At 71.5% G+C, this 55,878-nt stretch carries 55 protein-coding genes, 3 tRNA genes and 1 pseudogene (2 of these 59 only partly in view); 30 read left to right on the top strand and 29 right to left on the bottom strand.

Translation table 11 applies throughout. The features are described from left to right. From paaA to ACZ4UB_RS01350, 6 genes are all read left to right on the top strand, one after another. On the top strand, window positions 1-585 hold the 3' portion of the coding sequence (gene paaA / locus ACZ4UB_RS01375; protein ID WP_399265574.1) for a 1,2-phenylacetyl-CoA epoxidase subunit PaaA. It extends 378 nt beyond the left edge of the window; the window shows 585 of its 963 coding nt (coding positions 379-963); the start codon falls outside the window, past its left edge; the stop codon is at window positions 583-585. Beyond that, window positions 582-866 (top strand): 1,2-phenylacetyl-CoA epoxidase subunit PaaB, encoded by a 285-nt coding sequence (gene paaB, locus ACZ4UB_RS01370; protein WP_330331447.1) that lies wholly within the window; start codon window positions 582-584, stop codon window positions 864-866. The genes paaA and paaB overlap by 4 nt, the downstream gene beginning before the upstream one ends. Window positions 867-919: 53 nt before the next feature. Then, the gene (paaC, locus tag ACZ4UB_RS01365) at window positions 920-1,636 is read left to right on the top strand and encodes a 1,2-phenylacetyl-CoA epoxidase subunit PaaC (protein WP_468067726.1); all 717 of its coding nucleotides are present in this window, start codon (window positions 920-922) and stop codon (window positions 1,634-1,636) included. Beyond that, complete coding sequence (paaD, locus tag ACZ4UB_RS01360; RefSeq protein WP_354378790.1) at window positions 1,630-2,124, top strand: 1,2-phenylacetyl-CoA epoxidase subunit PaaD; 495 nt, start codon at window positions 1,630-1,632, stop codon at window positions 2,122-2,124. Before paaC ends, paaD begins: the two co-directional genes overlap by 7 nt. Next, the gene (locus ACZ4UB_RS01355) at window positions 2,125-3,237 is read left to right on the top strand and encodes a 2Fe-2S iron-sulfur cluster-binding protein (RefSeq protein WP_468067486.1); all 1,113 of its coding nucleotides are present in this window, start codon (window positions 2,125-2,127) and stop codon (window positions 3,235-3,237) included. It begins immediately after the preceding gene. Between the two features lie 135 nt (window positions 3,238-3,372). Then, window positions 3,373-4,518, top strand: coding sequence for an acyl-CoA dehydrogenase family protein (locus tag ACZ4UB_RS01350; protein ID WP_468067485.1), 1,146 nt, complete (start codon window positions 3,373-3,375; stop codon window positions 4,516-4,518). Window positions 4,519-4,543: 25 nt separating this feature from the next. On the opposite strand, the gene ACZ4UB_RS01345 is transcribed toward ACZ4UB_RS01350, so the two are convergent. From ACZ4UB_RS01345 to ACZ4UB_RS01320, 6 genes are all read right to left on the bottom strand, one after another. Next, window positions 4,544-4,897 carry a rhodanese-like domain-containing protein gene (locus tag ACZ4UB_RS01345; RefSeq protein ID WP_354378793.1) on the bottom strand — a complete coding sequence of 118 codons (354 nt, stop codon included), beginning with the start codon at window positions 4,895-4,897 and terminating at the stop codon, window positions 4,544-4,546. A 92-nt stretch (window positions 4,898-4,989) separates the two neighbouring features. Further along, entirely contained in the window at window positions 4,990-5,805 is an 816-nt protein-coding gene (locus ACZ4UB_RS01340) for a J domain-containing protein (RefSeq protein WP_468067484.1), read from the bottom strand. 50 nt (window positions 5,806-5,855) lie between these two features. Then, entirely contained in the window at window positions 5,856-7,340 is a 1,485-nt protein-coding gene (locus ACZ4UB_RS01335) for a DUF2252 domain-containing protein (RefSeq protein ID WP_468067483.1), read from the bottom strand. Window positions 7,341-7,459: 119 nt separating this feature from the next. Beyond that, window positions 7,460-8,107, bottom strand: a complete 648-nt coding sequence (locus ACZ4UB_RS01330; RefSeq protein WP_467957129.1) for a response regulator — start codon at window positions 8,105-8,107, stop codon at window positions 7,460-7,462. 78 nt (window positions 8,108-8,185) lie between these two features. Continuing rightward, window positions 8,186-9,865, bottom strand: a complete 1,680-nt coding sequence (locus ACZ4UB_RS01325) for a sensor histidine kinase (RefSeq protein WP_468067725.1) — start codon at window positions 9,863-9,865, stop codon at window positions 8,186-8,188. Between the two features lie 199 nt (window positions 9,866-10,064). Beyond that, a tRNA-Leu gene (locus ACZ4UB_RS01320) sits at window positions 10,065-10,147 on the bottom strand. A 291-nt stretch (window positions 10,148-10,438) separates the two neighbouring features. Between ACZ4UB_RS01320 and ACZ4UB_RS01315 the strand changes: the two genes are divergently transcribed. From ACZ4UB_RS01315 to pknB, 6 genes are all read left to right on the top strand, one after another. Then, on the top strand, window positions 10,439-11,269 hold the full coding sequence (locus tag ACZ4UB_RS01315; protein ID WP_468067482.1) for an FhaA domain-containing protein: 831 nt from the start codon (window positions 10,439-10,441) through the stop codon (window positions 11,267-11,269). A gap of 10 nt (window positions 11,270-11,279) precedes the next feature. Next, on the top strand, window positions 11,280-11,792 hold the full coding sequence (locus tag ACZ4UB_RS01310; protein WP_354378799.1) for an FHA domain-containing protein FhaB/FipA: 513 nt from the start codon (window positions 11,280-11,282) through the stop codon (window positions 11,790-11,792). Between the two features lie 93 nt (window positions 11,793-11,885). Next, window positions 11,886-13,424: a PP2C family protein-serine/threonine phosphatase gene (locus ACZ4UB_RS01305; RefSeq protein ID WP_468067481.1), complete on the top strand. Its 1,539-nt coding sequence runs from the start codon at window positions 11,886-11,888 to the stop codon at window positions 13,422-13,424. A gap of 31 nt (window positions 13,425-13,455) precedes the next feature. Beyond that, complete coding sequence (locus ACZ4UB_RS01300) at window positions 13,456-14,880, top strand: FtsW/RodA/SpoVE family cell cycle protein (RefSeq protein WP_467957135.1); 1,425 nt, start codon at window positions 13,456-13,458, stop codon at window positions 14,878-14,880. Further along, on the top strand, window positions 14,877-16,340 hold the full coding sequence (locus ACZ4UB_RS01295) for a peptidoglycan D,D-transpeptidase FtsI family protein (RefSeq protein ID WP_467957137.1): 1,464 nt from the start codon (window positions 14,877-14,879) through the stop codon (window positions 16,338-16,340). Before ACZ4UB_RS01300 ends, ACZ4UB_RS01295 begins: the two co-directional genes overlap by 4 nt. A 236-nt stretch (window positions 16,341-16,576) precedes the next feature. After that, on the top strand, window positions 16,577-18,589 hold the full coding sequence (gene pknB, locus ACZ4UB_RS01290) for a Stk1 family PASTA domain-containing Ser/Thr kinase (RefSeq protein ID WP_468067480.1): 2,013 nt from the start codon (window positions 16,577-16,579) through the stop codon (window positions 18,587-18,589). 158 nt (window positions 18,590-18,747) lie between these two features. Here pknB and ACZ4UB_RS01285 read toward each other — a convergent pair whose 3' ends face one another. From ACZ4UB_RS01285 to ACZ4UB_RS01260, 6 genes and pseudogenes are all read right to left on the bottom strand, one after another. Continuing rightward, the gene (locus ACZ4UB_RS01285) at window positions 18,748-19,473 is read right to left on the bottom strand and encodes a class E sortase (protein ID WP_354378804.1); all 726 of its coding nucleotides are present in this window, start codon (window positions 19,471-19,473) and stop codon (window positions 18,748-18,750) included. 74 nt (window positions 19,474-19,547) lie between these two features. Continuing rightward, a pseudogene (locus ACZ4UB_RS01280) lies at window positions 19,548-20,516 on the bottom strand (class E sortase); the annotation flags it as partial. Further along, window positions 20,507-21,145 (bottom strand): aminodeoxychorismate/anthranilate synthase component II, encoded by a 639-nt coding sequence (locus tag ACZ4UB_RS01275; RefSeq protein ID WP_468067479.1) that lies wholly within the window; start codon window positions 21,143-21,145, stop codon window positions 20,507-20,509. The pseudogene ACZ4UB_RS01280 and the gene ACZ4UB_RS01275, both read right to left, overlap by 10 nt. Then, entirely contained in the window at window positions 21,142-21,318 is a 177-nt protein-coding gene (locus ACZ4UB_RS01270) for a hypothetical protein (RefSeq protein ID WP_330331465.1), read from the bottom strand. Before ACZ4UB_RS01270 ends, ACZ4UB_RS01275 begins: the two co-directional genes overlap by 4 nt. 79 nt (window positions 21,319-21,397) lie before the next feature. Beyond that, a complete protein-coding gene (locus ACZ4UB_RS01265) occupies window positions 21,398-22,159 on the bottom strand; it encodes a class E sortase (protein ID WP_468067478.1) in 762 nt (253 codons plus the stop codon). Next, window positions 22,119-22,904 (bottom strand): DUF881 domain-containing protein, encoded by a 786-nt coding sequence (locus tag ACZ4UB_RS01260; protein WP_468067477.1) that lies wholly within the window; start codon window positions 22,902-22,904, stop codon window positions 22,119-22,121. The genes ACZ4UB_RS01265 and ACZ4UB_RS01260 overlap by 41 nt, the downstream gene beginning before the upstream one ends. A 91-nt stretch (window positions 22,905-22,995) precedes the next feature. On the opposite strand from ACZ4UB_RS01260, the gene crgA reads away from it, so the two are divergent. After that, window positions 22,996-23,250 carry a cell division protein CrgA gene (gene crgA, locus ACZ4UB_RS01255; protein WP_214931340.1) on the top strand — a complete coding sequence of 85 codons (255 nt, stop codon included), beginning with the start codon at window positions 22,996-22,998 and terminating at the stop codon, window positions 23,248-23,250. 199 nt (window positions 23,251-23,449) lie between these two features. On the opposite strand, the gene ACZ4UB_RS01250 is transcribed toward crgA, so the two are convergent. Together ACZ4UB_RS01250 and ACZ4UB_RS01245 are read right to left on the bottom strand one after the other, a co-directional pair. Further along, complete coding sequence (locus ACZ4UB_RS01250; RefSeq protein WP_468067475.1) at window positions 23,450-24,346, bottom strand: rhomboid family intramembrane serine protease; 897 nt, start codon at window positions 24,344-24,346, stop codon at window positions 23,450-23,452. 98 nt (window positions 24,347-24,444) lie between these two features. Continuing rightward, window positions 24,445-24,972, bottom strand: a complete 528-nt coding sequence (locus tag ACZ4UB_RS01245; protein WP_468067473.1) for a peptidylprolyl isomerase — start codon at window positions 24,970-24,972, stop codon at window positions 24,445-24,447. Window positions 24,973-25,160: 188 nt separating this feature from the next. On the opposite strand from ACZ4UB_RS01245, the gene ACZ4UB_RS01240 reads away from it, so the two are divergent. After that, window positions 25,161-25,844: a DUF5324 family protein gene (locus ACZ4UB_RS01240; protein WP_468067472.1), complete on the top strand. Its 684-nt coding sequence runs from the start codon at window positions 25,161-25,163 to the stop codon at window positions 25,842-25,844. Window positions 25,845-25,932: 88 nt separating this feature from the next. On the opposite strand, the gene ACZ4UB_RS01235 is transcribed toward ACZ4UB_RS01240, so the two are convergent. After that, window positions 25,933-26,418 (bottom strand): LysM peptidoglycan-binding domain-containing protein, encoded by a 486-nt coding sequence (locus ACZ4UB_RS01235; protein WP_468067470.1) that lies wholly within the window; start codon window positions 26,416-26,418, stop codon window positions 25,933-25,935. A 113-nt stretch (window positions 26,419-26,531) separates the two neighbouring features. Next, window positions 26,532-27,011 (bottom strand): MarR family winged helix-turn-helix transcriptional regulator, encoded by a 480-nt coding sequence (locus tag ACZ4UB_RS01230; RefSeq protein WP_354378812.1) that lies wholly within the window; start codon window positions 27,009-27,011, stop codon window positions 26,532-26,534. A 115-nt stretch (window positions 27,012-27,126) separates the two neighbouring features. On the opposite strand from ACZ4UB_RS01230, the gene ACZ4UB_RS01225 reads away from it, so the two are divergent. Further along, window positions 27,127-28,614, top strand: coding sequence for an MFS transporter (locus tag ACZ4UB_RS01225; protein ID WP_468067469.1), 1,488 nt, complete (start codon window positions 27,127-27,129; stop codon window positions 28,612-28,614). 139 nt (window positions 28,615-28,753) lie between these two features. On the opposite strand, the gene ACZ4UB_RS01220 is transcribed toward ACZ4UB_RS01225, so the two are convergent. Then, window positions 28,754-30,151 (bottom strand): FAD-binding oxidoreductase, encoded by a 1,398-nt coding sequence (locus tag ACZ4UB_RS01220; protein ID WP_468067467.1) that lies wholly within the window; start codon window positions 30,149-30,151, stop codon window positions 28,754-28,756. Window positions 30,152-30,312: 161 nt separating this feature from the next. Here ACZ4UB_RS01220 and ACZ4UB_RS01215 point away from each other — a divergent pair, with 161 nt between their 5' ends. The 10 genes from ACZ4UB_RS01215 to fabG all read left to right on the top strand — a co-directional run bounded on the left by ACZ4UB_RS01215 (window position 30,313) and on the right by fabG (window position 40,302). Beyond that, window positions 30,313-31,332, top strand: coding sequence for a beta-ketoacyl-ACP synthase III (locus tag ACZ4UB_RS01215; protein WP_468067465.1), 1,020 nt, complete (start codon window positions 30,313-30,315; stop codon window positions 31,330-31,332). Between the two features lie 48 nt (window positions 31,333-31,380). Further along, window positions 31,381-31,620, top strand: a complete 240-nt coding sequence (locus ACZ4UB_RS01210; protein WP_328672333.1) for an acyl carrier protein — start codon at window positions 31,381-31,383, stop codon at window positions 31,618-31,620. After that, window positions 31,620-32,840, top strand: coding sequence for a beta-ketoacyl-[acyl-carrier-protein] synthase family protein (locus tag ACZ4UB_RS01205; protein ID WP_354378816.1), 1,221 nt, complete (start codon window positions 31,620-31,622; stop codon window positions 32,838-32,840). The genes ACZ4UB_RS01210 and ACZ4UB_RS01205 overlap by 1 nt, the downstream gene beginning before the upstream one ends. Window positions 32,841-32,890: 50 nt before the next feature. Then, window positions 32,891-34,726 (top strand): acyl-CoA dehydrogenase family protein, encoded by a 1,836-nt coding sequence (locus ACZ4UB_RS01200; RefSeq protein WP_468067462.1) that lies wholly within the window; start codon window positions 32,891-32,893, stop codon window positions 34,724-34,726. A gap of 5 nt (window positions 34,727-34,731) precedes the next feature. Next, entirely contained in the window at window positions 34,732-35,154 is a 423-nt protein-coding gene (locus tag ACZ4UB_RS01195; RefSeq protein WP_354378818.1) for an acyl-CoA thioesterase, read from the top strand. A 1-nt stretch (window position 35,155) separates the two neighbouring features. Continuing rightward, complete coding sequence (locus ACZ4UB_RS01190; protein ID WP_468067461.1) at window positions 35,156-36,055, top strand: fumarylacetoacetate hydrolase family protein; 900 nt, start codon at window positions 35,156-35,158, stop codon at window positions 36,053-36,055. Next, window positions 36,052-36,720: a 4'-phosphopantetheinyl transferase family protein gene (locus ACZ4UB_RS01185; RefSeq protein ID WP_468067459.1), complete on the top strand. Its 669-nt coding sequence runs from the start codon at window positions 36,052-36,054 to the stop codon at window positions 36,718-36,720. The genes ACZ4UB_RS01190 and ACZ4UB_RS01185 overlap by 4 nt, the downstream gene beginning before the upstream one ends. 2 nt (window positions 36,721-36,722) lie before the next feature. Next, window positions 36,723-38,342 (top strand): acyl-CoA carboxylase subunit beta, encoded by a 1,620-nt coding sequence (locus tag ACZ4UB_RS01180; RefSeq protein ID WP_468067458.1) that lies wholly within the window; start codon window positions 36,723-36,725, stop codon window positions 38,340-38,342. Between the two features lie 31 nt (window positions 38,343-38,373). Next, on the top strand, window positions 38,374-39,456 hold the full coding sequence (locus ACZ4UB_RS01175) for a branched-chain amino acid aminotransferase (protein ID WP_468067456.1): 1,083 nt from the start codon (window positions 38,374-38,376) through the stop codon (window positions 39,454-39,456). Between the two features lie 126 nt (window positions 39,457-39,582). After that, window positions 39,583-40,302 carry a 3-oxoacyl-ACP reductase FabG gene (gene fabG / locus ACZ4UB_RS01170; protein ID WP_468067454.1) on the top strand — a complete coding sequence of 240 codons (720 nt, stop codon included), beginning with the start codon at window positions 39,583-39,585 and terminating at the stop codon, window positions 40,300-40,302. A gap of 90 nt (window positions 40,303-40,392) precedes the next feature. Here the strand turns inward: fabG and ACZ4UB_RS01165 are convergent, their stop codons facing one another. Continuing rightward, window positions 40,393-40,962, bottom strand: a complete 570-nt coding sequence (locus ACZ4UB_RS01165) for a helix-turn-helix domain-containing protein (protein ID WP_354378824.1) — start codon at window positions 40,960-40,962, stop codon at window positions 40,393-40,395. Between the two features lie 68 nt (window positions 40,963-41,030). Between ACZ4UB_RS01165 and ACZ4UB_RS01160 the strand changes: the two genes are divergently transcribed. The 3 genes from ACZ4UB_RS01160 to ACZ4UB_RS01150 all read left to right on the top strand — a co-directional run bounded on the left by ACZ4UB_RS01160 (window position 41,031) and on the right by ACZ4UB_RS01150 (window position 42,955). After that, complete coding sequence (locus ACZ4UB_RS01160; RefSeq protein ID WP_354378825.1) at window positions 41,031-41,717, top strand: AzlC family ABC transporter permease; 687 nt, start codon at window positions 41,031-41,033, stop codon at window positions 41,715-41,717. Beyond that, window positions 41,714-42,037 carry an AzlD domain-containing protein gene (locus ACZ4UB_RS01155; protein WP_354378826.1) on the top strand — a complete coding sequence of 108 codons (324 nt, stop codon included), beginning with the start codon at window positions 41,714-41,716 and terminating at the stop codon, window positions 42,035-42,037. Before ACZ4UB_RS01160 ends, ACZ4UB_RS01155 begins: the two co-directional genes overlap by 4 nt. Before the next feature lie 549 nt (window positions 42,038-42,586). Continuing rightward, a complete protein-coding gene (locus tag ACZ4UB_RS01150; protein WP_468067452.1) occupies window positions 42,587-42,955 on the top strand; it encodes a response regulator transcription factor in 369 nt (122 codons plus the stop codon). Window positions 42,956-43,025: 70 nt separating this feature from the next. Here the strand turns inward: ACZ4UB_RS01150 and ACZ4UB_RS01145 are convergent. After that, window positions 43,026-43,098 (bottom strand) — tRNA-Ala (locus ACZ4UB_RS01145). Window positions 43,099-43,257: 159 nt separating this feature from the next. On the opposite strand from ACZ4UB_RS01145, the gene ACZ4UB_RS01140 reads away from it, so the two are divergent. Both ACZ4UB_RS01140 and ACZ4UB_RS01135 read left to right on the top strand, forming a co-directional pair. After that, a complete protein-coding gene (locus tag ACZ4UB_RS01140) occupies window positions 43,258-43,806 on the top strand; it encodes a helix-turn-helix domain-containing protein (RefSeq protein ID WP_468067451.1) in 549 nt (182 codons plus the stop codon). Window positions 43,807-43,905: 99 nt separating this feature from the next. Next, entirely contained in the window at window positions 43,906-45,108 is a 1,203-nt protein-coding gene (locus ACZ4UB_RS01135) for a serine/threonine-protein kinase (RefSeq protein WP_468067449.1), read from the top strand. Window positions 45,109-45,143: 35 nt separating this feature from the next. Here ACZ4UB_RS01135 and ACZ4UB_RS01130 read toward each other — a convergent pair whose 3' ends face one another. The 10 genes from ACZ4UB_RS01130 to dnaN all read right to left on the bottom strand — a co-directional run. Beyond that, window positions 45,144-46,472, bottom strand: coding sequence for a hypothetical protein (locus ACZ4UB_RS01130; protein WP_468067448.1), 1,329 nt, complete (start codon window positions 46,470-46,472; stop codon window positions 45,144-45,146). Window positions 46,473-46,566: 94 nt separating this feature from the next. Beyond that, entirely contained in the window at window positions 46,567-46,701 is a 135-nt protein-coding gene (locus tag ACZ4UB_RS01125; protein ID WP_208809277.1) for a DLW-39 family protein, read from the bottom strand. Between the two features lie 179 nt (window positions 46,702-46,880). Then, a tRNA-Ile gene (locus ACZ4UB_RS01120) sits at window positions 46,881-46,954 on the bottom strand. 94 nt (window positions 46,955-47,048) lie between these two features. Continuing rightward, window positions 47,049-47,681 carry a DUF3566 domain-containing protein gene (locus ACZ4UB_RS01115; protein WP_468067447.1) on the bottom strand — a complete coding sequence of 211 codons (633 nt, stop codon included), beginning with the start codon at window positions 47,679-47,681 and terminating at the stop codon, window positions 47,049-47,051. Window positions 47,682-47,683: 2 nt separating this feature from the next. After that, window positions 47,684-50,278: a DNA gyrase subunit A gene (gyrA, locus tag ACZ4UB_RS01110; RefSeq protein WP_468067446.1), complete on the bottom strand. Its 2,595-nt coding sequence runs from the start codon at window positions 50,276-50,278 to the stop codon at window positions 47,684-47,686. A 40-nt stretch (window positions 50,279-50,318) separates the two neighbouring features. Further along, complete coding sequence (gyrB, locus tag ACZ4UB_RS01105) at window positions 50,319-52,373, bottom strand: DNA topoisomerase (ATP-hydrolyzing) subunit B (protein WP_354378833.1); 2,055 nt, start codon at window positions 52,371-52,373, stop codon at window positions 50,319-50,321. 325 nt (window positions 52,374-52,698) lie between these two features. After that, window positions 52,699-53,247 (bottom strand): DciA family protein, encoded by a 549-nt coding sequence (locus ACZ4UB_RS01100; RefSeq protein ID WP_354378834.1) that lies wholly within the window; start codon window positions 53,245-53,247, stop codon window positions 52,699-52,701. After that, a complete protein-coding gene (gene recF / locus ACZ4UB_RS01095) occupies window positions 53,244-54,395 on the bottom strand; it encodes a DNA replication/repair protein RecF (protein ID WP_468067444.1) in 1,152 nt (383 codons plus the stop codon). The genes ACZ4UB_RS01100 and recF overlap by 4 nt, the downstream gene beginning before the upstream one ends. Before the next feature lie 100 nt (window positions 54,396-54,495). After that, window positions 54,496-55,371 (bottom strand): phosphogluconate dehydrogenase (NAD(+)-dependent, decarboxylating), encoded by an 876-nt coding sequence (gene gnd, locus ACZ4UB_RS01090; RefSeq protein WP_468067443.1) that lies wholly within the window; start codon window positions 55,369-55,371, stop codon window positions 54,496-54,498. A gap of 169 nt (window positions 55,372-55,540) precedes the next feature. Beyond that, on the bottom strand, window positions 55,541-55,878 hold the 3' portion of the coding sequence (gene dnaN / locus ACZ4UB_RS01085) for a DNA polymerase III subunit beta (RefSeq protein WP_354378837.1). It continues 793 nt past the right edge of the window; only the last 338 of its 1,131 coding nucleotides appear in the window; its start codon lies off the right edge, out of view; it ends in the stop codon at window positions 55,541-55,543.

Here is a 55,878-nt window from a genome sequence, read left to right as displayed (position 1 = left end):
GGCGCCATCGGCTGGCTCGTGGACGGCGCGGCGATCACCAACCAGGTCCCGATCTGCCGCTGCTCCTACGGTCCGTACGCCCGGGCCATGGTCCGCATCTGCAAGGAGGAGTCCTTCCACCAGCGCCAGGGGTACGAGCTGCTGCTCGCCCTCTCGCAGGGCACCGAGGCCCAGCACGCCATGGCGCAGGACGCGGTCGACCGCTGGTGGTGGCCCTCCCTGATGATGTTCGGCCCGCCCGACGACGAGTCGGCGCACTCCGCCCAGTCGATGGCCTGGCGGATCAAGCGACACACCAATGACGAGCTGCGCCAGCGCTTCGTGGACATCGCCGTCCCGCAGGCCGAGTCGCTGGGCCTGACCCTGCCCGACCCGGACCTGCGGTGGAACGAGGAGCGCGGGCACCACGACTTCGGCGCGATCGACTGGTCGGAGTTCTGGGACGTGCTCAAGGGCAACGGCCCCTGCAACGAACAGCGCATCGGCCAGCGCCGTCGGGCGCACGAGGACGGCGCGTGGGTCCGCGACGCGGCCGCGGCGTACGCGTCGAAGCACACCGCACAGAACGAGGAGGCACGGGTATGACGCAGAACTGGCCGCTGTGGGAGGTGTTCGTGCGCTCGCGCCGCGGGCTCTCGCACACGCACGCGGGGAGCCTGCACGCCCCCGACGCGGAGATGGCGCTGCGCAACGCCCGCGACCTGTACACGCGGCGGGGCGAGGGCATCTCCATCTGGGTGGTCCCCTCGGCGGCGGTGACCGCGTCCTCGCCGGACGAGCGGGACCCGTTCTTCGCCTCGGCGGGCGACAAGCCGTACCGCCACCCCACCTTCTACGACATCCCGGAGGGGGTGCGTCACCTGTGACCACCACGTCGCAGACCCCGCCGCGATCCACCGCGCCCGGCGACTCCGGCCCGCTGACGGAGTCCGAGCGCACGGCGGCCCTCGCCCTGGGCGACGACGCGCTGATCCTCTCCCACCGCCTCGGCGAATGGGCGGGGCACGCGCCCGTCCTGGAGGAGGAGGTCGCCCTGGCGAACATCGCCCTCGACCTGCTGGGCCAGGCCCGCGTGCTGCTCTCCCTGGTCGGCGACGAGGACGAGCTGGCCTTCCTCCGCGAGGAGCGCGCCTTCCGCAATGTCCAGCTGGCCGAGCAGCCCAACGGCGACTTCGCCCACACCATCGTGCGCCAGCTCTTCTTCTCCCTCCACCAGCAGCTGCTCTTCACCGAACTGGCCGCCGGGGACGGGCCCTTCGCGCCGCTCGCGGCCAAGGCGGTCAAGGAGATCGCCTACCACCGCGATCACGCCGAGCAGTGGACCGTGCGGCTCGGCGACGGCACCGAGGAGAGCGCGCGCAGGATGCGGGCCGCCCTGGACTCCCTGTGGAAGTTCACCGGCGAGCTGTTCCAGCCCGTGCCCGGCCTGGAGGTGGTCTGGGCCGCCCTGGAGGAGCGCTGGCTGACCGCGGTGGGCGAGGTGCTGGAGCGGGCCCGCCTGGCGCTGCCGGAAGGAGCCCGCACCGGGGCCTGGGCCGCCGGAGCCGGGCGCCAGGGCCTGCACACCGAGTCGTTCGGGCGGATGCTCGCGGAGATGCAGCACCTGCACCGCAGCCACCCGGGGGCGTCGTGGTGACCGCGACGCGGCTGGAGGAGGAGCTGGCGGCGCTGGCGGGCTCGGTGCCCGACCCCGAGCTGCCCGTGCTCACCCTGGCCGAGCTGGGCGTGGTGCGCGGTGTGCGGATGGGCGAGGACGGGAGCGCCCAGGTGACGCTCACCCCGACCTACACCGGCTGCCCGGCCATCGAGGCCATGTCCGCCGACATCGAGCGGGTCCTGCACGACCACGGCATCGCCGAGGTGAGCGTGCGGACCGTGCTCTCGCCCGCCTGGTCCACCGATGACATCAGCGCCGAGGGCCGCCGCAAGCTGGCGGAGTTCGGGATCGCCCCGCCCCGGCCGCACGCGGCCGGCGGGCCGGTGTCGATCAGCCTGTCGGTGCGCTGCCCGCAGTGCGGGTCCACCGACACCGAACTGCTCAGCCGCTTCTCCTCCACCGCGTGCAAGGCCCTGCGCCGCTGCGTCTCCTGCCGCGAGCCGTTCGACCACTTCAAGGAGCTGTAGATGACCGCGGCCCGGCACGGCGCGTTCCACCCGTTGACGGTGACGGAGGTCGAGAGGCTCACCGACGACTCGGTCGCGCTCACCCTGCGGGTGCCGCCGGAGCTGCGCGAGGAGTACCGGCACGCCCCGGGCCAGCACCTGACCCTGCGCCGCCGGCCGGCCGACGGCTCGGAGGTCCGGCGCACGTATTCGATCTGCTCCCCCGCCCCGGCCGCCGACGGTCCGGGCCCGGGGTGGCTGCGGGTCGGGGTGCGGCTGGTGGAGGGCGGCGAGTTCTCCACTTTCGCGCACAAGGAGATCGCCGCGGGGGACGTCCTGGAGGTGATGGTCCCGGCCGGCCGGTTCGTGCTGGACCCGGCCGCCGCCCCGGCCGCCGCGCACTACGCGGCCGTCGTCGGCGGCAGCGGGATCACCCCGGTGCTCTCGATCGCCGCGACCCTGCTCGCCGCCCGACAGGGCGCCCGGTTCTGCCTGGTGCGCAGCGACCGTACGGCGGCCTCGACGATGTTCCTGGAGGAGGTCGCCGACCTCAAGGACCGCTACCCCGACCGGTTCCAGCTGGTCACCGTCCTGTCCCGGGAGGAGCAGGAGGCCGGGCTGCCGTCCGGGCGGCTCGACGAGGAGCGGCTGGCGGCGCTGCTGCCCGCGCTCCTGCCGGTGGGCGAGGTGGCGGGCTGGTTCCTGTGCGGGCCCTACGGCCTGGTCCAGGGCGCCGAGCGGGCACTGGGCGCGCTGGGCGTCGCCCGCGCCCGGATCCACGAGGAGATCTTCCACGTCGAGGACAACGCCACCACCGCGGTGCCCGCCGCCACCGGTCGCGGCGGCGGTCCGGGCGCGCTCGCACGGGTCACCGCCCGGCTCGACGGCCGCTCCGGCACCTGGCCCGTCCAGGAGGGCGAGTCCCTGCTGGACGCGGTGCTGCGGGGCCGCGCGGATGCCCCGTACGCCTGCAAGGGCGGGGTGTGCGGCACCTGTCGGGCGTTCCTGGTGACGGGCGAGGTCCAGATGGAGCGGAACTTCGCGCTGGAGGCCGAGGAGACCGAGGCCGGATTCGTGCTGGCCTGCCAGTCGCACCCGGTGACGGAGGAAGTGGAGATCGACTTCGACCGCTGATCCGGTCCGTGCGCGGCGGTCGCCCGGGCCGCCGCGCGGAGCCGCTCGCGGTACTCCTGTGCTTTTTCAGGAACGTGTTCTATCTTGACGCACCGTCAGACAGAAACACATCCGGTGCGCGCGGGAGGACAGGCAGTGGACTTCACCTTCACCGAGGAGCAGCAGGCCGCGGTCGAGGCGGCGAAGGCCGTCTTCGCGGACGTCGCGCCCGACAGCGTGCCCAGCCCCGCGCTCACGCCGGGCGCCGTCGCCGACGAGTTCGACCGACCGCTGTGGGCCAAGCTCGCCGCCAGCGACCTGATCGGCCTGGTCCTCGACCCGGCGCACGGCGGGGCGGGTCTCGACACCATCGCCCTGTGCCTGGTGCTGCGCGAAGCGGCGAAGGTACTGGCCCGGGTGCCGCTGCTGGAGCACTGCGCCACCGCCATGGCGATCCAGGCGCACGGCGGCCCGGCCCTGCACGCCGAACTGCTGCCCGCGGTCGCCCGCGGCGAGAGCGTGCTGACCGTCGCCGCCCACGGCCGCTCGGGCCACGACCCGGCCGAGCTGGCCGTCACCGCCCGCCCCGACGGCGACGGCGGCTGGACCCTGGACGGCGTGCAGACGGCCGTTGCCTGGGCGCACAGCGCCGACTGGATCGCCGTACCCGCCCACCTCGGCGAGGGGGACGCGGTCATCGCGCTCGTCCCGCGCGGCGCCGACGGCCTCGCCCTCGCCGACCAGTTCTCCACCAGCGGCGAGAAGATGGCGGAGCTGACCCTGGACGGCGTACGGGTCCCCGCGGGCCACGTCATCGACGCACCCGGTGCCTGGGAGCGGCTGCGTCAGGTGCTGGCCACCGGCACCTGCGCCCTCGCCCTCGGGCTCGGCGAGGGCGTCCTGGCCATGACCAGCCAGTACACGAGCAAGCGCGAGCAGTTCGGCTTCCCCGTCGCCAGCTTCCAGGCGGTCGCGGTGCAGGCCGCCGACCGCTACATCGACCTGCGCGCCATGGAGGTCACCCTCTGGCAGGCCGCCTGGCGGCTGGACGCGGCGACGGCCGGAGCGGGCGGGCCGCTGCCGAGCGCCGGGGACGTGGCGGTGGCCAAGATCTGGGCGTCCGACGGGGTCCGCCGGGTCGTCCAGACCGCCCAGCACCTGCACGGCGGCTTCGGCGCCGACACCGACTACCCCCTGCACCGCTACCACGCCTGGGCCAAGCAGCTGGAACTCCAGCTCGGCCCGGCGGCGGCCCACGAGGAGGCCCTGGGCGACCTGCTGGCCGCCCATCCCCTCACCTGACCGCCCCGCGCGCGGCGGTCGGGTCCTACAGGACGAAGGCCGGGTTCCCGGTGTCCGTCACCATCGGGCGCCCGGCGGCGTCCCAGGCCTGCATCCCGCCGTCGATGTTCACGGCGTCGATCTCCTGGCGCACCAGGTACTGGGTGACCTGGGCGGAGCGCCCGCCGACCCGGCACATCACGTGGACGCGCGGGGCGCCCTCGATCGCGTCCATGGCCTCGGTCAGCTCACCGAAGCGCGCCACGAAGTCGCTCATCGGGATGTGCAGCGCACCCTCGACATGGCCGGCCGCCCATTCGTCGTCCTCACGGACGTCGAGGACAAAGCCTTCGGAGGGCACCGCGGCAACGTCCACCGAGGGGAGCGGTCCGAAGTTCATAGCTGTCGCCTTCTCTCGTAACAGGGGTGGTCAGAACCTATCCGAACGCACCGGACAGCGCTCCTTCCCCACGGACATCCGCCGGACGCCCCCTACTCGGCGAGCGCGGCCAGCTCCGCCTCGCGCTCGGAGACCTGCCCGAGCAGCTGCTCGGCGATCTCCTCCAGCAGCCGGTCGGGGTCCTCCGGAGCCATCCGCAGCATCGACCCGATCGCGCTGTCCTCCAGCTCCCGCGCCACCACGGCCAGCAGCTCCTTGCGGCGCGCGAGCCACTCCAGGCGCGCGTAGAGCTCCTCGGTCTCCGACGGGCGCTCCTCCCGCGGCGCCGGACCGGCCGCCCACTCCTCGGCCAGCTCCCGCAGCAGCGGTTCGTCGCCCCGCCCGTACGCGGAGTTCACCCGGGCGATGAACTCGTCCCGCCGGGTCCGCTCCGTGTCGTCCTGCGCCAGGTCGGGGTGCGCCTGGCGGACCAGCTCGCGGTAGAGGCGGCGGACCTCCTCGGACGGGCGGACCCGCTCCGGAGGCCGCACCGGCTGGTCGGTGAGCATGGCGCCGGCGTCGTCGGAGATGCCGTCCGAGTCCAACCAGTCGTGGAACAGCTCGTCCACTCCGGGCATCGGCATGACCAGCGCCCGCGCGTCCCGCGCCTTGCGCAGGTCCTCGGGGTCACCGGTGCGGGCCGCCCTGGCCTCGGCGATCAGCGCGTCGAGCTCGTCGAGCCGCGAGTACATAGGGCCGAGCTTCTGGTGGTGCAGCCGGGAGAAGTTCTCGACCTCCACCCGGAAGGTCTCCACCGCGATCTCGAACTCGATCAGCGCCTGCTCGGCGGCGCGCACGGCCCGCTCCAGCCGCGCCTCGGGACGCTCGTCGTCGGAGGCCGAGGGGTCGTTGGCAGTCTGCTCGTTCACCCGGCCACCCTACGGCCCGCCCGAAGCGCGCGTTTCACGTGAAACATCCCTCACACACCCGACTCGGCGGCGACCCGCCCGGACCGCACCGCGGCCACCAGATCCGCGTGGTCGGCCTCGCTGCGGTCGGCGTAGGCCACCGCGAAGGCGGCGACCGCCTCGTCCAGTTCCTCGTTCTTGCCGCAGTACCCGGCCAGGACCCGCGGATCGGCACTGTGCGCGTGTGCCCGCGCGAGCAGCGCCCCGGTCATCCGGCCGTAGTCGTCGATCTGGTCCACGGCGAGCGCGGCCGGGTCCACGCTGCCCTTGCGGTTGCGGAACTGCCGCACCTGGAAGGGACGGCCCTCGACCGTGGTCCAGCCGAGCAGGATGTCGGAGACGACCTGCATCCGCTTCTGGCCGGCGACCACCCGGCGGCCCTCGTGCTCCTCCGGCGGGACGTCGAAGCCCAGCCCCGACAGGTGCGGCAGGAGCACCGAGGGCCGCGCCTCCTTCACCTGGAGCACCAGCGGCTCACCGCGGTGGTCCAGCAGCAGCACCACGTAGGAGCGCGTCCCGACGCTGCCCGTGCCCACCACCCGGAAGGCCACGTCCTGGATCGCGTACCGGGCCAGCAGCGGCAGCCGGTCCCCCTGGAGCGTGTCCAGGTACGGGCCCAGCGAGGCCGCGACCGCCGCCGCCTCCTGGTCCCCGACCCGCCGCAGCACCGGCAGCGCGTCCACGAAACGGCGGCTGCCGTCGGGCGCGAGCTCGGTGGACTTGGCGGCGAACCGCGCACTGGTGTTGTTACGGGCCTTCTCCGACACCCGCTCCAGCGTGCCCAGCAGATCCCGGGCGTCGGTGTGCGAGACCAGTTCCTCGTCGGCGATGGCGTTCCAGGCGTCCAGCGCCGGCAACTTGGCCAGCAACCGCATCGTGCGGCGGTAGGCGCCGACCGTGTCCAGCGCGGCCGCCCGGCAGGTGTCCTCGTCCGCCCCCGCCACCCGGCCGGCCAGCACCAGCGAGGTGGCCAGCCGCTTGAGGTCCCACTCCCAGGGCCCGAAGACGGTCTCGTCGAAGTCGTTGAGGTCGATGACCAGCCGCCCTCGGGCATCGCCGTACAGCCCGAAGTTGGCCGCGTGGGCGTCCCCGCAGATCTGCGCGCCCACCCCGGTCACCGGCGTCGCCGCCAGGTCGTGGGCCATCAGGCCGGCGGCCCCGCGCAGGAACGCGAAGGGGTTGGCCGCCATCCGGCCCACGCGTATCGGCGTCAGCTCCGCCACCCGCCCGACGTTGGACTCCTCCACCGCGCGCACCGCGTCCGGACGTCCGGCCACGAGCGCGAACCGCGCGTGCGCGGCGCGCGGCACCCGGTCCCGCAGCGCCCTGCCCTCGGCCCGGGGGGAGCCCGCACCGGTCGCCGCCACCCGCGCCGCGTACCCCGCGACCTCCGGAATCCGCTCGGCGGTCGCCGCCCTGCCACCGGCCTTGCCCGAGGCCCTGCTGTGGGTCCTGCCGTTGGCCTTCGCCGCGCCCCGGTCCGGTACCGCCGCCATGTGTGCCGCCCCCGCTAGATCACGTGCGCGGATGAACCACTGCACGTCTGGATCACTGCTCGTTCGCGGATGACCGTACCGATCGGGACAGAGCCGGGGAAGGGGGGTCAAGGGGTACATCAGAGTCCGGCGTCCCGCGCGAGCAGCGCCGCCTGCACCCGGTTCTCACATCCCAGCTTCGCCAGGATCCGGCTCACGTACGTCTTCACCGTCGCCTCGCTCATGTGCAGCCGTCGCCCGGCGTCCGCGTTGGAGAGCCCCTCGCCCAACAAGGCCAACACCCCGCGCTCGCGCTCGCTCAGCGCCGCGACGCGGCGACGGGCGTCCTCGGCGCGCCCCGCCGACCGGCCCGACGCCAGCTGGTCCACGACGTGCCGGGTCGCCGCCGGGGAGAGGTAGGCGTCCCCCGCCGCGGCCGCCCGGACCGCCCCGATCAGCTCGCCCGGAGCGGAGTCCTTCAGCAGGAAGCCCGCACTGCCGTGGGACAACGCCCGCAGCACGTTCTCCCGCTCCCCGAAGGTCGTCAGGATCAAGGCGTGCGCCGAGGGCGCCGCCCGCACCAGCTCGTCGAGCGCGGCCAGCCCGTCCATCACGGGCATCTGGATGTCCAGCAGCACCACGTCGGGCGCGTGGGCGCGCGCCAGCTCCACGGCCTCCCGCCCGTTCGCGGCCTCGGCGACCACCTCGATGTCCGGGGCGGAGGTCAGGATCATCCTGATCCCGGCCCGGATGAGCGGTTCGTCGTCGGCGATCACCACTCTGATCACACCGCTCGGCGCTCCCGTCGGTCCCACCGCCCCCGTCGTCCCCGTCACGCCAGTCACCCGCGTCCGCTCCCGCCGCTCCTACTGCTTGACCTCGTACGCCTGCTTCTCCACGAGCTTGCCGTCCTTGAAGCAGAACCGGAAAACGCTGTCGGTGGACAGCTCCCCGCTCCCGGTGCCCAACAGTGCCATGCAGTGCGTGCCCTGGGGCGGCGGCGGGCCCTTGTCCTCCAGGCCGTTGGTCAGGATGCTGCTGTCGTCGGGCAGCCGCCCGCGCACCACGTCCTCCGACTCCCCCACCGTGGCGGCGTCGTAGTCGGACCGACTGATCGTCACGTCGCTCACCGAGCCCACCAGCAGGGTCACGGCGGCCCCGATCACGATCACCAGCACCACGAGCGCCGCGAAGGCGACCCCGCAGCCCAGCGCGACGCCGCCGGTCCTGCTGCGTCCCCGCCGCAGCTCCCGGTCGACCGCGGACCAGTCCACGGGCGCGGCCACACCCTTGCCCGACGGCGCCCGCAGCTGCTGCCCGAAGTCATCGGCCACCTCCGCCGCCCCGCTCTCCCGCGCCCCGGCCGGTTCGCTCCCGTACGGGAGCACCCCGGCCACCCGGAAGCCGCCGCCCTCGATCGGCCCGGCATGGACCATCCCGCCGACGAGCCGGGCCCGCTCGCGCAGCCCCGTCAGCCCCTGTCCGCCCGAGACCACCTCGCCCGCGCCGGGTACGGCGACCGGACCGTTGGCGATCTCCACCACCAGGGAGTCGTCCTCGTACCGCAGTTCCACCGTGATCGGCGCACCCGGTGCGTGCTTGTAGGCATTGGTGAGCGACTCCTGGGCGATCCGGTACGCCGCGTGGTCGCAGGCCGCGACGAGCGGCCTCGGCCGTCCCGTGGTGATCAGCCGGACGTCGGTGCCCGCGCCGCGCGCCGCCTCGACGATCCCTGCGATCCCGGCGATCCCGCGCGCCGCGGGCCCCGCGGACTCCTCCACCGGTACGGGCGCCTCGACCCCGTCCCGCAGGATGCCGACGACCTCGCGCAGCTCGTGCATGGCCGCGACCGAGGCCTGCCGCAGCACCCCGACCGCCTCGCGCTGGCGTTCGGTCAGCGCCGGATCGACCTCCAGCGCGCCGGTGTGCACCGAGATCAGGGCCAGTTGGTGCCCCAGGCTGTCGTGCATGTCCTGGGCGATCCGCTGCCGCTCGCGCAGCCTCGCCTGTCCGGCGATGATCGCCCGCTCGCGCATGAGCTGGGCGTTGCGTTCCTGGAGGGCGCGCAGCAGCGTCCGGCGCTGGGACCAGTAGCGACTGACGAGCGCCGGGATGACGGTCACGGCCAGGAAGATGAGGATGCTGAGGACGATCACCAGGACGATCCGGCCGCCGGACCCGTCCTTGTACATGCTCAGCCCGACCGAGACGAGGAAGGCGAGGGTGAAGGCACCCAGCGCCCGCACGACCCCGTCGATGCGCCGGCCCGCCGACCAGCCGAGCAGGATCATCACGAGGAACGCACCGGGCAGGTACGCGGCGAGCGCCGAGCCCACGATCAGCGTGGCCACCGGCAGCCGCCGGCGCAGCAGGGTGAGCAGCAGGACGGCCACCGCGCCGCCCAGCATCCGTTGGGGGGAGCCGCGGTCCAACTCCTCGACGCCCAGCCCGACCGTCACCATCACGGCGACGAGCACCACGTCGCCGGCCACCCCCCGGGCGGTCCACGGTTCGGGCCCCCTCAGCCAGTCCAGGCCCGCGCGCATCCTCGCCGTCGCATTCACGCCCCGACCCTAGACAGCGCCCGCACCGCCCGTCCGCCCACTTTCGTCGCGCCCTCGCCGACGAAAGTCGGACAGCCCACAATCCGCCGCCGCCGGACTTCCGGCACGCGGGACCCGGCGGCCCGCTCCGGACACAACGAAGAAGCCCCGCAGATCGATGATCTGCGGGGCTTCTCACACGTGGGCGAGGGGGGATTTGAACCCCCACGTCCCGAAGGACACTGGCACCTGAAGCCAGCGCGTCTGCCGTTCCGCCACTCGCCCGAGTAGCTCTCCAGCGGTTCTTCCCTTGCGGTCCGTTCCCCTGGCGACATCGGAACACTAACACGTCAGAGGGGGTGGAATCACATCGCTTTCCCCGGCGCCCACCGACAGTCCCGCCAGCCCCTCCCGGACAGCGCTCCGGGTGCGGGACACTGTTGTCCGGGCGACCCTACGATCCCTTGTGAGGACCAACACTCCTCGCCGCGGACCCGGAGGGGAACCAGCCGAATCCGCCACGCGTGGATACGATCAGTAAGCAGTACAGGGCGACAACGACGGAGGAGGTGCCCCATGGGAGTTCTGAAGCGGTTCGAGCAGCGACTCGAAGGTCTGGTGAACGGCACCTTCGCCAAGGTCTTCAAGTCCGAGGTCCAGCCGGTCGAGATCGCGGGCGCACTGCAGCGCGAGTGCGACAACAACGCGACCATCTGGAACCGCGAGCGGACCGTCGTCCCCAACGACTTCATCGTGGAGCTGAGCGCCGGCGACTACGAGCGGCTGAGCCCCTACTCCGGGCAGCTCGGCGACGAGTTGGCCGGCCTCGTGCGGGACTACGCCAAGCAGCAGCGCTACAGCTTCATGGGGCCCATCAAGGTCCACCTGGAGAAGGCGGACGACCTGGACACCGGTCTGTACCGGGTCCGCAGTCGCACCCTCGCCTCCAGCACCTCCCAGCCGCAGGGCGACCAGGGCCAGCCGCAGCAGGCTCAGCCCGCGCCCGGCCAGGGCCGTGCCGGCGGTTACGGGTATCCGCCCGTCGCCGCCCCGCCCATGCCCCACAACCCTCCGGGCGACCCCCAGCGGCGCCCGGGTCCCGGTCCGGTGCCGGGAAACGGCGGCGCCACGCGCTGCTGGATCGAGATCAACGGCACCCGCCACCAGATCTCGCGCGCCACGCTCGTACTCGGCCGAAGCACCGAAGCCGACGTGCGGATCGACGACCCCGGCGTCTCGCGCCGGCACTGTGAGATCCGGACCGGAACGCCTCCCTCGATCCAGGATCTCGGGTCCACCAACGGCATCGTGGTGGACGGGCAGCACACCACCCGCGCTACGCTCCGCGACGGCTCGCGGATCGTCGTGGGCAACACGACCATCATTTATCGGCAAGCCGAAGGGTGAAGCGGGGGCAATGTCAGAGCTGACCCTTACGGTCATGCGGTTGGGTTTCCTGGCCGTTCTGTGGCTGTTCGTCATCGTGGCCGTCCAGGTCATCCGTAGCGACCTCTTCGGGACGCGGGTGACGCAGCGCGGTTCACGCCGCGGCGGCGACAACCGCGCCCCGCAGCAACAGCAGCAGTCGGGCGGCGGCCGTCAGGCCGCGCCACCGCAGCAGCGCCAGCGCCGCGGTGCGCCGACCAAGCTGGTCGTCTCCGAGGGCACCCTCACGGGCACCACGGTCGCCCTCCAGGGGCAGACCATCACGCTGGGCCGGGCCCACGATTCCACGATCGTGCTGGACGACGACTACGCCTCCAGCCGGCATGCCAGGATCTACCCCGACCGTGACGGCCAGTGGATCGTCGAGGATCTCGGGTCCACCAACGGCACGTATCTCGACCGGACCCGGCTGACCACCCCGACGCCCATTCCTCCGGGCGCCCCGATCCGCATCGGCAAGACCGTCATCGAGCTGCGGAAGTAGTACGAGAATGAGCGAGCGGAGCGAGCGAGCCGCGGCGGTCCGTCCCCTTGGGGCGACGGACCCGCGCGCGCTCCCGACCGGAGGGTGGGCAGTGTGGCTCGAGACCGGTTGTACCCGGAGCCATCGTCGACTGGGCAGGTGCGCATGAGTCTGTCCCTGCGGTTCGCCGCCGGATCGCACAAGGGCATGATCCGCGAGGGCAACGAGGACTCCGGCTACGCCGGTCCGCGCCTGCTCGCGATCGCCGACGGCATGGGTGGCCAGGCCGCCGGTGAGGTCGCCAGTTCCGAGGTGATCTCCACCCTGGTCCAGCTCGACGACGACGTCCCCGGCTCCGACATCCTGACCTCGCTGGCCACGGCCGTGCAGCGCGCGAACGACCAGCTGCGCGTCATGGTCGAGGAGGACCCCCAGCTGGAGGGCATGGGCACCACGCTCACCGCCCTGCTCTGGACCGGTCAGCGCCTCGGCCTCGTCCACGTCGGTGACTCCCGCGCCTACCTGCTGCGCGACGGTCTCCTCACCCAGATCACCCAGGACCACACGTGGGTCCAGCGGCTGGTCGACGAGGGCCGGATCACCGAAGAGGAAGCCACCACCCACCCCCAGCGCTCGCTCCTGATGAGAGCCCTGGGCAGCGGCGAGCACGTGGAACCCGACCTCTCGATCCGCGAGGTCAGGCCCGGCGACCGCTACCTCATCTGTTCCGACGGGCTCTCCGGCGTGGTCTCGCACCAGACCCTGGAAGAGACCCTGGCCGACTACCACGGCCCGCACGAGACCGTGCAGGCGCTGATCCAGCTCGCCCTGCGCGGCGGCGGCCCGGACAACATCACCTGCATCGTCGCGGACGTCCTCGACACCGACAGCGGTGACACCCTCGCCGCCCAGCTCAACGACACCCCGGTCGTCGTGGGCGCGGTCGCCGAGAACCAGCACCAGCTCTTCGACGGCGGCAACGCCATGCAGACCCCGGCCGGCCGCGCCTCCGGGCTGGGCCGCCAGGCCCCGCCGCCCCCCGGCGCCTTCGGCCCCCCCGGCAGCGGCGAGGGCCCCGGCTACGGCGCCGCTCCCGACGCGGGGTACCCCGCGGGCGGCGGCGGTGGCGCGTACGGCAGCTTCGGCGAGGCCGACGGCTACGACGGCGATTCCTCGGCCTACGACGACACCTACGACCACCCGCGCCGGCGCCGCAGCAAAGGGCGCAAGTGGACGACCCGCACGCTGACCCTGCTCATCGTGGCCGGGCTGCTCGGCGGCGGGCTGTACGCGGCCCACCGTTGGACGCAGACCCAGTACTACGTCGGCGCCAAGGACGGGCACGTCGCGCTCTACCGGGGGATCAGCCAGGATCTCGCCTGGTTCAAGCTCTCGTCGGTCGAGGCGGACCAGCCGGACATCGAGCTGAAGTACCTGCCGTCCTTCCAGCAGAAGCTCGTCGAGGCCACCATCAGCGAAGGCAGCCTCGACAGCGCCCGCAAGAAGATCGACGAACTCGCCCTCCAGGTCTCGGCCTGCAAGAAGGAAGAGGCGCGCCGCAACGCGGAGGGCCAGCCCAACCAGACCCCGGCGCCCAGCGCCAGCCTGACTCCTGAGGAGCAGAAGCTGGTCGGCCAATGCGGGAAGCAGTAGACAGACGCGGGCACAGGGGGCCTGCCACACCATGAGCGTTGTCACGAACACGACCACCATCGGCGCCATCGAGCTGCCGAGCCGGCGCAACACCGAGCTCCTGCTGCTCGCGTTCGCCGTGGTCATCCCGATCTTCGCCTACGCCAACGTAGGTCTCGCGGTGCACGGCAAGCTGCCCCCGGGCATGCTCGCGTACGGGCTCGGCCTCGGCCTGCTGGCGGGCCTGGCCCACCTCGTCGTGCGCCGGTACGCCAAGTACGCCGACCCGCTGCTGCTTCCGCTGGGCACCCTGCTCAACGGCCTGGGCCTGGTCTTCATCTGGCGCCTGGACCAGTCGGAGCGGCTCCAGAACCTGGCCAAGCGGCAGTTCGGCGGGTTCTCCCCCTCCGCGCCGAACCAGATGTTCTACACGGCGGTCGGCCTCGCGCTGTTCGCGGGCGTGCTGCTGCTGCTCAAGGACCACCGCACGCTCCAGCGGTTCACGTACATCTCCATGGCGGTCTCGCTCGTCCTGCTGATCCTGCCCGTCATCCCGGGCCTGGGCGCCGACGTCTACGGCGCCAAGATCTGGATCAGCCTGGCCGGCTTCTCCATCCAGCCCGGCGAGTTCGCGAAGATCATCATCGCGGTCTTCTTCGCCGGGTACCTGATGGTCAAGCGCGATGCGCTCGCGCTGGCCAGCCGCCGCTTCATGGGGCTCTACCTGCCGCGCGGCCGCGACCTCGGCCCGATCCTGATGATCTGGGGCATGAGCCTGCTCGTCCTCGTCTTCGAGAACGACCTCGGCACCTCGCTCCTCTTCTTCGGCATGTTCGTGATCATGCTGTACGTCGCCACCGAGCGGACCAGCTGGATCGTCATCGGCCTGCTCATGAGCGTCGCGGGCGCCGTCGTGGTCGGCACCACCGCCAGCCACGTCAAGGTCCGCGTCACCGCCTGGCTCGACCCCTTCGACTGCTACGCCACCTCCGGCGCCTGCGAGCAGGTCGGCCAGTCCCTGATGAGCTTCGGCTCCGGCGGTGTCCTCGGCACCGGCCTCGGCCAGGGCCACTCCGACCTGATCCTCTTCGCCGCCAACTCCGACTTCATCTTCTCCACCGTCGGCGAGGAGCTCGGGCTGGCGGGCGTCATGGCCTTCCTGCTGCTCTACGGCCTGATCATCGAGCGCGGCGTGCGCACGGCGCTCGCCGCCCGCGACCCCTTCGGCAAGCTGTTCGCGATCGGGCTCTCCGGCGCCTTCGCCATCCAGGTCTTCGTCGTCGCGGGTGGCGTCATGGGCCTCATCCCCCTCACCGGCATGACCATGCCGTTCCTCGCGTCCGGCGGCTCCTCCGTCCTCGCGAACTGGGCTCTCATCGGGATCCTCATCCGGATCAGCGACACCGCACGCCGCCCCGCACCGGCCCCGGCACCGTCCCCCGACTCCGAGATGACCCAGGTGGTCCGCCCCTCATGAACAAGCCCCTGCGTCGCATCTCGATCTTCTGCGGGCTGCTCGTCCTCGCCCTGCTGCTGCGGACCAACTGGCTCCAGTACGTCAAGGCCGAGGACCTCAGCACCCGCAAGGAGAACCGCCGGGTCCAGATCGCCCAGTACTCCGCGGAGCGCGGCAACATCATCGTCGGCGGCGGCCAGCCCATCACCGGCTCGGTCGTCACCAACGGCAGCGACTACAAGTTCAAGCGCACCTACCTCGACGGCCCCATGTGGGCGCCGGTCACCGGGTACGCCTCGCAGGCCTTCGGCTCCAGCCAGCTCGAGTCGCTGGAAGACGGCATCCTCACCGGCAACGACGACCGACTGTTCTTCGACCGCACCATCGGCATGTTCACGGGCGAGAAGAAGCAGGGCGGCAACGTCGTCACCACGCTGAACCCCGCCGCCCAGAAGGCCGCCTTCACCTCGCTCGGCAGCAAGAAGGGCGCGGTCGCCGCCATCGACCCGCGCACCGGCGCGATCCTGGCGCTGGCCAGCACCCCCTCGTACGACCCCTCCACCTTCGCGGGCAACTCCAAGGCCGACGAGAAGGCCTGGGTCGCGCTCAAGGACAGCGAGGACAAGAACCTGGTCAACCGCGCCCTGCGCGAGACCTACCCGCCCGGCTCGACCTTCAAGGTCGTCACCGCGGCCGCGGCGCTGGAGAACGGTGTCGTCTCCGACATCAACGCGCCGACCGACACCCCCGAGCCGTACATCCTGCCGGACACCAAGACCCCGATGGTCAACCACGCCTCCGGGTGCGAGAAGGCCAGCCTCCTGCGGGCCCTCGAAGTCTCCTGCAACTCCGTCTTCGCCAACATGGGCAACAAGGTGGGGCGGGACAACATGGTGAAGACCGCCGAGAAGTTCGGCTTCAACAACGACAAGATCGACACCCCGGTCCGCGCGTTCACGAGCGTCTACGACAAGACCATGGACAAGCCGGGCAACGCGCTCAGCTCCATCGGCCAGTTCAACACCGCCGCCACCCCGCTCCAGATGGCCATGGTCACCGCCGCGATCGCCAACGACGGCAAGCTGATGAAGCCGTACATGGTCGACAAGGTGACCGCGCCCAACCTCGACGTCCTGCAGACGCACGAGCCGGAGGAGATGAGCCGCCCGCTCTCCCCCGCGAACGCGCAGAAGGTCCAGCAGATGATGGTCGACGTCGTCGAGAACGGCACCGGTACCGGCGCCAAGATCAACGGTGTCACGGTCGGCGGCAAGACCGGTACCGCGCAGCACGGCGAGAAGAACGCCAAGCGCCCCTACGCCTGGTTCATCTCCTACGCCAAGACCGACAAGGGCTCGCCCGTCGCCGTCGCCGTCGTGATCGAGGACAGCGCGGCCGACCGCGAGGACATCACCGGTGGCGGTCTCGCCGCGCCCGTGGCGCTCGCGGTCATGAACGCCGTGCTCAAGAACCAGGGCTGAGCCGGGAATGGCCCCGATACGACCCGCCCGCGCCGCGGGCCCGCGCGGCCACCGCGTCCGACCCGCGGTGACCCGGATCACGGTCCCCGCGCACGTGGGAGCACACGGTACCGGTCCGGTATCGGCCTGTGGTCACGGGCCGATCGGCGACACGCGGCCGGTAGCCTTTGCGCGGACAGCGCACCGCCGGACCTCACACGGGTGCGGTAGGGACTGACGGAGAGGGCTGGAACGTTATGGAAGAGCCGCGTCGCCTCGGCGGTCGGTACGAGCTGAGCCACGTGCTCGGCCGCGGTGGCATGGCCGAGGTCTACCTCGCCCACGACACCCGGCTCGGCCGTACCGTCGCCGTCAAGACACTGCGCGCCGACCTCGCTCGCGACCCGTCCTTCCAGGCACGGTTCCGGCGCGAGGCCCAGTCGGCCGCCTCGCTCAACCATCCCGCCATCGTCGCCGTGTACGACACCGGCGAGGACTACGTCGACAACATCTCGATCCCCTACATCGTGATGGAGTACGTCGACGGCTCCACCCTGCGCGAGCTGCTGCACTCCGGTCGCAAGTTGCTGCCCGAGCGCACCCTGGAAATGACCATCGGCATCCTCCAGGCGCTCGAGTACTCGCACCGCGCCCAGATCGTCCACCGCGACATCAAGCCCGCGAACGTCATGCTGACGCGCACCGGGCAGGTCAAGGTGATGGACTTCGGCATCGCCCGCGCCATGGGCGACTCCGGCATGACGATGACGCAGACCGCGGCCGTCATCGGCACCGCGCAGTACCTCTCGCCGGAGCAGGCCAAGGGCGAGCAGGTCGACGCGCGCTCCGACCTCTACTCCGCGGGCTGCCTGCTCTACGAGCTGCTCACGGTCCGGCCCCCGTTCATCGGCGACTCCCCGGTCGCCGTCGCGTACCAGCACGTGCGCGAGGAACCGCAGCCGCCGAGCAACTTCGACCCCGAGATCACGCCCGAGATGGACGCCATCGTCCTCAAGGCGCTGGTCAAGGACCCCGACTACCGCTACCAGTCCGCCGACGAGATGCGCGCCGACATCGAGGCCTGCCTCGACGGCCAGCCCGTCGCCGCGGCCGCGAACATGGGCGCGGGCTACGGCGCCTACCCCTACCCGGACCAGAACCAGGGCGGCTACGACCAGCCGACCACCGCCCTGCGCGCCACCGACGCCGGGCAGACCTCGATGATGCCGCCGATGCCGCCCGGCGACGGCGGTTACGGCTACGGCGACCAGGGCCACGGCGGCTACGACCAGGGCCCGCGCCGCCGCCAGAAGAAGAACAGGGCCTCCACCTTCCTGCTCGTGGCGGCCGGGATCCTCGTCCTGGTCGGCGCGATCCTGATCGGGCGCTCCCTCTTCAACAACACCGCCGACAACCGGCCGTCCGTGCCCAAGCTGATCGGCGACACCTTCGAGCGGGCGAGCGACCGGGCGACGAACATCGGGTTGAAGATCGAGAAGGAAGCCGAGGAGCCGTGCGACGCGCAGCCCAAGGGCACCGTCTGCGAGCAGAACCCGGCGCCCGACACCAAGGTCGACAAGAACACGGTCATCAAGGTGAAGGTGTCCACGGGCGCGCCCAAGGTCCAGGTCATCGACGTGAAGCGACTGCCCTTCGACCAGGCCGAGGCCGCGCTCAAGGAGAAGGGCTTCCAGGTCGAGCGCAAGTCCCAGGAGTCCGAGAGCACCCCGGGCACCGTGCTGGAGCAGAACCCGAAGGCCGGCACCGCCGTCGAGAAGGGTTCGACCATCACCCTGACGGTGGCCAAGGAACCGTCGAAGGCGGTCGTTCCCGACCTCACCGGCATGACCACGGACAAGGCGTCCAAGACCCTGAGCGACCTGAAGCTCAAGCTCGGCAGCACCACCGAGGGCGACTCCACCGCGCCGCCGAAGTCGATCATCGGTCAGGAACTGGCCCCGGGTACGCAGGTCGAGACGGGGACCGCGGTCAACGTCACCATCGCCCGGGCCGCCCAGGCCACCACCGTGCCCCTCCTCGCGGGCAAGACCCTGGCCAAGGCCCGACAGGAACTGGCGGCCCGCGGGCTGACCATCGGCACGGTCCTGTCCGGCCCCTCGGACGACAACGCGATGATCCTGAGCACCGACCCGGGCGTCGGACAGCCGGTGGCCGCCGGCTCCGCGATCAACGTCAACACGATGCCCGGCCAGCAGAACGGCAACAACCAGGGGGCCGGGATCCTCGGCGGGATCGGCAACCGCCGCTGACCCGCGGCGCGCCCGGGCCCGTACACGGCCCGTACACGGCATGACGAAGGAAGCTCTGGCCCTAGGGCCAGAGCTTCCTTCGCGTTCGGCACAGGGCCCTCCAGGGGCCTTCCCGGGCCCACGGGCCACGGGGGTGACGAGGGCCGCGGGGGCGGGGATCAGCGCAGCTCGGGCGGCGGGGTCCGCTTCGCGTCCACCTTGTCCGTGCGGACCAGCTCGCCCCACACGACGTAGCGGAACTTCGAGGTGTACACCGGGGTGCAGGTCGTCAGCGTGATGTAGCGGCCGGGCGCGGTCTTCCCCGATTCCTTCGGGACGGGGGTGATCACGTCGGTGTTGTACTTCGAGGTCTGGCGCAGCTCGGCGAAGACCTTGTAGACGTACCAGGTGTCGCGGGTCTCGAAGACGACCGCGTCGCCCGTCCGCACCTTGTCGATGTTGTGGAACTTCGCCCCGTGCCCGTCGCGGTGCGCGGCCAGCGTGAAGTTGCCCTGCTTGTCCCACGGCAGCGCGGACTTCACCGGCTCCGTGTAGTACCCGGCGACACCGTCGTTGATGACGTCGGCCGAGGTCCCGCGCTTGACCAGCACCTCGCCGTTCTTCATCGCCGGTACGTGCAGGAAGCCGATGCCGTCCCCGGTGTCGAGGGCGCCCGCCTCGGGGGCCGTCGCGGGCGGGGCCGCCTGCCACTGCTGACGGACCGAATCGCCGCGCCGCGCGGCATGCCGGTCGGCGAGGACGTTCGTCCACCACAGCGAGTACGCCACGAACAGGGCGAGCACCAGGCCGACGGTGATCAGCAGTTCGCCCAGCAGGCTGAGGAAGCCGGCGAGCCGGTTGCGGTCGGCGCGGGCGCGGGGGGCGGCGCGGCGGGCACGTGACACTGCGGGTTCGTCCTCTGTCGGTGCGGGCTGTCGGGTGCGGGCTGTCGGGTCGCCGACCGTGGGGGCGGCGGGTGTTACGGCCGGGCGAGCGCGGGCGGGGCGCCCTTCTCGCGCGGGCGCTCGTCCACCATCTTCCCCCAGACGATCAGCCGGTAGGTGCTGGTGAACTCGGGGGTGCAGGTCGTCAGCGTGATGTAGCGGCCGGGGGTGGTGAAGCCCGATCCCTCGGGCACCGGCTTGATCACGGAGACGTTCGTCGGCGGGGTCTGCGCCAGCGTCGAGGTCATCTCGTACGTGTAGTAGGTGTCCCGCGTCTCCACCACCACCTTGTCCCCGGGCACCAGGCGGTTGATGTAGCGGAACGGTTCGCCATGGGTGTTGCGGTGACCCGCCAGCGCGAAGTTGCCCTGCTTGTCGGACGGCATCGCCGACTGCGGCGAACCCTCGCCGCCGTAGTGCCCGACCATGCCCCGGTCCAGCACCTTCGGCTTGCTGATCCCCTCCGCCACCGGAACCTTCAGGTCCAGCTTGGGGACGTACAGGATCGCGAAGCCCTGCCCCGGGGAGAAGGCGGCGACGGGCGGCGCCGCCTTGTCGGTGTCCCAGTCGCTGCGCAGCGTCCCCGCGGCGCCGCTCGCCTGCCGCTCGGCCAGCACGTTCGTGTACCAGAGCTGGTAGGTGACGAAGAGCAGCATCACCACGCCGAGGGTGATGAAGAGTTCACCGGCGAGTCTGCTCGCGACCACCACCGGGCCGCCGCCGGGCCGCCGCCGCGCGCGTCGGCGCGTACCGCCACGACCCGCCGCACGCCCCGCCGCACGACCCGCCGGCGCACGGCCCGTTCCGGAACCGCTCGTACCGCCAGCACTCGGACGGACATCGCCCGGGGCGCCCGCGCCCGGTGCTTCACCTCCCGCGCCACCCGCCCTGCGGCGCCTGCCACCGCGCCGCGAGGAGCGTTTGGCGGCCTCCTGGGCGGCCCTGCGCCGCGCGGCCCGGCCCCCGGGGGGCGCGGGGGGCGGCGCGAGGGTCGTCACGCGAGGGCCTTGCCCACCACCGGGGCCAGTCCCACCGAACGTGCCACCGCGTCCGCGTCACCGCAGCGCACCAGCCAGTTGGCGAGCATCTTGTGGCCCCACTCGGTCAGCACCGACTCGGGGTGGAACTGCACGCCCTCGACGTCGTGCTCGCGGTGGCGCAGCCCCATGATGATCCCGTCCTCGGTGCGCGCCGTGACCTCCAGCTCGTCCGGGAGCGTCAGCGGCTCGGCGGCGAGGGAGTGGTAGCGGGTCGCGGTGAAGGGGGACGGCAGGCCGGCGAAGACGCCCTGGCCCGCATGGACCACTGGGGAGGTCTTGCCGTGCAGCAGCTCGGGGGCGCGGCCGACGACCCCGCCGTACGCCACCGCCATCGACTGCATGCCCAGGCAGACGCCGAAGACGGGCACGCCGGTGCTCGCGCAGTGGCGGACCATCTCGACGCAGACCCCGGCCTCCTCGGGCGTGCCCGGGCCCGGGGAGAGCAGGACGCCGTCGAAGCCGTCCTGGGCGTGGGCGAGCCCGACCTCGTCGTTGCGCACGACCTCGCACTCGGCACCGAGCTGGTAGAGGTACTGGACCAGGTTGAAGACAAAGCTGTCGTAGTTGTCCACGACCAGAATGCGCGCGTTCACCCGGTGGCTCCCGATCCCTCGTCGACGGTCACATCGTTGAACGGAAGGAGCGGTTCGGCCCACGGGAAGACGTACTGGAAGAGCACGAAGACCACCGCGAGGATCAGCACGAGGGAGATCAGCGCGCGTACCCACGCGTTGCCCGGCAGATGCCGCCAGATCCAGCCGTACATGCCGTCCGCGTCCCTTTCCCTCCACGTACCGCGGGGGCGGTACCGCAACAGCCTAAAGGCAGCGGGCGCGCGCGGGGGGTCAGCCGGCCAATCCCTCCGGTTTGCCCTGCGCGGCCGCCCTGGTCCGGGTGAGTTCGGCCCAGACGATCAGCCGGTGGCTGTGGCCCCATTCCGGATCACAGGTGGTCAGGGTCAGATAGCGGCCGGGTGAGGTGAAGGGGGACTTGCGGGGTACGGGATCGACCACCGCGACGTCCGTCGGCAGGGTGCGCAGTGGCTCGTTCCGGATGGTGTACGTGTACCAGGCGGCGGCGTCCTTCACGATGACCAGGTCGCCGGGGCGCAGCTCGGGGAAATCCTTGAAGGGATCTCCGTACGTGCGCCGGTGTCCGGCCACTGAGAAATTGCCCTCGCCGCCCGGGAGCGCGGTGCCCGCGTAGTGGCCGAGGCCCTTCTTGAGGACGTCGGTGGCGGTGCCCTCCAGGACCGGCTTGTTCCAGTCCGCTCCGAAGCGCGGTATGTACATCTCGGCGAAGGCCCGGCCCCGCTCGGGGGCGGGGTCGGGGGCCGGATCCCGGGGGGTGGCCGCCGCGGGTGCGGCGCTCGCCGACCAGCGGTCGTGCAGCCGGTCCATCTCGCCGTCCATGGCCCGGTCGGCCTTGACCCCGGTCCACAGCAGGACGTAGCCGACGAAGAGCACGATGACCGTGCCGACCGTCAGGCACGCCTCGCTGAACGTCCGTACCAGCAGCCGCAGTACGGCCTGGGCGGACGGCCGGCGGCGCCCCGGCCCGGCCGGCTCAGGACGCGGATGCGGACGCGGACTCCACGGGCTTCGCATAGTGGAGGTCCACTGTGCCGGAGTAGCCCGGAAGTGTCAGCGCCTTCTGCTCCTCGACTTTCCAGCCCAGCCCGTACGCGTTGACGTACAGCTGGTAGTTCTGGATGGCCGGTGAGGCGGCGAGCGCCTTGCGCAGCGCGCCCGGGTCGCCGATCGCCGTGACCTTGTAGGGCGGCGAGTAGACCCGGCCCTGGAGGATCAGGGTGTTGCCCACGCAGCGCACGGCGCTGGTGGAGATGAGCCGCTGGTCCATGACCTGGATCCCGCGGGCTCCGCCCTGCCACAGGGCGTTGACCACGGCCTGGAGGTCCTGCTGGTGGATCACCAGGTCGTTGGGCTGCGGCTCGGGCACGTTGGGGATGCGGGCCGTGGCGTTCGGCGGGGCGTCGTTGAGGGTGACCGAGACGGCCCGCCCGGAGAGTTCCTCGGTGCCCGCGGCGGCGCGCAGGGCCGCGAGTTTGGCGTCCTCGGCCTTGCTGCTGCCGTCGTCCCGATCGGCCAGCGCGTCGACCTCGCGGCGCACCGCGGCGGTGTCCGCGTCGAGTTCGGCGTTGTTCTGGCTGCGCTCGTGGATGAGGTCGGACAGCTTCAGGAGTGAGCCGTCCGTGCGGATGTTCGTACCCTTGGACGTGTTGAAACTGGTGACGAAGATCAGGCCCGCGAGGGCGAACACGGCGGCCGTCAGCAGCCGGACCGGCCTGAGCCGGCGACGGGGACCCGCGGAGGAGTCGTCGGAATTGCTCAACGTACCCTTCTCCTTCAACGCCACAGACCCACTACGCTAACGGACGCCCGGGGGAGGCAAGGTCCCCAGCGCATCGACAGGAGAGACCCTCGTGCCGAAGTCACGTATCCGCAAGAAGGACGATTACACCCCGCCGCCGGCGAAGCAGGCGCAGACGATCAGGCTGACGAACCGCAGCTGGGTAGCCCCGGTCATGCTGGCGTTCTTCCTCATCGGTCTCGCCTGGATTGTCGTCTTCTATGTGACCGACACCCAGCTGCCGATCGAATCCCTCGGCAATTGGAACATCGTGGTCGGTTTCGGCTTCATCGCGGCAGGCTTCGGCGTGTCCACGCAGTGGAAGTGACCGGACCGCGGCGCGGCGGTGGCACAGCAGTAACGGCGGTCTGAAGCAAGCTCTCCCCATGAGTTATCCACAGCGTCATCCACACCTGAGGAAAAAGGCAGAAGATCTGTGGATAACTCTGTGGAGAGTTGACGCCGGTGTGACTTTTCCGGGCGGTGTCCGGGGCCCGCGAGGCCCCCGGGCCGGCCCCGGAGGAGCCTCACACCAGCTCTGCCGTCCGGACCAGGACAACGGCCACCACCAGCAGGAACACGGCCGCGCAGGTCCCCCACTGGACCAGCGCCCGCCGCTTCCCGGCCCCGGCCGGGGGCAGCAGCATGCCCAGGCCCACCAGCGCGCCGGTGATCAACCCGCCGATGTGGGCCTGCCAGGAGATCTCCCCGGTCCCGCCGATCGGTACGAAGGTCAGCAGCAGCATCAACAGGACCATCACGATGATCGGGCGCATGCTGTACCGCATCCGCCGCATCAGCACGACGGTGGCGCCGAGCAGCCCGAAGATCGCCCCGGACGCGCCCAGGGTCGGCATGTTCGGCGGGGTCAACAGATAGACCAGCGCACTGCCGCCCAGCCCGGAGAGCAGGTACACGGCGAGGTAGCGGGCCCGGCCCAGGGCGGCCTCCAAGGGGGCGCCGAGGAACCACAGGGCGGTCATGTTGCCGATGATGTGCCACCACTGCTCGTGCAGGAAGACCGAGGTCAGCAGCCGGTAGTACTGGCCGGTGGACACCCCTTCGAGCGGGCCGCCGAGGTAGTCGACGTAGCGGCCGAGCAGCTCCAGCGGGACCAGCACCGCCGGGGCGAGGAGGGCCGCGAAGAACACCGCGACATTGATCCCCACCAGGACCTTGGTGACCAGGGCGGTGTCGGCGACCACGACCCCGCCCGCGATGCCCCGCGCGGTGTTGGCCGCCGCGACGTGGCCCGTACCGGAGCCGGACCGGACGCACCCCGGGCACTGGAAGCCCACCGAGGCGCTGATCATGCAGTCGGTGCAGATCGGGCGCTCGCAGCGGGTGCATCTGATCCCGGTCTCGCGGTTCGGGTGCCGGTAGCAGCCCGACACCCGTCCGGTGTCCGACCTGTCGCTGTCCATCGGTCCCCTCCGTCGCGGCGGTGCCGTTGTCGTAACGAGTACGGACGGGCGCAGGGCATGGTTCCCGGCCGGCACCCGGAAGCGCCGATCAGAGCCGATCAGCGCTCTTCGACCACCACGGCCTTGATGACCACGTCCTCCACGGGACGGTCGGTGCGCGGGTTGGTCTCCCCGGAGGCGATGGCGCTGACGACGGCCTGGCTGGCCTTGTCGGTGATCTCGCCGAAGATCGTGTGCTTGCGGGTCAGCCACGCGGTGGGGGCGACGGTGATGAAGAACTGCGAGCCGTTGGTGCCCGGCCCGGAGTTCGCCATGGCCAGCAGGTAGGGCTTGGTGAAGGCGAGGTCGGGGTGGAACTCGTCGGCGAACTGGTACCCGGGACCGCCGGTGCCGTTCCCGAGCGGGTCACCGCCCTGGATCATGAAACCGCTGATCACGCGGTGGAAGACGGTGCCGTCGTAGAACGGGTCGGTGGTCTTCTGACCGTCCGAGGGACGGGTCCACTCGCGCTCGCCCTTGGCCAGTTCCACGAAGTTCCGGACGGTCTTCGGGGCGTGGTTCGCCAGCAGCTCGATCTCGATGTCGCCGTGGTTCGTCTTGAGGGTGGCGAAAAGCTTCGCGGCCACGAAATCTGCCTTCCATCGTCGTCACTGGTCGCCCGAATCTTCCCACGGAGTGATCCGTGAAGAGGAAATAGGCCACTCGGATGCCCTGTCGGCCATGCCACGGTGCGGCATCACAGGCATGATCCGACAAAGGGTGGAAAGGTGAGCTGTGTCCGCCGAACCGTGTCCGCCCCAAGGAGGAGGATCCCGTGACCCGCAAGGACAGCGTGCACGCCGCGGCCGAGAGCGCGAGGGAAAGCATGCGGCACGCCGCGGAAGTGGTGGCGCCGTACGCGGGTACCGCCAAGGAAGCCGCGGCGCGGTACGCGCACGAGGCGAACGTACGGCTGACACCGAAGGTCTCCTACGCCGCCGGTGAAGCCGCCCGGCAGGCCCGCACCGCCTACGACAGCCATCTCCATCCCCACGTGGTGTCGGCCCGATCCCACGTGCCGCCGAACGTCGACCGGGCGGCGTCGCGCGCCGTGACCCGGACCCGGAAGGCCGCGCGCCAGGCCGCCGACTACACGGCGCCGAGGCTGGAGAGCGCGCTGGCCGCGGCGCAGCCGGTGGCGGAGGAAGCCGCCTCGCGGTCGACCGCGGCGCTGGCGGCCCTGCGCGGTCAGGTGTCGGCGCAGGAGGTGCAGCGGTTGGTCCGGCGCAATGAACGACGGGCGCGCTGCGGCCGGCTGTTCAAGGGCGCCGCCCTCGTCGGCCTGCTGGCCGGTGGCGCCTTCGCCGCGTGGAAGTGGTGGGACCAGCAGTCGAACCCGGACTGGCTGGTGGAGCCGCCCGCGGCGACCGAGCTGTCCGCACGGGACGACGGGGCGGCGAGCTTCGAGGACGAACTGGCCGCGAAGGAGCGCACCGCGGCCGACGAGCAGCAGCCGTAGCCGTTGCCGCGAAGACCTGACGCGCCCGAGGGGGCCCGGATCCGCAGGTGGATCCGGGCCCCCTCGGCGTGCGGGTGGGGACGGGCGCTCAGTTGGGGAGGGTGAGCACCATGCCCGGGCGGATCAGGTCGGGGTTGGAGCCGACGACGCCCTTGTTCATGGCGTACAGCTCGCGCCAGCGGGCCTCGTTGCCCAGCTCGCGGCGGGCGATGGCGGAGAGGGAGTCCCCGGACCTGACCGTGTAGGTGCGCTTCTTCGCGACGGGCGCGGGCTTCGGCGCCGCCGGAGCGGGCCGGTGCGGCGCGGGCGCGGCCGCCGCGGGCTTCGGCGCGGCCGGGGCGGGCTTGGGCGGGGTGACCGCCTGTGCGGCGGCCCGGGCCTGCGCCGCCATCCGGTCCGCGGCCTCCTTGGTCGCCGTGGCCGACGCGTCGGTGTACTTGGTGGCGGTGTCCGCGGGTGAGCTCTGCGCGGCCGCCGGAGCGGCCGCGGCCTGCTGTTCGACCTGCTCCTTGGCCTTCTCCGCGGCTTCGCGCGCCTTTTGCTTGTCGGACTTGAGGAAGTCGAAGATTCCCATGGTGTGACGCCTCCGGCGTGGTCTGCCCCCTGGCTCGGTGCCTTCCCCCCACTCTCGGTCACCGCGCGCCGCCCGGCCGCGTGACTACGCCGTCCGGGGGACGCGCCGCCGGTCTATTGGCGGGCCCGGCGGGCCGGGCGCGGGCTCTCGCTGGGGATCGCCAGATCCTCTTCCACCAGCAGGTTCAGCACCCGCAGCAGGGCCGCCCGGTCGTCCTCGGCGAGCGAACCGAGCGCCTCGGCGTGCACCCGGTCGACGATCCGGGTGCTCTGCTCCGCCAGCGCCGCGCCCGCTTCGGTGACCGCGATGATGCGCGCCCGACGGTCCCGGGAGGAGGGCCTGCGCTCGGCCAGACCGGCCTTCTCCAGGGCGTCGACGGTCACCACCATCGTCGTCTTGTCCATGTCGCCGATCTCCGCGAGCTGGATCTGGGTGCGCTCCTCCTCCAGGGCGTGCACGAGGACGCAGTGCATGCGCGCGGTCAGGCCGACCTCGTCGAGGGCGGCGGCCATCCGGGTGCGCAGCACGTGGCTGGTGTGGTCCAGGAGGAAGGAGAGGTCGGGCTGGGTCCGGGTCGGCTCCATTGCAGTCATGGATCCAGCCTAACAATTAGATCCGAAAGAAATAGTCTGCAACGGAACTATCTGCTACGGTCCTTCTTATCGCCCCCGCTGCACCGCAGCCGACGGCCGTCGAACGGAGAGCCCGATGCCCACCGCACCTGCCGAAGCCCCCGCACCCGCGCCAGTGCCCGCAGCCGCCGCCAACGCCCCGGCCGCGCCGGCGGCCCGTCCCGCGGGCGGGCTGGGATCCCGCTGGACGGCCCTCGCCGTTCTCTCCACCGGCATGCTGATGACGGTCCTGGACGGCAGCATCGTCACCGTGGCCATGCCCGCCATCCAGCAGGACCTCGGCTTCTCCCCCGCCGGGCTCAGCTGGGTGGTGAACGCCTACCTGATCGCCTTCGGCAGCCTGCTGCTGCTCGCCGGGCGGCTCGGCGACCTCATCGGTCACAAGCGGATGTTCCTGGCCGGGACCGCCGTCTTCACCGGCGCCTCCCTCCTGGCCGGCCTCGCCGGTTCCCCGGAACTGCTGATAGCCGCCCGCTTCCTCCAGGGGGTGGGCAGCGCGATGGCCTCCGCCGTCAGCCTCGGCATCCTGATCAACCTGTTCACCGCACCCCGGGAGCGGGCCCGGGCCATCGCGGTCTTCTCCTTCACCGGAGCGGCGGGAGCCTCCCTCGGCCAGGTGCTCGGCGGCGTGCTCACCGACGCCCTCGACTGGCACTGGATCTTCTTCATCAACCTGCCGATCGGACTGACCGCGCTGCTGCTGGCGCTGCCCTCCCTCCCGAAGGGCCGGGGGCTCGGACTCGGCGCGGGCGCCGATGTGCTCGGTGCGGTCCTGGTCAGCACGGGGCTGATGCTCGGCATCTACACCGTGGTCAAGGTCGAGCAGTACGGATGGACCTCCGCGCACACCCTCGGGCTCGGGGCGCTGTCGCTGGCCCTGCTCGCCGCCTTCACCGTCCGGCAGGCCAAGGCCCGTACGCCGCTCGTGCCGCTGCGGATCTTCCGGTCCCGCACCGTGGTCGGCGCCAACCTGGTCCAGATGCTGATGATCGCCGCCCTGTTCTCCTTCCAGATCCTGGTCGCCCTCTACCTCCAGAAGGTCCTCGGCTACGGAGCCGCCGCCACCGGGCTCGCCATGCTCCCGGCCGCCGTGGTGATCGGCGTGACCTCGCTCGGCATCTCGACCCGCCTGATCTCACGGTTCGGCGGACGCACGGTCCTGCTCACCGGTCTCGTCCTGCTGCTCGGCGGCCAGCTCCTGCTGACCCGTCTGCCCGTGCACGCCGATTACGTGACCGACCTGCTGCCCGTGATGCTCCTCGCGGCGGGCTTCGGCCTGGCCCTGCCGGCCCTGACCGGGCTGGCGATGTCGGGGGCCGGCGCCGAGGACGCGGGTCTGGCCTCGGGCCTGTTCAACACCACCCAGCAGATCGGCATGGCCCTGGGCGTCGCGGCCCTCTCCACCCTGGCGGCCTCGCGCACCGAGTCCCTCACCCGCGCCGGGCACACCACGGCCGAGGCCCTGACCGGCGGCTACCACGTGGCCTTCGGGATCGGCTCGGGTCTGCTCCTGCTGGCCGTCGCCCTGACCGCGACCCTGCTGCGCCCGGGGCGCCCTGCCTGAGCCCCTGATCCCACCGGGCGCTGTTCCACGTTTCACGTGAAACAGCGCCCGGTGTTTCGTCGTGCGTGTTTCACGTGAAACAACGACGGCGGTGCGCGCTTCACGTTTCACGTGAAACGACGCCCGCCGTCCCGCCGTCTCAGGCGGTGAAGACCTTGCCCGGATTGAAGATCCCGGCCGGGTCGAACACCTTCTTGATGCCGCGGTGCAGGTCGAGCACGGCGGGGCTCAACTCCCGTGTCAGGCCACCCATCTTGAGCAGCCCCACCCCGTGCTCACCGGTGACCGTGCCGCCCAAGGCGATGGCCTGGTCGACGACCTCCTCGAAGATCCCGCGCCCCCGGTCCAAGGCGGCCGCGTCCCCCCGCGGAACGACCATCATCGGGTGCAGGTTGCCGTCCCCCGCGTGGGCCAGGCTGGCGATGTGCACGTCGTGCGCCAGGGCGATGCGCTCCAGGTGGGCGAGCATCTCCGGCACCCGCATCCGGGGCACGCAGATGTCCTCGCTGAGCACCAGGCCCAGCCGCTCCAGCGCCGGATAGACCAGCCTGCGCGCGGCGAAGAGCGCGTCCGCCTCGGCCGCGTCGGTCGAGCGCGCGCTCCAGGTCGCCCCCGCCTCCTCGAAACAGCTCAGGACGGCGTCGGCCTCCTGCTCCCCGGCCGCTCCGGGGGCGTCGCAGCGGGCCAGCAGCAGCACGTTGCCCACCTCGGTGAGGCCCATGTTCTTCCAGTCGTCCACGGCCCGCAGGCAGTACCCGTCGACGAGTTCGAGCGCGCTCGGCACCACACCGGAGGCCACCACGCCGGCGACCGCGCGACCGGCGCTCGGCAGGTCGTCGAAGTAGCCGACGACCGTCCGCTCCTGCGCCCGGGCACCGCGCAGCCGCAGGGTGATCTCCGTCACCAGCCCCAAGGTGCCCTCCGAGCCCACCATCAGGCCGGCCAGCTCGTAGCCCGCGGTGCCCTTGGCGGTCTGCCGCCCCAGCCGGACGACCTCGCCGCGTCCCGTCACGGCCTCCAGGCCGAGCACGTAGTCACGGGTCACGCCGTACTTCACGCAGCACAGGCCACCCGCGTTGGTGGCCACGTTCCCGCCGATCGTCGACCACGGGGCGCTGGCCGGGTCCGGCGGGTACCAGAGGCCCCGTGCGGCGCAGGCCGCCCGCAGGTGGTCGTTGACCACCCCCGGCTGCACGACGGCGAGCCGTTCGTCGGGGTCGATCCGCACGATCGCGTCCATCGCCTCGAACGAGACGACGACGCAGCCCTCGATGGCGTTGGCCCCGCCGGAGAGCCCGGTACCCGCACCGCGCGCGACCACCGCGACACCCCGCTCGGCGCAGTGGGCGACCACCGCGGCGACCTCGGCGGTGTGCCGCGGGCGGACCACGGCGGCGGGCGTGCCGAAGGGCGCGCCCGCCGCCTCGTCGTGCGCGAAGGAGGCCCGGGTGTCCCGGTCGGCGATCACCCGCCCGGGCGGCAGGAGCCGTGCCAGCTCGGCGGAAATCGTGGTGTCCGAAGAAGTCGTGGTGCCCATCCCCGGGACGCTCCCACTGGCCCCGACCAGGGTCAATTGGCCTTTGGTACAGCCAGATCCCTACGTGTACGAAAGGCCAATTGCCGCCCTCCAAGGGCTGCGCCAGGGTGGTTTTGACGCCAGGTCAGACAGCGGATGGCGGCCTTCAGGGGGGAATTCACATGGCGGTGGTGCTCTCGGGTATCGGGGGATTTCTCCCTCCCAGAGTGGTCACGAACGACGACCTCTCCGCGACGCTCGACACGAACGACGAGTGGATCAGGACGCGGACCGGAATCAGTGAACGCAGGGTCGTCTCGGACGGCCTGTCGACCGGCACGCTGGCCGTGGAGGCCGGCGCCCGGGCGCTCAGGTCGGCCGGGGTGAACGGTGTGGACGCGGTGGTCGTGGCGACCACCTCTCCCGACCGGCTCTGCCCGGCGGTGGCGCCGGAGGTCGCGTCCCGGCTCGGCATGGGCACGGTCGCGGCCTTCGACCTCACCTCGGCGTGCAGCGGGTTCCTCTACGGGCTCGCCACCTCCGCCGGGCTGATCGCCTCGGGGACGGCCGACAGCGTGCTGTTCATCGGCTCGGAGGCCTTCACCACGCTGGTCAACCAGCGGGACCGCGGTACGGCGCCGATCTTCGGCGACGGCGCGGGCGCGGTGGTACTGCGCCGCGGCGAGGCGGACGAGCCCGGTGCGCTGGGCCCCTTCGACCTCGGCAGTGACGGCTCCCTGGCCGACCTGCTGGCCATTCCGGCCGGTGGTTCGCGCCAACGGTCCGCCGACGCGGGCCTGGGCCACGACGCGGTGCCCACCGAGGACTGGTACCTGCGGATGGAGGGCCGGCCCCTCTACACGCAGGCCGTGGAACGCATGACGCAGTCGGCCCGGGCGGTACTCAAGCGCACCGACTGGTCCGTGGCGGACGTCGACTGGTTCGTCGGCCACCAGGCCAACGTCCGGATCGTGCGCGCGGTGGCGGAGGAACTCGAGGTCCCCATGGAGCGCGTCGCGGTCAACATCGACCGGGTCGGGAACACCCTGTCGGCCTCGGTCCCCCTGCTGCTGAACGACATCGCGGCCAGCGGCGACCTGAAGCCCGGCGACCGGGTGCTGCTGTCGGCCTTCGGCGCCGGCCTGTCATGGGGCTCGACGGTCCTGGTCTGGCCCGACATCCGCGCCGAGCACGTGAACTGACCTGCTTTCAGCAACGCATTCACCTCAACACCACTCAGGAGATACAGCATGAGCACCGTTCAGGAATCCGTCGTCGAGGTCTTCGTCTCCCGCTTCGGTCTGGACGCCGAGAGCGTCGTCCCGGAGGCGACCTTCGACGACCTGGGCCTCGACTCGCTGTCCCAGATCGAGCTGGCGACCGCCCTGAAGAAGCGCCTCGGTGTCGTCATCACCGACGACGAGCTGACCGAGATCGCCGCCGTCTCGGACATCATCGCGCTCATCGAGCAGAAGGCCGCCGCCGTCTGATGAGCGGCTTCGCGGCTTCCATCACCGGCATCGGCCTGATCACCCCGGCGGGCATCGGGGTCAAGGAGAACTGGGAACGCGTGGTCGACGGCCGGTCGACCGCCGCCCACCACGACGACCTGGCCGGCCTCCCGGTGACCATGGCCTGCCGGGTGCCCGACTTCTCGCCCCAGCGGCTCGGGCTGCGCGGCGCCTGGCAGTGGGACCGCTACTCCCAGTTCGCCATCGCCGCGGCGCGCGAGGCACTGGCCCAGGCCGGTCTCGTCGCCGGGGAGTGGGCGGACAGCGCCCGGGTCGCCGTCATCGTCGGCTCGGGTGCCGGTGGCACCGCGACGCTGGAGGAACAGCACCGGATCCTCATCGAGGAGGGCCCCGGCGAGGTCTCTCCGATGACCCTGCCGATGGGGCTGCTGAACATGGCGGCCGGCCAGGTCGCCATCGACATCGGCGCCAACGGACCCTGCCTGGCGCCGTGCACCGCCTGCGCCGCCGGGGCCAGCGCGATCGGGCTCGGCCGGGAGCTGATCCGCTCCGGGCTGGCCGACATCGTGATCGCGGGTGGTGCCGAGGCACCGATCACCCCGCTGTACGTGTCCTCCTTCGCCCGGATGCGGGCGCTCTCCCGGCGCCTGGACGACCCGGCGACGGCCTCCCGCCCCTTCGACGCGACCCGTGACGGGTTCGTACTCGGCGAGGGCGCGGGGATCGTGGTCCTGGAGTCCGAGGAGCACGCCCGGGCCCGCGGCGCGCAGACCCTGGCCCGCGTGATCGGGTACGGCGCCTCGGCCGACGCCCATCACGTCACCTCGCCGCACCCGGAGGGCAAGGGCGCCGAGCTGGCGGTCCGTGCCGCGCTCGCCGACGCGGGCCTGACCGGCCGCGACGTCGGCTACGTCAACGCCCACGGCACCTCCACCCCGCTCAACGACGTGATCGAGGCGGGGGTGATCCGCCGGGTGATCGGCGCGGACGCCAAGGTCAGCTCCACCAAGGGCGTCACCGGGCACCCGCTCGGCGCGGCCGGTTCCATCGAAGCGGCGTACGCGGCTCTGGCGGTGCACCACGGCGTGATCCCCCCGACGGCCTCGCTCACCGAGGTCGACCCCCGGGTGGACGTCGACGTCGTGCACGGCGCACCGCGGCTCGGCCGGGTGGACGTCGCCCTGAGCAACTCCTTCGGTTTCGGCGGGCAGAACGCCGCCCTGCTGATCTCCTCCTGAAACCGAACGACCAGAACGCGAAACGACCAGAACGCGAAAGGACCCCTCAGATGAACCCGGTCGCCACCGCCGACCTGACCAGGCTGCTCTTCGACGGCAGGTACGAGGAGGCGCACAAGGACATCAGCGAGCTGTTGCTGGACCCGGTCTTCGACCCGCGTGAGGGCCTCACGATGAACGAGGCCGGGAAGCTCGCCTACGAACGGTCCCGGGTGGTGCACGGCGGGCTGGAACGCCCGGTGGAGATCCTCCGGGACCCGTGGCGCCTGTTCGCCCTGGCCGAGTGGCCGTCACTGGTCGACGTGTCCACCTTCTCGCTGCTGATGGTCCACTACAACCTCAGCTTCGGCACGGTCGTCGAGCACGGCGACCGCCCCGAACTGAAGGACCTCTTCGACGAGCTGGACCGGCTGGACTCCTTCAGCCCGTACATGGCCACCGAGCTGGGCTACGGCAACAACGTGGCCGCCCTGCGCACGGAGGCCGTCTACGACGCCGCCTCCGAGACCTTCGTGCTGAACACCCCGGACGCGCTGGCCCAGAAGCACATGTCCTACAGCGGGTTCCAGGACGTCCCCAAGCTCGCCGTCGTCATGGCGCGGCTCAAGGCCGACGGCAAGGACCACGGCGTCTACCCCTTCCTCGTGCCGATCAGCGACGGCACCCGGCTGCACGAGGGCGTCCACGCCGCCCCCTGCCCGGAGAAGCCGGTGCAGGGCCTCGACAACGGCGTCACCTGGTTCGACCACGTCCGCGTCCCGCGCCGCAACCTGCTCCACGGCGACATGGGCGGCTTCGACGAGAACGGCACCTTCCGCCCCTCCTCCGGCAACCAGCGCAAGCGGTTCCTGCGCGCCATGAACCGGATCCTGCCCGGGCGCCTGTGCGTCTCCAGCTCGGCGGTCGGCGCGGGCCGGGCCAGCGTGTACATCGCCCTGCGCTTCGCGGCGCAGCGCCTCACGAACGCCCCGGGCCGCAACGACCTGCCGATCATCGAGTACCGCAGCCACCAGCTGGCCCTGTTCACCGCGCTGTCCAAGGTCTACGCGATGACCCTGCTGCTCAACCACGCCAAGCGGGAGTTCGTGGCGGCCCCGGACGCCGTACCGGCCGAGCTGAACCATCTGATCTCGATCACCAAGGCGCTCTCCACCTGGGAGATGACCGAGGTCATCGCGACCTGCCGGGAGCGCTGCGGGGCCCAGGGCATCTTCAGCGTCAACCGCATCGCGGACTACGGATCGCTGCTCCAGGGCCTGGTCACCGCGGAGGGCGACAACCAGGTGCTGCTGGCCACCACGGCCGGCCAGATCATCGCCCAGGCCGGGGAACCGGAGCCGTCCGCGGCCCCCGACCCCGCCGGCCGGGACCTCGGCGACACCGCGTTCCTGCTGGCCGCCCTGCGGCACCGGGAGCAGGAGCTGCTCCGGGCGGCCCACGCGTCCATGACGGACGAGACCGCGGAGCGGACCTACCTCGAAGCGTGGAACGGCACGATGAACACCGGGCTGGGCATGGCCCGCGTGCGGGGCGTGCGCACCGCCTTGGAGTGCCTGGTCGAGGCCGCCGAGGGGGCCTCGACCGAACAGGCGCGGACCGCGCTCGGCCTGCTCGCCTCGCTGTACGCGCTCACCGAGGTGCAGCGGGACGCGGGCTGGTACCTGGCCCGCGGGGTGCTCACGGCCGCCCAGGTCGAGGAGCTGCCCGCCGCCCTGGACGCCCTGTGCGTCCTGATCCTGCCGCACGCCGAGACCCTCATCAGCGGCTTCAACCTGTCGCCGGAACTGCTGCGGGCGCCCATCGCCGCGGACGACTACGTGGCCGCCTTCCAGCACCGCACCGGTGCGTACGGTCCGGCCGGTGCCCAGATCACCACCGGGAGCTGAACACCATGGCACGGCACTCCTATCCCTGCCCGATCCGCTGGTCGGACATGGACATCTACGGGATCGTCAACAACGTCTCCTTCGTGCGGTACCTGGAGGAGGCCCGGGTCGACTTCATCTTCCGGATGGCCCCGACCGAGGGCGACGCCTTCTTCCGGGACGGCTCGGTGGTCGTCTCCCACCAGATCCGCTACCGCCGCCAGCTGGTCCACCGCCACGCGCCGGTCGAGATAGAGATGTGGGTCTCGGACCTCCAGTCGGCGACGGTGACCGTCGACTACGCGGTCCGCGACGGCGACCTCGTCTACGCCACCGCCTCGACCACGATGGCTCCGTTCGACTACGCGGCGGGCCGGCCCCGTCGGCTCACGGACGCGGAGACCGCCTTCTTCGAGAAGTACCTCGAAGCCCCCGCACCGGCCCACTGACGTGCGCCTGTTGCGGATCGGCCCACCGGGCGGGGAGCGGCCGTGCGCGGTCGGTCCCGGTGGCATCGTGCGCGACCTGTCGCCCTGGGTCGCGGACTGGACCGGCGAGCACCTGGACCCGGACGTCCTGCGCGAGCTGGCCGCCCGGCTGACCCGGGAGGCCGGCTCGCTGGCGGAGGTCGACCCGGCGGCCGAGCGGATCGGCCCGCCCGTCCGCCCGGGCGGACACCTGCTGTCGATCGGCCTCAACTACCGGGCGCACGCGGCCGAGGCCGGGCTCGCCCTGCCGGACGAACCGATCGTCTCCAGCAAGGCGCCGATGACCCTGGTCGGCCCCCACGACGACCTGCTGCTGCCCCCGGGCGGCGAACGGACCGACTGGGAGGTCGAACTGGCCGTCGTCATCGGACGACGCGCCCAGTACCTGCCCGACCGGGCGGCCGCCCCGGCCCACATCGCGGGCTTCGCCACCGGCAACGACGTGTCCGAGCGGCGCTGGCTGCTGGAGCGCGGCGGCCAGTGGGTCAAGGGCAAGTCGTTCGAGTCCTTCAGCCCGCTGGGACCCCATCTCGTCACTCCGGACGAGGTGCCCGACCCGCAGGACCTGCGGCTGCGCTGCACGGTCAACGGGCGGGTCATGCAGGACGCCTCCACCGCCGACATGGTCTTCGACGTCGCGCACCTGGTCTGGTACCTCAGCCAGTTCATGGTGCTGCACCCCGGCGACGTGGTCCTCACCGGCACTCCGGGCGGGGTCGCGCTCGGCCGCCCCGACCAGCCCTACCTGCGTCCCGGTGATCTGGTGGAGACCGAGGTGTCGGGGCTGGGCGCGCACCGCCAGCGCTGCCGTCCGGCCGTGCGCCCGGGCGCCGCGGCCGACCGACCGTTGGAGGCGGTGTGATCCAGGACCTCGTCCCCGGACGGGTCGCGGGCTGGGATTCCTTCGAGGACCGGCTGCGGTTCACCCCGCACCCGGCCGAGGCCGCGTCCCTGCGCAGCAGGGCCCCGGCCCGGCGCCGCGAGTTCGCCAACGGCCGGTACTGCGCCCACCGGGCGCTGCGCCGCCTGGGCACCCCGGCCCTCGCCATTCCGGCCGGTGCCCGGGGTGCGCCCCGGTGGCCGGACCAGGTGGTCGGCAGCATCACGCACTGCCCCGGCTACACGGCCGCCGTGGTCGCCCGCCGGACGCGCATCCGTGCGCTGGGCATCGACGCGGAGCCCCATCTGCCGCTGCCCGCGGACGTGCTGGAGTTCGTCGCCCGGCCCGAGGAGCGGACCCGGGTGCGAAGGCTGCTCGCGGAGCGGCCCGGCGCGCACTGGGACCGGCTGCTCTTCAGCGCCAAGGAGAGCGTCTACAAGACCTGGTTCCCGGTGACCGGCCGCTTCCTGGGCTTCCACGAGGCCGAGGTCCGCATCGACCCGGAGGCGGGCACCTTCGGCGTACGGATCCCGGACTCCGGCGGCGCCGGGCCGGCGCTGCCGCGGGAGCTGACGGGCCGCTGGCGGATCAGCGGCGGCCTGCTCGTCACCGCAATTGCCGTACCGGCTCCGGAAGGAGAGCGATAGAGATGTCCACCCCGACCACGACCACCCCGGACACCACCACCCCGGACACCACCCCGGACACCGCCCCGGCCCCCGACGCCCTCGGCCGCGTGGCCGAGCTGTACGCGATCAAGGAGCTGGCCCGCCGCGGCCCCGGCGAGCGGGCCACCGCCGCGCAGCACGCCAAGGGCAAGCTGACCGCCCGCGAACGGATCGACCTGCTGCTGGACCCCGACTCCTTCAACGAGGTCGAGCAGCTGCGCCGGCACCGGTCGGTCGGCTTCGGCATGGAGGACCGCAAGCCGCACACGGACGGCGTGATCACCGGCTGGGGCACCGTCGAGGGCCGCACCGTGTTCGTCTACGCGCACGACTTCCGGATCTTCGGCGGCGCCCTCGGCGAGGCCCACGCCAGCAAGATCCACAAGATCATGGACATGGCCGTCGCCGCCGGGGCCCCGCTGGTCTCGCTGAACGACGGCGCGGGCGCCCGCATCCAGGAAGGCGTCTCGGCCCTGGCCGGGTACGGCGGGATCTTCCAGCGCAACGTGCGGGCCTCCGGCGTCATCCCGCAGATCTCGGTCATGCTCGGGCCGTGCGCGGGCGGCGCCGCCTACTCCCCCGCCCTGACCGACTTCGTGTTCATGGTCCGGGGCACCTCCCAGATGTTCATCACGGGTCCGGACGTGGTCAGGGCGGTCACCGGCGAAGAGGTCAGCCAGGACGGCCTCGGCGGCGCCGACGTGCACGCGCAGCTGTCGGGCGTGGCCCACTTCGTCTACGACGACGAACCGAGCTGCCTGGCCGAGGTCCGCTACCTGATCTCGCTGCTCCCCTCCAGCAACGACGAACTGCCGCCCGCCGCACCGACCTCCGACCCGGTCGACCGGCGCGCCGAGGCCCTGCTGACGCTCGTACCGGCCGAGGGCAAGTTCCCGTACGACATGCGCACGGTGATCGAGGAGCTCGTCGACCACGGCGACTTCCTGGAGGTCCACGAGCGCTGGGCGCCCAACATCCTGTGCGGGCTGGCCCGGCTCGGTGGGCAGGTCGTGGGGATCGTCGCCAACCAGCCGATCGCCCTCGCCGGCGTCCTGGACATCCACGCGAGCGAGAAGGCGGCCCGCTTCGTCCGCATGTGCGACGCCTTCAACATCCCGCTGCTGACCCTGGTCGACGTACCGGGCTTCCTGCCCGGCGTGGGACAGGAGCACGGCGGGGTCATCCGGCACGGCGCGAAGCTGCTCTACGCCTACTGCGAGGCCACGGTCCCCCGGGTCCAGGTGATCCTGCGCAAGGCGTACGGCGGCGCCTACATCGTCATGGACTCCCGCTCCATCGGCTGCGACCTCTCCTACGCCTGGCCTACCAACGAGATCGCCGTCATGGGCGCCGAAGGCGCCGCGAACGTCATCTTCCGCCGCCAGATCGCCGCATCGGACGATCCGCAGGCCATGCGCGCCGCGATGGTCAAGGACTACAGGTCCGAGCTCATGCACCCCTACTACGCGGCCGAACGCGGCCTCGTCGACGACGTGATCGACCCCGCCGGGACCCGGGCGACGCTCATCCGCGCCTTCCGGATGCTGCGGACCAAGAACTCCGAGCAGCCGTCCCGCAAGCACGCCAACACACCCCTGTGACCGGCCACTTCCACCGTCCCGGAGCGTACCGATGACCCTCACCTTCTCCACCGAACCGGCCGAGCGGCTCTCCGCGCAGGAGCGCGCCCGGGTGCTGGAGGCACCCGCCTTCGGCGACGTGTTCAGCGACCACATGATCAGCATCGACTGGGACCGGGAGCGCGGCTGGTACGACGCCCGGATCACCCCCTACGGACCGCTCGTGCTCGACCCCTCCGCCCAGGTCTTCCACTACGGCCAGGAGGTCTTCGAGGGCCTCAAGGCCTACCGGCGCCCGGACGGATCGGTGGTCACCTTCCGCCCGTACGCCAATGCCGCCCGCCTGAACCGGTCCTGCGCGCGCATGGCCATGCCGGAGCTGCCCGAGGCGACCTTCGTCGAGGCCCTGGAGCTGCTGGTCACCACCGACCAGGACTGGGTGCCGGTGCAGCCGGGCCACAGCCTCTACCTGCGCCCCTTCATGATCGCCACGCAGCGCACGATCGGTTTCTACGGGCCCTCCAACGCCTACCGCTTCATGGTGATCGCCTCGCCGGCCGCCGCCTACTTCAAGGCCGGCGCCAAGCCGCTGACCGTCTGGCTCTGCGAGGACTACACCCGCGCGGCCCCCGGCGGCACCGGCGAGGCCAAGTGCGGCGGCAACTACGCCGGCACCCTGGTCGCGCAGGCGCAGGCCCAGGAGATGGGCTGCGACCAGGTGGTCTGGTTGGACTCCGCCGAGCGCCGCTGGGTCGACGAGATGGGCACCAGCAACATGTTCTTCGTCTACGGCGACCGGCTGGTCACCCCGGAGCTGTCCGGCTCCCTGCTGTCCGGGGTCACCCGGGACTCCGTCCTCGCCCTGGCCGCCGAGTTGGGGTACACGGCCGAGGAAGGGCGGATCAGCGTGGACGACTGGCGGGCCGACGCCGAGTCGGGCCGCCTCACCGAGGTGTTCTCCTGCGGCACCTCCTCCATGATCACGTCGGTCGGCGAGGTCAAGGGCAAGGACGGCGGCTGGACGATCGGCGGCGGCGAGCCCGGCCCGGTCACCGCCCACCTGCGGGCGGAGCTGTCCGGCATCCAGTCCGGCGAGCGGCCCGACCCCTTCGGCTGGGTCCACAAGATCGCCTGATCCGCGCGCGGGGCCTGCCCGACCGGGCCGGACCCCGCACATCACCCCGCCCGCACACCACCCGCGGACGACCGCACGTCGACGACCGAGCGTCGACGACCAACCGAGCAGAGGTGCACTGAACCGATGAGCCGTTCCGTCCTGGTCACCGGAGGAAACCGGGGCATCGGCCTCGCCGTTGCCCTCGCCTTCGCCGAAGCCGGCGACAAGGTCGCCCTGACCTACCGCTCCGGCGAGCCGCCGGAGGCCGCGACGCGGCTCGGCTGCCTCGCCGTCCGGTGCGACGTCACCGACTCCGCGCAGGTCGAGAAGGCCTACCAGGAGGTCGTGGAGGCGCACGGCCCGGTCGAGGTGCTCGTGGCCAACGCGGGCATCACCCGCGACCAGTTGGTCCTGCGGATGGCCGAGGAGGACTTCGCCGCCGTCCTGGACACCAACGTGCTGGGGGCGTTCCGGGTCGTCAAGCACGCCGCCGCCGACATGGTGGAGGCCCGCCGCGGCCGGATCGTGCTGATCTCCTCCGTGGTGGGCCTGCTCGGCGCGACCGGACAGGCGAACTACGCCGCTTCCAAGGCCGCTCTGGTCGGCTTCGCCCGCTCGGTCGCCCGCGAGCTGGGCTCGCGCGGGATCACCTGCAACCTGGTGGCGCCCGGCTTCGTCGAGACCGACATGACCGGGGCGCTGAGCGAGAAGCAGCGCTCCGCGTTCCTGGCCAAGGTGCCGCTGGCGCGCAGTGCGGAGCCCGAGGAGATCGCCGCGGCCGTGCGCTACCTCGCCTCCGAGGACGCGGGGTACGTCACCGGGGCCGTCCTCCCGGTGGACGGCGGCCTCGGCATGGGGCACTGAGCCCGTACGCGCGCCCGTACGCAGGTGTCCGCCCCGGCGCCGGCGGCCCGGGGCGCAGGACCCGGCCCCGCTCCGGCGCCGGCCGGGCTCTCAGAGGTGTTCGGAGACCAGCACCGCGGTGGTGCCGGTCTCCAGTGCCTGGAAGACGTGCGGCACGTCGGCCGGATAGCTGATGTAGTCGCCCGGCAGCAGTTCCACCGGCTCCTCGGCGGTCCCGACCAGGGCCCGGCCCGTACCGATCACCACGTGTTCCACCACGCCGGGCATGTGCGCGGCGGACGCCCGCTGCGGGCCCGGCTCGGCGGCGATGCTGTAGACGTCCCGCCGGGCCCCGGGCGGGGACGCTGCCAGCAGGGTCGCCCGGTAGTCGGCCTCGGCCGAGACCACGGCGGGCCCCCGGCCCGCCCGGATCACCTGGACCCGCGGCCGGGAAGCGGCCAGCAGCCGGGAGAACGGGATCTCCAGGACCACGCAGAGCGCCCAGAGGGTCTCCAGGCTGGGGTTCCCCGCGCCCGATTCGAGCTGGGAGAGCGTGGACTTGGCCAGTCCGGCCCGGCGCGCCACCTCGGTGAGGGAGAGCCCGGCCCGGACGCGCTCCGCGCGCAGGGAGGCGGCGATCACTTCGAGCGGCGGCTTGAGCGGAAGGTCGGCTTCGGACACGAGATGTTCGCTCCAATGGTCATTCGTTCGCCTTGACGAACAGGTTCCTACCGTTCACCATAAACGCCATGCGTTCGTTATGGAAAACCCTCGACCGCGCCCAATGGCGTGACATCGCACTGGTCTGCCTCGCGGTGGGGGTCATCGGCCTGTCCTACGGCGCCATCGCGGTCACCTCGGGCTTCGCCTGGTGGTTCCCGGTCCTCATGGGCGCCCTCGTCCTCGCCGCCTCCTCCGAGTTCCTCTTCGTGGGGATCATCGCCGCCGGCGGCAGCCCGGTCGCCGCCCTGCTGGCGGGGCTCCTGGTCAACGCCCGGCACGTGCCGTTCGGCCTGGCCGTCCCCGACGTGCTCGGCCGCGGCTGGAAGGGGCTCCTCGGCACGCACCTGATGAACGACGAGACGGTCGTCTTCGCCATCGCCCAGGAGGGGCTCCCCCGCAAGCGGGCCGCGTACTGGGCCTGCGGCCTCGGCATCCTGCTCTGCTGGCCCACCGGAGCCGCGCTCGGCGCCCTGCTGGGCAGCGTCGTGCACGACACCGACGCCCTCGGGCTCGACGCCATGTTCCCCGCGGTGATCCTGGCGCTGATCCTGCCCGCCCTGAGGGAGCGCGAGTTGCGCCGTACCTGCCTGGTCGGAGTGGCCTTGGCGCTGGGCTCCACCGCCTTCCTCCCGGCCGGGCTGCCGGTCCTGGTGGCGCTGGCCGCCCTGCCCCTGTTCACCGCCGCCCCGGCGACGGAAGGAGCCGACCGATGAAGAACGCCGTTCCGACCCTCGTCGCGATGCTGGCCCTCGCGGGCGGCACCTTCCTGCTCCGCCTCGCCGGCCCGGCCCTGCGGGCCCGGATCACCTTCCCCGAGCGGGCGGAGAAGCTCCTGGAGGCGTCCGCCGTCGTCCTGCTCGCGGCCCTGACGGCCACGGCCGCGCTGACCGAGGGCCACGGCTTCGCGGGCCTGGCCCGGCCGATCGGCGTCCTGGTGGGCGGCGTACTCGCCTGGCGCAAGGCCCCGTTCCTCCTCGTCGTCCTCGCCGCGGCCGGCACGGCCGCCCTGCTCCGGCTCGCCGGAGTGCGCTGACGCGGCGAACGGCGCCCGGGCCCGGGGGCCCGGACCACGCGGTCCGCGGCCCCCGACCCGGCCCCCATCCCCGGCCCCCGGGCCGGAATGTTTCGTACCGAATTCTTGACGCGAAAAACGGTTATCGGCAGAGTTCTGGGTCGAATTCAGGCCGCTCATCTCACATGCTGGATCACGTATTGCCCGTCTTTCCCGGCCAGCCCTACGCTTCCCCGCGGACCGCATCAAAAACTTTAAAGCGCAACCACCGGCAGGGCTGAGCGGAACGACTGCGACCGCCCCTCACCCCGCCGTACCAGCGCTCCACCGCCCTGGCGACCCACCGGAACGACCTCCCGCACGGTTCCGATAAACGCACCCGGCATTTCGCATTACCGACGCACTTACAGTCGGCCAAATCTCGCCGCAAGACCGGCTGAAAGAAATCCTGTCGGTTGCCGTGGGTAACCTGAAAGACTTTCTTCCGTGTTCCGCCAAGCCGCATCTGGCCGACCGTGCGGCCGTGGCCTCGCACCACCCCTGCACTTGAACCAGGAGCACCCGAGCGCGATGAGCCGCACCGACACCTACACGTCCACCGACACCTTCGGACCGTCCTCACGACAGGTCCTCGCTCCACCGGACCGCCCGGTCCTCACCCGCGACCACGCCTGGGACACGGTCATGCGTCGGGTCCCGCTGCTCTCCGAACGCGAACTGGACGTCTTCCACCTGCTGGCGAAGGGCGCGTCGAACCGGACCATCTCGACCCGGCTCGCCATCACCGAGCGGACGGCCAAGGCGCACGTCGCGCAGATCATGGCCAAACTCGACGTCGAGTCCCGGTTACAGGCGGGCATCGTGGCCTTCGCCTGGGAGATGTTCCACTGGGGCGGCGCCGCCTCCACCCAACTCTCCCGCTACCTGCCCCCGGCCTGACCGACCGCGCACGGAGCCAAAAAAGACCCCTCTGACCGCGTTTACGCAGGTCAGAGGGGTCTTTCAGAAGTGGAGCCTAGGAGATTCGAACTCCTGACATCTGCCTTGCAAAGGCAGCGCTCTACCAGCTGAGCTAAGGCCCCGAAAACGGACGTGCCTGTCCCCTGGGAAGGAGCAGCCGTTCCGCAGAACAGAGTACCGGGTGTACTGCCAGATCCCGCAAAATGATAGGGACTCCCGTCCCGCGACCACTCTCCGTAAGATGCTCGCGAGGTTCGCACCAGCGAAGGGGAGTAGTAAGAGTGGACGCAGTACAGCAAGAGGCAACCGCCAGAGCCAGGGAACTCCAGCGCAGTTGGTACGGAGAGCCGCTCGGCGCGCTCTTCCGCCGGCTCATAGATGACCTCGGCTTGAACCAGGCCCGCCTCGCTGCCGTCCTCGGACTGTCGGCGCCCATGCTGTCCCAGCTGATGAGCGGTCAGCGCGCCAAGATCGGGAACCCGGCCGTGGTGCAGCGCGTACAGGCCCTCCAGGATCTCGCCGGCCAGGTGGCCGACGGCAGCGTCAGCGCGGCAGAGGCCACCGACCGGATGGACGAGATCAAGAAGACCCAGGGAGGCTCGGTCCTCAGCAACAGCGTTCAGACCACGGCCAGTTCGGGAGCCCCGACCGTCAAGCGGGTGGTCCGCGAGATCCAGTCGCTGCTGCGCTCGGTCTCCGCGGCCGGCGACATCATCGACGCGGCGGACTCCCTCACCGCCAGCCACCCGGAACTGGCGGAGTTCCTCCGGGTGTACGGCGCCGGGCGCACGGCCGACGCCGTCGCGCACTACGAGGCACACCAGAACTGATGCGAGCCTCCGGGCTACTGATCGATGCGGTACGACGTCCGTACTGACGCGGTACGGACGGGCCGACGGGGGACGCAGAGCGGGGGGACGGGCGCAGCGATGGGTGAGGTCTTCGCCGGTCGGTACGAGCTGATCGACCCGATCGGTCGTGGAGGAGTCGGCGCCGTGTGGCGCGCCTGGGACCACAGGCGCCGCCGCTACGTCGCCGCCAAGGTCCTGCGGCAGAGCGATGCCCACACCCTGCTCCGCTTCGTGCGCGAGCAGGCCCTCCGCATCGATCACCCGCACGTGCTGGCCCCGGCCAGCTGGGCGGCCGACGACGACAAGGTCCTGTTCACCATGGACCTCGTCAACGGCGGATCCCTCGGCCACGTCATGGGCGACTACGGGCCCCTGCCGCCCCGCTTCGCGTGCACCCTGCTCGACCAGCTCCTGTCGGGTCTGGCCGCGGTGCACGCCGAGGGCGTCGTCCACCGCGACATCAAACCGGCCAACATCCTGATGGAAGCCACCGGAACCGGACGGCCGCACCTGCGGCTGTCCGACTTCGGCATCTCCCTGCGCAAGGGCGAGCCCCGCCTGACGGCGACGGACCACGTGCTGGGCACGCCCGGCTACTTCGCACCCGAGCAGCTGCTCGGCGCCGAACCCGACTTCTCCGCCGACCTGTTCGCCGTCGGACTGGTCGCCCTCTACCTCCTGCTGGGCCGCAAGCCCGACGCACGGTCCCTCGTCGAACACTTCCTCGCCCACGGCACCCCGGACGCCCCGGAAGGGGTCCCGGCGGCCCTGTGGGACGTCATCGCCACCCTCCTGCAGCCGGACCCCGAGAACCGTTTCCGCACGGCCACAGGCGCCCGCAAGGCCCTCGCCGGGGCCTCCGAGTTGCTGCCCCCGCCCGCGCCGGACGCGGAATCGGTCGAGGTGTTCGACCAACTGGGCCCGCTTCCCGCCGGTTTCGGCCCCGAGGGCCCCCAAGTCCCGCCGGGCAGTGGTGTGTCCCCGTCCCGGTCCTCGTCCCCGGCCACGCAGGACGCCCCCACCGCCGGAGTGCTCCCGCCCGCGCCGACGGCGTACGACCCGAGCCCGCCGCCCACACCCGTACCCACACCAACGCCCGCGCCGTCACCGTCACCGTCACCGACCGGCAGCTTCCACCTGCCGCCCCCGACGGCCGCGCCCGCCGCACCCCCCGCCCCAAGCGGCTTCCCGCCCCCGCCCGGCCCGAAGGCCACCGCCGCCCTGCTCGTGGCCGCCCTGGTGTGCTTCGCCGTGGGCATCTGGGCCCTGACCCAGCTCTGAACGACGCGGCCGGGACCAGGGCCGCGCGCGCACCCTCACAACCCTCGCCGCGCGCGCCGCGCCAGCAGCACCCATCCGCCCAGCACGGTCAGCAGCAGCGCCCCCGCCCCGAAGCCGCCCGCGGCCACGGTCCGCATCGCCCGGCGGGTCCCGGCCGCGGCCAGCGCCTCCGGCGCCGTCAGCCCGTCCCGCACCGCCGTACGGTCCCGCGCGCCCACTGCGAAGCCGGCCTCCGCCGGGTCCTCGACGTAGGCCGGCGCGGCCGCGACCCGGCCCCCCACGGTGAGCCGCAGGGTCAGCGGCACCGGGATCGCGTCCTCGGTGAACTCGCCGACCTTCCCGCCCATCGTCACGGCCAGGTAGTACCAGCCCGCCACCCGGACCGGCCGCACCCCCCGGTCGTCGGACAGCCGGTTCTCGTAGGCCACCGGCGGCGTCGGCCCGAGCCCGGCCGCGGCCTGCTTGCCGTCGTACGGGGTGCCCTTGGAGCCGACCAGGCTCCGGTAGGGGCTGTAGAGGCTGACGGTGAGCCCCTCGTACGCCGTGCCGTACTCCTTCGTCATCCGGGCGCCCGCCAGCTCCGCGCCCACCGCGAGCTGTTGTCCCCAGTCCAACGGCACCCGGTACCAACGGGTCTGACCGGGCCGCAGGTCGTCGCGCCAGACGCCCGCGCCGAGCGCCCGCGCGTCGTTGAAGCCGCTGCCGCCCGCCCGGACCACGGGCGTGGTGCCGGGCGGCGCGGGCGGGGTCGAGGGCCAGGCCGAGGGAGCGGCGGTGGGCGCCCCGCCGGGGACGAGGGCGGGTTCGCGCATGACCTGGAGTTCCACCGGCCAGGGCGCCCGGTCGCCGTCCTTGCCGGCATTGCGGACGAGCTTGACGAAGTACACGCCGGCCGCCTGGCACTCGGCGTCCTCGGCCAACAGCCGCGCGCCGACGGCCGCGAGGGGCACCGGGTCGGACGCGAAGGACGCCCGGCCGGGGTTGCCCGGACAGGCCCGCCCCGCCGTGGTCATGAGGCTCACCTCGATCCCGTCCGCGTACCCGACCCTCGCACCGGCGGCGGGCCGTACGACGGCCGAGACGTAGACGCTGGAGCGCGCGTCCAGCACCACCCGGTAGTAGCGCTCGCCGGGGGCCACGGTGTCCTCGTACGTCGCCCCCGCCACCAGCGCCGGAGCGTCCGCGGTGGTCCCCGCGCCGCTGACCGCCTTCGCACCGGAAGCCGGCCGGTAGGGCGGCGGGGCCGCGGGATCCGGGGCCGGGCGGGCCGCACCGACCGCCCCCACCAGGGCGGTTCCCGCCAGCAGCACAGCCGAGAGCACCCGCACCATCACGCCCACCCCGCCCCGAGTTTGCCAGCGCAATCAAAATCTTTGCATAATGCAATAAACTGGGTCAGAACAGCACGAAGCCCCGACCGCAGCGGCAGTCGGGGCTTCCTGAGCTCAATCTTCGGTCTCACACACCGGAACCAGAGGGCACGGAGTCAGTTGCCTCCGTCCACAGGTCCTGCTCGGCGCGGTCCGCCTGGATCTGGCGGTACACGAGGAGCCCGCCGATGGCGGCCAGTGCGACCAGGAGAAGCTTCTTCACCGCGCGACCTCGTCCTTCGTTGACGTTGGGGACTACTGCCGCCCGACTATACACACCGACCGATACCGATCGGTTATCTGGGAAGCCCCCCGACGGCCCAACGCCCCTGCCCCGCGCGGGCGCAGGCCCGGAACGAGAACGGTCCGGCGGAGAATCTCCGCCGGACCGAATCCGTACTGTGGGGCTAACAGGATTTGAACCTGTGGCCTCATCCTTATCAGGGATGCGCTCTAACCAACTGAGCTATAGCCCCTCGGCGCTGTGCGCTGACTTGATGAAGATTAGCGCACAGACCGGGTCAGTCCAAAATCCGCTGCCGGAGGGCGTCCGCGCAGGTCATTCGTAGCTCACTCGTCCTCGGCGAGGGTGAGCTCGATGCCGCCCACGAAGCCCGCGGAGAGGTTGTAGATGAAGGCCCCCAGCGTGGCCAGCGCCGTCGCGAGCACCACGTCGATGACCGCGATCACCGACGTGAAGATCAGCACGCGCGGCAGCGACAGGAACGACTGGAGGTCGAAGCCGTTGCTCTCGTTGGAGCCGGTGGCCTCGCTGATGGTCCCGCCGACGGTCGAGAAGACGCCCATGGCGTCCATGACCATCCACAGCACCACCGACGCCACGATCGTGCAGATGCCCAGCGCGATCGACAGCAGGAAGCTGACCTTCATCACCGACCACGGGTCGGCCTTGGCCACCCGCAGTCGTGCCTTGCGCGTCCTGGGCGCCGTACGCACGCCCGTCTGCGGCCCCCGCTGCGCCGCGCCGCCGCCGGCGGCCCTGGGCGCCCCCGGGCCCGAAGGCGCCGAGGGAGCCTGGGACGACTTCTGCGGCTGTGCGGGACGGTCGGGGCCGCCCGCCGCACCGGTCTGGGGCTTCGGTCCTCGGGTGTCCGTCACGGTTCCCCCCTGGGAGTCCGCGGCGGGGCCACGGGCACCATTCGCTCCAGTCTTGGCCGGTCCGGCGCCCGTGGCTCCACTCACGCTTACTCCTCGTGCTCCCCAGCCGAAGGCTGCGTGCCTTCGGCGGCCTCGGTGGCCTGTCCCTCGGCGTCCTCGGTCTCGTCGACCTCGTCAGCCTCCTGGCCCGCCTCGGCGTTACGAGCGATGCCGACCACGGCATCGCGCTTGCCCAGGTTGATCAGCTGGACGCCCATCGTGTCACGGCCGGTCTCCCTGACTTCGTTGACGCGCGTACGGATCACACCACCGCTGAGGGTGATGGCGAGGATCTCGTCGGTGTCGTCGACCACGAGCGCCCCTACGAGCGAACCGCGGTCTTCCACGATCTTGGCAGCCTTGATGCCCAGACCGCCACGTCCCTGGACGCGGTATTCGTCCACGGGCGTCCGCTTGGCGTATCCGCCGTCGGTCGCGGTGAAGACGAACGTACCGGGCCGGACCACGCTCATGGAGAGCAGTTCGTCACCTTCGCGGAAACTCATGCCCTTCACGCCCGAGGTCGCGCGGCCCATCGGGCGCAGCGAGTCGTCGGTGGCGGTGAAGCGGATCGACTGCGCCTTCTTGCTGATGAGCAGCAGGTCGTCGTCGGCCGAGACCAGCTCGGCGCCGATCAGCTCGTCGTCGTTGCCGTCGCCCGTCTCCCGGAGGTTGATGGCGATGACACCACCCGAACGGGGGGAGTCGTAGTCCTTGAGCGCCGTCTTCTTCACCAGACCGGCCTTGGTGGCCAGGATCAGGTACGGGGCGGCCTCGTAGTCGCGGATCGCGAGGATCTGCGCGATCTGCTCGTCCGGCTGGAAGGCCAGCAGGTTCGCCACGTGCTGACCGCGGGCGTCGCGGCCGGCGTCCGGGAGCTCGTACGCCTTCGCGCGGTAGACCCGGCCCTTGTTCGTGAAGAACAGCAGCCAGTGGTGCGTGGTGGAGACGAAGAAGTGGTCGACCAGGTCGTCCTGCTTCAGCTTCGTCCCGCGCACGCCCTTGCCGCCGCGCTTCTGCGAGCGGTAGTCCTCGGTCTTGGTCCGCTTGACGTAACCGCCGTGCGTGATCGTGACCACGATGTCCTCTTCGGCGATCAGGTCCTCCATGGACATGTCGCCGTCGAAGGGCACCAGCTTGGAACGCCGGTCGTCGCCGAACTTCTCGACGATCGCGGCCAGCTCCTCGCTGACGATCTGCCGCTGGCGCTCCTCGGAGGCCAGGATCGCGTTGTACTCGTTGATCTTGGCCTGGAGCTCGTCGTGCTCGGCGACGATCTTCTGCCGCTCCAGGGCCGCGAGGCGGCGGAGCTGCATCTCCAGGATCGCGTTGGCCTGGATCTCGTCGATCGACAGCAGGCCCATCAGGCCCTCGCGCGCGATCTCGACCGTGTTGCTGCGCCGGATCAGCGCGATGACCTCGTCGATCGCGTCCAGCGCCTTGAGCAGACCGCGCAGGATGTGGGCGCGCTCCTCCGCCTTGCGCAGGCGGAAGCGCGTGCGCCGGACGATGACCTCGATCTGGTGCGTCACCCAGTGGCGGATGAAGGCGTCGATCGACAGCGTGCGCGGCACGCCGTCCACCAGCGCCAGCATGTTCGCGCCGAAGTTCGTCTGCAGGTCGGTGTGCTTGTAGAGGTTGTTCAGCACCACCTTGGCGACCGCGTCGCGCTTGAGCACGATCACCAGGCGCTGACCGGTGCGCGACGAGGTCTCGTCACGGACGTCGGCGATGCCGCCGACCTTGCCGTCCTTGACCAGGTCGGCGATCTTCTGCGCCAGGTTGTCCGGGTTGGTCTGGTACGGAAGCTCCGTGACCACCAGGCACTGGCGGTTCTGGATCTCCTCGACCTCGACGACCGCGCGCATCGTGATGGAGCCGCGACCGGTGCGGTACGCCTCCTCGATGCCCTTGCGGCCCACGACGAGCGCGCCGGAGGGGAAGTCCGGGCCCTTGATCCGCTCGATGAGCGCGTCCTGGAGCTCCTCGTGCGAGGCCTCCGGGTGCTCCAGCGCCCACTGGGCGCCGGCCGCGACCTCGCGCAGGTTGTGCGGCGGGATGTTGGTCGCCATGCCGACCGCGATGCCCGCGGAGCCGTTGATCAGCAGGTTCGGGAAGCGCGCCGGCAGGACCGTCGGCTCCTGGTTGCGGCCGTCGTAGTTGTCCGTGAAGTCGACGGTCTCCTCGTCGATGTCCCGGAGCATCTCCATGGCCAGCGGCATGAGCTTGCACTCGGTGTAGCGCATCGCGGCGGCCGGGTCGTTGCCCGGCGAGCCGAAGTTGCCGTTGGAGTCCACCAGCGGCATGCGCAGCGACCACGGCTGGGCCAGCCGGACCAGGGCGTCGTAGATCGAGCTGTCGCCGTGCGGGTGGTAGGTGCCCATGACGTCACCGACGACGCGGGCGCACTTGTAGAAGCCCTTCTCGGGCCGGTAGCCGCCGTCGTACATCGCGTACAGCACGCGCCGGTGGACCGGCTTGAGGCCGTCCCGGACGTCGGGCAGGGCGCGCGAGACGATGACGGACATCGCGTAGTCGAGGTAGGAGCGCTGCATCTCGGTCTCGAGCCCGACGGGCTCGATGCGCATGACGGGCTGCTCCTCCGCGGGGTTCTCCGCGGTGGGGGTGGTTTCGTCGGCCATTGCTGGTCAAAGATCCTTTCAGGCAGTCAGCTGAGCCGACTCAGATGTCGAGGAACCGAACGTCCTTGGCGTTGCGCTGGATGAAGGAGCGTCGGGCTTCGACGTCCTCGCCCATGAGCACCGAGAACAGGTCGTCGGCCTGCGCCGCGTCGTCCAGCGTGACCTGGCCGAGGACGCGGTGGTCCACGTCCATCGTGGTGACGCGCAGCTCCTCGGCGTTCATCTCACCGAGACCCTTGAAGCGCTGGATCGAGTCTTCCTTGATCCGCTTGCCGTTGCTCTTGCCGAGCTCGACCAGGGCGTCGCGCTCGCGGTCCGAGTAGGCGTACTCGAAGTCGTCGCGGCCCCACTTGATCTTGTACAGCGGGGGGCGGGAGAGGTAGACGTGTCCGGCCTCGACCAGCGGCCGCATGAAGCGGAAGAGGAAGGTCAGCAGCAGGGTGTTGATGTGCTGGCCGTCGACGTCGGCGTCCGCCATCAAGATGATCTTGTGATAGCGGAGCTTCTCGATGTCGAAGTCCTCGTGCACACCGGTACCGAAGGCACTGATCAGCGCCTGGACCTCGGTGTTCTGCAGGATCTTGTCGATCCGCGCCTTCTCGACGTTCAGGATCTTGCCGCGGATCGGCAGGATCGCCTGGTACATCGGATTGCGGCCCGACTTCGCACTGCCACCGGCCGAGTCGCCCTCGACGATGAAGATCTCGCACTTCGCCGGGTCGTTGGACTGGCAGTCCGACAGCTTGCCCGGCAGCGACGCCGACTCCAACAGCCCCTTGCGGCGCGTCAGGTCACGGGCCTTGCGGGCCGCGACGCGCGCCGTGGCGGCCTGGATCGCCTTGCGGATGATGTCCGCGGCCTCGTTCGGGTTCCGGTCGAACCAGTCGTTCAGGTGCTCGTGGACGACCTTCTGCACGAAGGTCTTCGCCTCCGTGTTGCCCAGCTTCGTCTTCGTCTGACCCTCGAACTGCGGCTCGCCCAGCTTCACCGAGATGATCGCCGTCAGACCCTCGCGGATGTCCTCGCCCGCCAGGTTGTCGTCCTTCTCCCGCAGGAACTTCTTCTCGCGCGCGTAGCGGTTGACGAGACCCGTCATCGCCGCGCGGAAGCCCTCCTCGTGCGTACCGCCCTCGTGCGTGTGGATCGTGTTCGCGAAGGAGTAGACCCCCTCCGTGTACTGCGAGTTCCACTGCATCGCGATCTCGACCGAGAGCATGCGCTCCTTGTCCTCGGCCTCGACGTCGATGACGGTCGGGTGGATCAGCTCGCCCTTGCGCGAGTTGAGGTACTTCACGAAGTCGACGATGCCGCCCTCGTAGTAGTACTTCACCGTGCGCGCCTGGTCGTCGTCGGCCTCCTCGGCCGAGTCCGCGCCCATCGTCGCCTTCGCCGACTCGCGCTCGTCCGTCAGCGTCAGGGTCAGGCCCTTGTTGAGGAAGGCCATCTCCTGGAAGCGGCGCGAGAGCGTCTCGAAGGAGTACTCGGTCGTCTCGAAGATGTCGCCGTCGGCCCAGAACGTCACGGACGTGCCGGTCTCGGCCGTCTCCTCGTTCTTCGCCAGCGCGGCCGTCGGCGCGCCCAGCTTGTAGTCCTGGGTCCAACGGAAGCCGTCGCGCCGCACCTCGACCGCTACCCGCGTCGACAGCGCGTTGACGACCGAGACACCGACACCGTGCAGACCGCCGGAGACGGCGTAGCCGCCGCCGCCGAACTTGCCGCCCGCGTGCAGGACGGTCAGCACGACCTCGACGGCGGGCTTGCCCTCGGAGGGGACGATGTCGACGGGGATGCCTCGACCGTTGTCGACGACGCGGACGCCGCCGTCGGCCAGGATCGTCACGTCAATGGTGTCCGCGTGCCCGGCCAGGGCCTCGTCGACCGAGTTGTCGACGACCTCGTACACCAGGTGGTGCAGGCCGCGCTCGCCGGTCGAGCCGATGTACATGCCGGGGCGCTTGCGCACGGCGTCCAGGCCCTCGAGGACCTGGATCTGGCTGCCGGTGTACTCAACGGGGTCAGCGTTCTCGCCGGCGGTGGACTGGTTGTCGTTGGGGTTGCCGGAATCGGCCACGAAGCGCCCTTTCTGGCACAGCACAGGCCGTACTCCGGGCCAGCAGGCATGCGAGCAGGAGCGGCTGCGTCAATCTGCGTTGTCAGCTTTTGTCGACTGGATCCCGCAAGGCGGCGGGATTCCCGTCAGTCTACCGGTACCACGGACATGAATGGGGGTTTGCCAGTACCTGAGTCCGCATGTGCCGCCCTCAACCCGCACTCTCCGACTCCCCATATCCGGGCAGGGGCTCAAAGAGGCTCACACGGGCATCCAGCGCTTCGGGCTGTCAACCTCCCACCACCGTGAGCGAGACCACTGGCACGTCCGCGCGGGGCGGCTTGCCCACACGCCTCCGGACGCTCCCGGCTCAGCCGTACGTGTCCCCCGGACCCATCGTCCCCGGGGCCCGCAGCGGCCCGTACCGCGGGCGGCGCCCGCCCGGTCCCTGCACCTTGATCAGCCGCACCGTGCCCTGCCCGAGGTCCTCGTTGAGCCGGGCCACCAGCTGCGGGGCGAGCAGCTTGAGCTGGGCCGCCCAGGCCGAGGAATCACAGCGCACTACCAGTTCACGGTCCTCGTAGCGCTCCGGTTCACAGTGCGCCGCCACTTCCGGGCCGACGATCTGCGCCCAGCGCTCCATCACGCCCGCGACCGCCATCGGCATCTCCCAGCCGCGCTCCGTGCGCAACCGGTCCAGCGCCGCCATCAGCGGCATCGGGTCCCGGCCGTCCGCCCGCGCGCCCGAGCGCAGGCCCGGCTGACCGTGCCGGGACTTCTTGCCGCCGGCCGCCAGCCCGCGCGCCCGCGCCTGCTCCCGCGCCGCCGCCAGGGCCTGGCGGGCCAGGTCGACGCCCGAGGGCTCGGGCGCCTTGCGCGCCGGCCCCTGCGCCCCGGAAGCGTTCCCGTCCTCGCTCACCACCGCGTCACCTCACCGCCGGACACCCCGAACCGAGCCCCCGCCAGCACCCCCGGGACGTCGTCGTCCACGGCGGCCGTCACCAGCACCTGCTCACCGCCGGCCACCAGCTCCGCCAGCCGCTCCCGGCGCCGCGCGTCCAGCTCCGCGAACACGTCGTCCAGGATGAGCACGGGCTCGCTGCCCTCGGAGCGCAGCAGCTCGTAGGAGGCCAGGCGCAGCGCCAGCGCGTACGACCAGGACTCGCCGTGGCTCGCGTACCCCTTCGCGGGCAGCTCCCCGAGGCGCAGCAGCGCGTCGTCGCGGTGCGGTCCGACCAGGGTCACCCCGCGCTCGATCTCCTGCTTGCGGGCCTGGGCGAGGGCGCCCATGAGCACCTCGTACAGCGCTTCGCGGGTCCGCGCGGCGCCGGAGTCCACCGCTTCGCCCGCCGCTCCGGCCAGCGAGGTCGGCCGGTAGACGAGCCCGAGCGGGCCGCCGCCGGGCGCGAGCTGCTCGTACGCCTTGTCCGCCAGCGGCAGCAGGGTCGCGATCAGGTCGAGGCGCTGGGCCAGCAGCTCGGCGCCGGTGCGGGCCAGGTGCTGGTCCCACACGTCCAGGGTGGAGAGGTCCATGGAGCGGCCGCCGTGGCGGCGGGCCATGGCGGCCGACTTCAGCAGGGTGTTGCGCTGCTTGAGCACCCGGTCGTAGTCGGAGCGGACCCCGGCCATCCGCGGCGAGCGCGCGGTGACCAGCTCGTCCAGGAACCTGCGGCGCTCCCCCGGGTCCCCCTTGACCAGGGCCAGGTCCTCCGGAGCGAAGAGCACCGTCCGTACGATCCCCAGCACGTCCCGCGGTCGGACCTGCGAGGACCTGTTGATCCGGGCCCGGTTCGCGCGGCCCGGGTTCAGCTCCAGCTCGACGAGCTGCTGGCGCTCGCCCTGGGTCACGGCCGCGCGGATGACGGCGCGCTCGGCGCCCATCCGCACGAGCGGGGCGTCCGCGGAGACGCGGTGGCTGCCCAGGGTCGCGAGGTAGCCGATGGCCTCGACCAGATTGGTCTTCCCCTGGCCGTTGGGGCCCACGAAGGCGGTGACGCCCGGGTCGAGCGGAACCTCGACCCGGGCGTACGAGCGGAAGTCGGCCAACGACAGATGCGATACGTGCATGACGGCGCCGACCTCCCCCGGCCCTAACTCCTTGGTACTGCTGGTACTGCTGGTACTTCAGGTGTTGCTGGTACTTCCGGTACTGATGTGGCGCTCGCGGCTACTTCTTCTCGACCGCGTGGCCGCCGAACTGGTTGCGCAGCGCGGCGATCATCTTCATCTGCGGGGAGTCGTCCTGGCGCGAGGCGAAGCGCGCGAAGAGCGACGCGGTGATCGCCGGCAGCGGCACCGCGTTGTCGATCGCGGCCTCGACCGTCCAACGGCCCTCGCCGGAGTCCTGCGCGTAGCCCTTGAGCCCCTCGAGGTGCTCGTCGTCGTCCAGCGCGTTCACCGCCAGGTCCAGCAGCCAGGAACGGATGACCGTGCCCTCCTGCCAGGACCGGAAGACCTCGCGCACGTCGGTGACCGAGTCGACCTTCTCCAGGAGCTCCCAGCCCTCGGCGTAGGCCTGCATCATGGCGTACTCGATGCCGTTGTGGACCATCTTCGCGAAGTGGCCCGCACCGATCTTCCCGGCGTGTACGGCGCCGAAATCACCCTCGGGCTTGAGGGCGTCGAAGACGGGCTGGACGGCGGCCACGTGCTCCGCCGCACCGCCGTACATCAGGGCGTAGCCGTTCTCCAGGCCCCAGACGCCACCGGAGACGCCGCAGTCCACGAAGCCGATGCCCTTGGCGGCCAGCTCGGCGCCGTGCTTCTCGTCGTCCGTCCAGCGCGAGTTTCCGCCGTCGACCACGATGTCGCCGGGCGAGAGCAGCTCGCCGAGTTCGTCGACGGTGGACTGGGTGGCCTCACCGGCCGGGACCATCACCCACACCACGCGGGGGGCCTGCAGGCTGTCCACAAGTTCGGACAGGCTGTGGACATCGGCGAGGTCCGGGTTGCGGTCGAATCCGATGACGGTGTGGCCTGCGCGGCGGATGCGCTCGCGCATGTTGCCGCCCATCTTGCCGAGACCGACGAGACCGAGCTCCATCAGGTGGTTCCTTAAGCGTCGAGGCGATTTTTCCCGGGATTTCCCCGCGTCCGAGCCTACGCCGGGCCGCGCGGGCCGGCCCAGCTGGCGCCCCGGGAAGGCGGCAGGCCCGGATCCGCGGGCGGCGGGTCCGGGCCTGGGCGGCCTGCTGGGTGCGGACGGCTCCGGGTCAGCCGGAGAGGCGCACCGGCATGATCAGGTACTTGTACGCCTCGTCCGCCTCGGCGTCGACGGCCGGGCGGCCGCTCAGCAGCGCGGGCTTGGTCGAGGTGGTGAAGCTGAGCTGGGCGGCGGGCGAGTCGATCGCGCTCAGGCCGTCCAGCAGGAAGGTCGGGTTGAAGGCGATCGAGATGTCGTCGCCCTCCAGCTTGGCGTCGACGCGCTCCACAGCCTGTGCATCGTCGCTGGAACCGGCTTCCAGGATCAGCACGCCCTGCTCGAAGCTCAGGCGGACCGGGGTGTTGCGCTCGGCGACCAGGGCCACGCGCTTGACGGCCTCGACGAACG

This window comes from Streptomyces sp. NPDC028419 (assembly GCF_055565515.1).
This window is presented reverse-complemented; position numbering and strand designations above follow the sequence as displayed.

Bases quoted from the DNA above. Each gene is read 5' to 3' on its own strand.
- paaB (WP_330331447.1), top strand. From the start codon at position 582: ATGACGCAGAACTGGCCGCTGTGGGAGGTGTTCGTGCGCTCGCGCCGC.
- ACZ4UB_RS01355 (WP_468067486.1), top strand. From the start codon at position 2,125: ATGACCGCGGCCCGGCACGGCGCGTTCCACCCGTTGACGGTGACGGAG.
- ACZ4UB_RS01345 (WP_354378793.1), bottom strand. From the start codon at position 4,897: ATGAACTTCGGACCGCTCCCCTCGGTGGACGTTGCCGCGGTGCCCTCC.
- ACZ4UB_RS01335 (WP_468067483.1), bottom strand. From the start codon at position 7,340: ATGGCGGCGGTACCGGACCGGGGCGCGGCGAAGGCCAACGGCAGGACC.
- ACZ4UB_RS01325 (WP_468067725.1), bottom strand. From the start codon at position 9,865: ATGCGCGCGGGCCTGGACTGGCTGAGGGGGCCCGAACCGTGGACCGCC.
- ACZ4UB_RS01315 (WP_468067482.1), top strand. From the start codon at position 10,439: ATGGGAGTTCTGAAGCGGTTCGAGCAGCGACTCGAAGGTCTGGTGAAC.
- ACZ4UB_RS01310 (WP_354378799.1), top strand. From the start codon at position 11,280: ATGTCAGAGCTGACCCTTACGGTCATGCGGTTGGGTTTCCTGGCCGTT.
- ACZ4UB_RS01300 (WP_467957135.1), top strand. From the start codon at position 13,456: ATGAGCGTTGTCACGAACACGACCACCATCGGCGCCATCGAGCTGCCG.
- ACZ4UB_RS01295 (WP_467957137.1), top strand. From the start codon at position 14,877: ATGAACAAGCCCCTGCGTCGCATCTCGATCTTCTGCGGGCTGCTCGTC.
- pknB (WP_468067480.1), top strand. From the start codon at position 16,577: ATGGAAGAGCCGCGTCGCCTCGGCGGTCGGTACGAGCTGAGCCACGTG.
- ACZ4UB_RS01270 (WP_330331465.1), bottom strand. From the start codon at position 21,318: ATGTACGGCTGGATCTGGCGGCATCTGCCGGGCAACGCGTGGGTACGC.
- ACZ4UB_RS01265 (WP_468067478.1), bottom strand. From the start codon at position 22,159: ATGCGAAGCCCGTGGAGTCCGCGTCCGCATCCGCGTCCTGAGCCGGCC.
- ACZ4UB_RS01250 (WP_468067475.1), bottom strand. From the start codon at position 24,346: ATGGACAGCGACAGGTCGGACACCGGACGGGTGTCGGGCTGCTACCGG.
- ACZ4UB_RS01235 (WP_468067470.1), bottom strand. From the start codon at position 26,418: ATGGGAATCTTCGACTTCCTCAAGTCCGACAAGCAAAAGGCGCGCGAA.
- ACZ4UB_RS01230 (WP_354378812.1), bottom strand. From the start codon at position 27,011: ATGACTGCAATGGAGCCGACCCGGACCCAGCCCGACCTCTCCTTCCTC.
- ACZ4UB_RS01225 (WP_468067469.1), top strand. From the start codon at position 27,127: ATGCCCACCGCACCTGCCGAAGCCCCCGCACCCGCGCCAGTGCCCGCA.
- ACZ4UB_RS01220 (WP_468067467.1), bottom strand. From the start codon at position 30,151: ATGGGCACCACGACTTCTTCGGACACCACGATTTCCGCCGAGCTGGCA.
- ACZ4UB_RS01215 (WP_468067465.1), top strand. From the start codon at position 30,313: ATGGCGGTGGTGCTCTCGGGTATCGGGGGATTTCTCCCTCCCAGAGTG.
- ACZ4UB_RS01210 (WP_328672333.1), top strand. From the start codon at position 31,381: ATGAGCACCGTTCAGGAATCCGTCGTCGAGGTCTTCGTCTCCCGCTTC.
- ACZ4UB_RS01205 (WP_354378816.1), top strand. From the start codon at position 31,620: ATGAGCGGCTTCGCGGCTTCCATCACCGGCATCGGCCTGATCACCCCG.
- ACZ4UB_RS01200 (WP_468067462.1), top strand. From the start codon at position 32,891: ATGAACCCGGTCGCCACCGCCGACCTGACCAGGCTGCTCTTCGACGGC.
- ACZ4UB_RS01195 (WP_354378818.1), top strand. From the start codon at position 34,732: ATGGCACGGCACTCCTATCCCTGCCCGATCCGCTGGTCGGACATGGAC.
- ACZ4UB_RS01180 (WP_468067458.1), top strand. From the start codon at position 36,723: ATGTCCACCCCGACCACGACCACCCCGGACACCACCACCCCGGACACC.
- ACZ4UB_RS01175 (WP_468067456.1), top strand. From the start codon at position 38,374: ATGACCCTCACCTTCTCCACCGAACCGGCCGAGCGGCTCTCCGCGCAG.
- fabG (WP_468067454.1), top strand. From the start codon at position 39,583: ATGAGCCGTTCCGTCCTGGTCACCGGAGGAAACCGGGGCATCGGCCTC.
- ACZ4UB_RS01160 (WP_354378825.1), top strand. From the start codon at position 41,031: ATGCGTTCGTTATGGAAAACCCTCGACCGCGCCCAATGGCGTGACATC.
- ACZ4UB_RS01155 (WP_354378826.1), top strand. From the start codon at position 41,714: ATGAAGAACGCCGTTCCGACCCTCGTCGCGATGCTGGCCCTCGCGGGC.
- ACZ4UB_RS01150 (WP_468067452.1), top strand. From the start codon at position 42,587: ATGAGCCGCACCGACACCTACACGTCCACCGACACCTTCGGACCGTCC.
- ACZ4UB_RS01135 (WP_468067449.1), top strand. From the start codon at position 43,906: ATGGGTGAGGTCTTCGCCGGTCGGTACGAGCTGATCGACCCGATCGGT.
- gyrA (WP_468067446.1), bottom strand. From the start codon at position 50,278: ATGGCCGACGAAACCACCCCCACCGCGGAGAACCCCGCGGAGGAGCAG.
- recF (WP_468067444.1), bottom strand. From the start codon at position 54,395: ATGCACGTATCGCATCTGTCGTTGGCCGACTTCCGCTCGTACGCCCGG.
- gnd (WP_468067443.1), bottom strand. From the start codon at position 55,371: ATGGAGCTCGGTCTCGTCGGTCTCGGCAAGATGGGCGGCAACATGCGC.